The organism is Gilliamella sp. Occ4-3 (assembly GCF_001690675.1).
Lineage (GTDB): Bacteria > Pseudomonadota > Gammaproteobacteria > Enterobacterales > Orbaceae > Gilliamella > Gilliamella bombi.
The window spans coordinates 1-48,971 of sequence record NZ_LZHR01000067.1 but is presented as its reverse complement, the minus strand read 5'-3'; the positions used below and the strand labels follow the sequence as shown (position 1 = coordinate 48,971).

The 48,971-nt window shown below is 33.6% G+C and carries 41 protein-coding genes and 4 pseudogenes; 25 read left to right on the top strand and 20 right to left on the bottom strand.

Annotation, left to right across the window (positions count from 1 at the left end; translation table 11 throughout):
* Positions 1-222 precede the first annotated feature (222 nt).
* The gene (locus tag A9G44_RS07680; protein WP_034909729.1) at positions 223-912 is read left to right on the top strand and encodes a LexA family transcriptional regulator; all 690 of its coding nucleotides are present in this window, start codon (positions 223-225) and stop codon (positions 910-912) included.
* A gap of 241 nt (positions 913-1,153) precedes the next feature.
* Positions 1,154-2,989, top strand: coding sequence for an ABC transporter ATP-binding protein (locus tag A9G44_RS07675; RefSeq protein WP_065610192.1), 1,836 nt, complete (start codon positions 1,154-1,156; stop codon positions 2,987-2,989).
* Positions 2,990-3,050: 61 nt separating this feature from the next.
* Here A9G44_RS07675 and dacB read toward each other — a convergent pair whose 3' ends face one another.
* Positions 3,051-4,487 carry a serine-type D-Ala-D-Ala carboxypeptidase gene (dacB, locus tag A9G44_RS07670; RefSeq protein ID WP_034909731.1) on the bottom strand — a complete coding sequence of 479 codons (1,437 nt, stop codon included), beginning with the start codon at positions 4,485-4,487 and terminating at the stop codon, positions 3,051-3,053.
* Between the two features lie 178 nt (positions 4,488-4,665).
* Here dacB and A9G44_RS07665 point away from each other — a divergent pair, with 178 nt between their 5' ends.
* Entirely contained in the window at positions 4,666-5,688 is a 1,023-nt protein-coding gene (locus A9G44_RS07665) for a TerC/Alx family metal homeostasis membrane protein (protein ID WP_065610190.1), read from the top strand.
* 50 nt (positions 5,689-5,738) lie between these two features.
* Here the strand turns inward: A9G44_RS07665 and cycA are convergent, their stop codons facing one another.
* The gene (gene cycA / locus A9G44_RS07660; protein WP_065610188.1) at positions 5,739-7,112 is read right to left on the bottom strand and encodes a D-serine/D-alanine/glycine transporter; all 1,374 of its coding nucleotides are present in this window, start codon (positions 7,110-7,112) and stop codon (positions 5,739-5,741) included.
* Positions 7,113-7,309: 197 nt separating this feature from the next.
* Between cycA and mltA the strand changes: the two genes are divergently transcribed.
* The 3 genes from mltA to asmA all read left to right on the top strand — a co-directional run bounded on the left by mltA (position 7,310) and on the right by asmA (position 10,966).
* The gene (gene mltA / locus A9G44_RS07655; RefSeq protein WP_051634111.1) at positions 7,310-8,401 is read left to right on the top strand and encodes a murein transglycosylase A; all 1,092 of its coding nucleotides are present in this window, start codon (positions 7,310-7,312) and stop codon (positions 8,399-8,401) included.
* Positions 8,402-8,471: 70 nt separating this feature from the next.
* Complete coding sequence (gene dcd, locus A9G44_RS07650) at positions 8,472-9,053, top strand: dCTP deaminase (RefSeq protein WP_065610186.1); 582 nt, start codon at positions 8,472-8,474, stop codon at positions 9,051-9,053.
* A gap of 32 nt (positions 9,054-9,085) precedes the next feature.
* Positions 9,086-10,966, top strand: coding sequence for an outer membrane assembly protein AsmA (gene asmA, locus A9G44_RS07645; RefSeq protein ID WP_065610184.1), 1,881 nt, complete (start codon positions 9,086-9,088; stop codon positions 10,964-10,966).
* A 64-nt stretch (positions 10,967-11,030) separates the two neighbouring features.
* Here asmA and hslU read toward each other — a convergent pair whose 3' ends face one another.
* The 10 genes from hslU to sucC all read right to left on the bottom strand — a co-directional run bounded on the left by hslU (position 11,031) and on the right by sucC (position 20,884).
* Positions 11,031-12,356 (bottom strand): HslU--HslV peptidase ATPase subunit, encoded by a 1,326-nt coding sequence (gene hslU, locus A9G44_RS07640; RefSeq protein ID WP_065610182.1) that lies wholly within the window; start codon positions 12,354-12,356, stop codon positions 11,031-11,033.
* Positions 12,357-12,379: 23 nt separating this feature from the next.
* Positions 12,380-12,907 carry an ATP-dependent protease subunit HslV gene (gene hslV / locus A9G44_RS07635; RefSeq protein ID WP_025316169.1) on the bottom strand — a complete coding sequence of 176 codons (528 nt, stop codon included), beginning with the start codon at positions 12,905-12,907 and terminating at the stop codon, positions 12,380-12,382.
* 149 nt (positions 12,908-13,056) lie between these two features.
* Positions 13,057-14,172, bottom strand: a complete 1,116-nt coding sequence (gene tolA, locus A9G44_RS07630) for a cell envelope integrity protein TolA (protein ID WP_065610196.1) — start codon at positions 14,170-14,172, stop codon at positions 13,057-13,059.
* Between the two features lie 21 nt (positions 14,173-14,193).
* Positions 14,194-14,619, bottom strand: a complete 426-nt coding sequence (gene tolR, locus A9G44_RS07625) for a colicin uptake protein TolR (RefSeq protein ID WP_065610180.1) — start codon at positions 14,617-14,619, stop codon at positions 14,194-14,196.
* Between the two features lie 2 nt (positions 14,620-14,621).
* Entirely contained in the window at positions 14,622-15,302 is a 681-nt protein-coding gene (gene tolQ / locus A9G44_RS07620) for a protein TolQ (protein ID WP_034909742.1), read from the bottom strand.
* Positions 15,303-15,698, bottom strand: coding sequence for a tol-pal system-associated acyl-CoA thioesterase (ybgC, locus tag A9G44_RS07615; protein ID WP_141671007.1), 396 nt, complete (start codon positions 15,696-15,698; stop codon positions 15,303-15,305).
* Between the two features lie 291 nt (positions 15,699-15,989).
* Positions 15,990-17,126 (bottom strand): cytochrome d ubiquinol oxidase subunit II, encoded by a 1,137-nt coding sequence (gene cydB, locus A9G44_RS07610; RefSeq protein ID WP_034909746.1) that lies wholly within the window; start codon positions 17,124-17,126, stop codon positions 15,990-15,992.
* 12 nt (positions 17,127-17,138) lie between these two features.
* The gene (locus A9G44_RS07605; protein WP_065610178.1) at positions 17,139-18,716 is read right to left on the bottom strand and encodes a cytochrome ubiquinol oxidase subunit I; all 1,578 of its coding nucleotides are present in this window, start codon (positions 18,714-18,716) and stop codon (positions 17,139-17,141) included.
* 98 nt (positions 18,717-18,814) lie between these two features.
* Entirely contained in the window at positions 18,815-19,687 is an 873-nt protein-coding gene (sucD, locus tag A9G44_RS07600; RefSeq protein ID WP_065610177.1) for a succinate--CoA ligase subunit alpha, read from the bottom strand.
* A gap of 24 nt (positions 19,688-19,711) precedes the next feature.
* The gene (gene sucC / locus A9G44_RS07595; protein WP_034909752.1) at positions 19,712-20,884 is read right to left on the bottom strand and encodes an ADP-forming succinate--CoA ligase subunit beta; all 1,173 of its coding nucleotides are present in this window, start codon (positions 20,882-20,884) and stop codon (positions 19,712-19,714) included.
* Between the two features lie 178 nt (positions 20,885-21,062).
* Here sucC and fldA point away from each other — a divergent pair, with 178 nt between their 5' ends.
* The 5 genes from fldA to cls all read left to right on the top strand — a co-directional run bounded on the left by fldA (position 21,063) and on the right by cls (position 24,672).
* Positions 21,063-21,575, top strand: coding sequence for a flavodoxin FldA (gene fldA, locus A9G44_RS07590; RefSeq protein WP_034909753.1), 513 nt, complete (start codon positions 21,063-21,065; stop codon positions 21,573-21,575).
* Between the two features lie 79 nt (positions 21,576-21,654).
* A complete protein-coding gene (gene fur, locus A9G44_RS07585) occupies positions 21,655-22,113 on the top strand; it encodes a ferric iron uptake transcriptional regulator (RefSeq protein ID WP_034909755.1) in 459 nt (152 codons plus the stop codon).
* 66 nt (positions 22,114-22,179) lie between these two features.
* Entirely contained in the window at positions 22,180-22,722 is a 543-nt protein-coding gene (locus A9G44_RS07580; RefSeq protein ID WP_065610175.1) for an inner membrane-spanning protein YciB, read from the top strand.
* A gap of 24 nt (positions 22,723-22,746) precedes the next feature.
* The gene (gene yciA / locus A9G44_RS07575; protein ID WP_065610172.1) at positions 22,747-23,202 is read left to right on the top strand and encodes an acyl-CoA thioester hydrolase YciA; all 456 of its coding nucleotides are present in this window, start codon (positions 22,747-22,749) and stop codon (positions 23,200-23,202) included.
* A gap of 6 nt (positions 23,203-23,208) precedes the next feature.
* Positions 23,209-24,672 carry a cardiolipin synthase gene (cls, locus tag A9G44_RS07570; RefSeq protein ID WP_065610171.1) on the top strand — a complete coding sequence of 488 codons (1,464 nt, stop codon included), beginning with the start codon at positions 23,209-23,211 and terminating at the stop codon, positions 24,670-24,672.
* A 38-nt stretch (positions 24,673-24,710) separates the two neighbouring features.
* Here cls and cpdA read toward each other — a convergent pair whose 3' ends face one another.
* Entirely contained in the window at positions 24,711-25,541 is an 831-nt protein-coding gene (cpdA, locus tag A9G44_RS07565; protein WP_034909761.1) for a 3',5'-cyclic-AMP phosphodiesterase, read from the bottom strand.
* A 166-nt stretch (positions 25,542-25,707) separates the two neighbouring features.
* Positions 25,708-26,337 (bottom strand): ADP-ribose diphosphatase, encoded by a 630-nt coding sequence (gene nudF / locus A9G44_RS07560; protein WP_065589514.1) that lies wholly within the window; start codon positions 26,335-26,337, stop codon positions 25,708-25,710.
* 139 nt (positions 26,338-26,476) lie between these two features.
* On the opposite strand from nudF, the gene tolC reads away from it, so the two are divergent.
* The gene (gene tolC / locus A9G44_RS07555; protein WP_065610169.1) at positions 26,477-27,820 is read left to right on the top strand and encodes an outer membrane channel protein TolC; all 1,344 of its coding nucleotides are present in this window, start codon (positions 26,477-26,479) and stop codon (positions 27,818-27,820) included.
* Between the two features lie 74 nt (positions 27,821-27,894).
* Here the strand turns inward: tolC and A9G44_RS07550 are convergent, their stop codons facing one another.
* Positions 27,895-28,785, bottom strand: coding sequence for a LysR family transcriptional regulator (locus A9G44_RS07550; RefSeq protein WP_065610168.1), 891 nt, complete (start codon positions 28,783-28,785; stop codon positions 27,895-27,897).
* 108 nt (positions 28,786-28,893) lie between these two features.
* Between A9G44_RS07550 and A9G44_RS13520 the strand changes: the two genes are divergently transcribed.
* Together A9G44_RS13520 and A9G44_RS14065 are read left to right on the top strand one after the other, a co-directional pair.
* The gene (locus A9G44_RS13520) at positions 28,894-29,037 is read left to right on the top strand and encodes an NAD(P)-binding domain-containing protein (RefSeq protein ID WP_179854824.1); all 144 of its coding nucleotides are present in this window, start codon (positions 28,894-28,896) and stop codon (positions 29,035-29,037) included.
* A 47-nt stretch (positions 29,038-29,084) separates the two neighbouring features.
* Positions 29,085-29,869: pseudogene (locus A9G44_RS14065) on the top strand (SDR family NAD(P)-dependent oxidoreductase).
* Positions 29,870-30,321: 452 nt separating this feature from the next.
* On the opposite strand, the gene metG reads toward A9G44_RS14065, so the two are convergent.
* Positions 30,322-32,349 carry a methionine--tRNA ligase gene (metG, locus tag A9G44_RS07540; protein ID WP_065610166.1) on the bottom strand — a complete coding sequence of 676 codons (2,028 nt, stop codon included), beginning with the start codon at positions 32,347-32,349 and terminating at the stop codon, positions 30,322-30,324.
* 252 nt (positions 32,350-32,601) lie between these two features.
* Between metG and apbC the strand changes: the two genes are divergently transcribed.
* From apbC to A9G44_RS07525, 3 genes are all read left to right on the top strand, one after another.
* Positions 32,602-33,675, top strand: a complete 1,074-nt coding sequence (gene apbC / locus A9G44_RS07535; protein ID WP_065610164.1) for an iron-sulfur cluster carrier protein ApbC — start codon at positions 32,602-32,604, stop codon at positions 33,673-33,675.
* A 295-nt stretch (positions 33,676-33,970) separates the two neighbouring features.
* A complete protein-coding gene (gene tpx / locus A9G44_RS07530; protein ID WP_065610162.1) occupies positions 33,971-34,483 on the top strand; it encodes a thiol peroxidase in 513 nt (170 codons plus the stop codon).
* 140 nt (positions 34,484-34,623) lie between these two features.
* Complete coding sequence (locus A9G44_RS07525; protein ID WP_065560592.1) at positions 34,624-35,805, top strand: sugar transporter; 1,182 nt, start codon at positions 34,624-34,626, stop codon at positions 35,803-35,805.
* Between the two features lie 105 nt (positions 35,806-35,910).
* Here the strand turns inward: A9G44_RS07525 and A9G44_RS07520 are convergent, their stop codons facing one another.
* Positions 35,911-37,836 carry an ABC transporter ATP-binding protein gene (locus A9G44_RS07520; protein ID WP_065610160.1) on the bottom strand — a complete coding sequence of 642 codons (1,926 nt, stop codon included), beginning with the start codon at positions 37,834-37,836 and terminating at the stop codon, positions 35,911-35,913.
* 172 nt (positions 37,837-38,008) lie between these two features.
* Positions 38,009-38,222 (bottom strand): annotated as a pseudogene (locus tag A9G44_RS13810) (integrase core domain-containing protein); the annotation flags it as partial.
* Positions 38,223-38,300: 78 nt separating this feature from the next.
* Here A9G44_RS13810 and A9G44_RS07515 point away from each other — a divergent pair.
* Complete coding sequence (locus A9G44_RS07515; RefSeq protein WP_065610158.1) at positions 38,301-38,915, top strand: hypothetical protein; 615 nt, start codon at positions 38,301-38,303, stop codon at positions 38,913-38,915.
* Positions 38,916-39,143: 228 nt separating this feature from the next.
* Here the strand turns inward: A9G44_RS07515 and A9G44_RS07510 are convergent.
* Positions 39,144-39,491 (bottom strand): annotated as a pseudogene (locus A9G44_RS07510) (DDE-type integrase/transposase/recombinase); the annotation flags it as partial.
* Between the two features lie 381 nt (positions 39,492-39,872).
* Between A9G44_RS07510 and A9G44_RS07505 the strand changes: the two are divergent.
* The 7 genes and pseudogenes from A9G44_RS07505 to rlmL form a co-directional block, all read left to right on the top strand.
* Positions 39,873-40,289 carry a hypothetical protein gene (locus A9G44_RS07505; RefSeq protein WP_065589504.1) on the top strand — a complete coding sequence of 139 codons (417 nt, stop codon included), beginning with the start codon at positions 39,873-39,875 and terminating at the stop codon, positions 40,287-40,289.
* 166 nt (positions 40,290-40,455) lie between these two features.
* The gene (locus A9G44_RS07500) at positions 40,456-40,947 is read left to right on the top strand and encodes a hypothetical protein (protein WP_065610156.1); all 492 of its coding nucleotides are present in this window, start codon (positions 40,456-40,458) and stop codon (positions 40,945-40,947) included.
* 433 nt (positions 40,948-41,380) lie between these two features.
* Entirely contained in the window at positions 41,381-43,501 is a 2,121-nt protein-coding gene (gene rlmKL, locus A9G44_RS07495) for a bifunctional 23S rRNA (guanine(2069)-N(7))-methyltransferase RlmK/23S rRNA (guanine(2445)-N(2))-methyltransferase RlmL (RefSeq protein ID WP_065610154.1), read from the top strand.
* Positions 43,502-43,881: 380 nt separating this feature from the next.
* Positions 43,882-45,759, top strand: coding sequence for a PTS mannitol transporter subunit IICBA (locus A9G44_RS07490; protein WP_065610152.1), 1,878 nt, complete (start codon positions 43,882-43,884; stop codon positions 45,757-45,759).
* A gap of 78 nt (positions 45,760-45,837) precedes the next feature.
* Positions 45,838-47,001, top strand: coding sequence for a mannitol-1-phosphate 5-dehydrogenase (locus A9G44_RS07485; RefSeq protein WP_065610150.1), 1,164 nt, complete (start codon positions 45,838-45,840; stop codon positions 46,999-47,001).
* A 6-nt stretch (positions 47,002-47,007) separates the two neighbouring features.
* Positions 47,008-47,559 (top strand): MltR family transcriptional regulator, encoded by a 552-nt coding sequence (locus A9G44_RS07480; protein WP_065606636.1) that lies wholly within the window; start codon positions 47,008-47,010, stop codon positions 47,557-47,559.
* A 152-nt stretch (positions 47,560-47,711) separates the two neighbouring features.
* Positions 47,712-48,008, top strand: a pseudogene (rlmL, locus tag A9G44_RS07475) (bifunctional 23S rRNA (guanine(2069)-N(7))-methyltransferase RlmK/23S rRNA (guanine(2445)-N(2))-methyltransferase RlmL); the annotation flags it as partial.
* Positions 48,009-48,279: 271 nt separating this feature from the next.
* Here rlmL and A9G44_RS07470 read toward each other — a convergent pair.
* Positions 48,280-48,971, bottom strand: a 692-nt coding sequence (locus A9G44_RS07470; protein WP_081298289.1) for an IS30 family transposase, incomplete at its 5' end; no start/stop codon positions are given.

Genomic DNA, 48,971 nt, shown 5'->3' with positions numbered 1-48,971 from the left:
CATTCTCGAGCAGAAAAAACAATAAATAACTTTTTTTCCCAAAAAATCAACAGTCATAAAAAAAATGAAAAAACAAGATAAAAAAACAAGATATAAAATAAAAAAACAAATTAGCATAGGAATAAAGCAACACTAATAGATTTTCAATGTTATTAACGTATACAAAAACACAAAAAAATACATTATAATTAATAAACTTATGCAAGAAATAATGGTTCAAAGATGAATACAATTAAAAATAATAATATTAAAACTTTTAAAGATAGACTATATAGCTCAATGCAAGGGTTATCTGTATCAGCCTTCGCTAAAAAATGTGATATGTCAGAAACAGTAATCCGAGATTATTTATCAGGTAAAACATATCCATCACTTACACGTTTAGAAGTCATTGCTGAAAAATGTAATGTTTCCTTTAATTGGCTTGCCACTGGACATAAATTAGAAGTATTAGATCCTAAAGACAGTGAAGAAGTCTATAACGAAAATATTTATCGTATCCCTGTATATAAAAAACAGTTACCAACAAAAGAAGAAGCACAAAAAGAGCGTTTTGTTAGAGAAACGCCTCCAGTAATGAATTATCCTATTGTTGAAGGTTGGGTTAAGCATCGAGGTTTGGATGCTAAAAAATTAATTATATACTGGGCTAAAGGCGATTTAATGTCGCCAGAAATCAAAAATAATAACGGATTAATTCTTAATACAGAAATAAATGAGATTATTGATGGTGCAATCTATTTAATTGAATATGAAGATATTACCTTTTTGAGAAAGATTCGTTTAACTCTCAATGGATGGCTGTTAATCTGCAATAATAGCCAATATCCGACTATTGAAGTACCTAAAGTAGACTTTCATAAATATCATATTGTTGGACGCGTTGTACTTATTATAAAAGATATATTTTAAGACCATTAGTATAGTAGCTATATATTGACGTTCAAGATATAATCATAATATGAGGAAATATAAAACATCATATTTCCTCATCAACTTTTTAATATTTATAATATTATAAATCGCAGATATATCTAAAATTTCATGTAACAATTTAATGCATATATAATTTACATATATTTGCGCTATCCTCGTTTTTTAATATCATTGATTGTATTATCAATGGAAAACTCTATTATTTGTCAGGCCTAATATGTATCGATTTTTTGAAAAATTAGTATCACCTTATCCAAAAGTTGAATATGAATGTATGCCTAAAAATTTTTTTAATTTCATATGGCAATCAACTAAAGGAACTCGCTTATTTCTACTATTATTAATTATTCTTAGTGCATTCGCTGGCGCTTTTGAAGCCTTTTTATATGCAGCTCTTGGTAGGGTTATTGATTGGCTTGCAGCTGTTGAACCTAGCAAATTTTGGCAACAAGAAAAAACAACATTAGTAATATTAGCCTTAATCATCATAGCAAGTACAATTATTATTGGATTACAAACTATTATAAAACATCAATGCCTGGCTGGTAATTTTCCAATGAGAATGCGCTGGAACCTTCATCGGTTGGTACTCAATCAAAGTATGCGTTTTTTCCAAGATGAATTTGCCGGTAGAATATCAGCCAAAGTCATGCAAACAGCGCTTGCAGTTCGTGATACTTGCTTTTTAGTGACGGAGATTTTTATCTATGTCTTTATTTCGTTTATTACTATGGCAACAATCATCGGGCAATTAGATCTTTGGCTATTAATTCCATTTATAGGCTGGTGTCTAATTTATGGTATTGCTATGTATTATTTTATTCCTCGTCTAAGTAAAATTGCTAGTTTGCAGGCTGATGCTCGTTCTACGATGACAGGACGAGTAACCGATGCCTATACCAACATCATGACAGTAAAACTTTTTTCTCATGCTGGCAATGAAGCAAAATATGCTAAAGAATCAATGGATGAATTTTTAGTCACTGTCAATCAACAAATGCGCTTAGTCAGTAGCTTTGAAATTGTTAATCATTTAATGTCTATTTTGTTGATACTAAGCACGACAGGTATTGCCTTATGGCTATGGAGCAATCAATTAATTGGTGTTGGTGCAATTGCAACAACAACCGCTGTAGCGCTTCGATTAAACGGTTTTTCACATTGGATCATGTGGGAATTGGCAGCTTTATTTGAGAATATTGGCATAGTTAAAGATGGGATTAATACTTTTTCAGCCACTAAAACAGTTATTGATCAACCTAATGCAACATCACTTCATGTTACCCAAGGGAAAATCGAATTTAAGCACATCCATTTTGCTTATGATAAAAAACAACACAACTCAATTATTGAAGATTTAAATTTAACAATCAAACCTGGTGAAAAGATTGGTTTGGTCGGTCGTTCTGGAGCTGGAAAATCAACGCTTATTAATTTATTACTTCGTTTTTACGATTTACAAAGTGGTAATATTTTTATTGATGGTCAAGATATTACTGCCGTTAATCAAGAAAGCTTACGTTCTAAAATCGGTATGGTGACACAAGATACTTCGTTATTGCATCGCTCAGTACGAGAAAACTTACTTTACGGTAACAAAAATGCTTCTGAAGAGGAAATGATAGAAGCAGCCAAAAAGGCTCATGCAGATAAATTTATTCAAACACTCGTTGATACAAGAGGTAAAACAGGATACGACGCATTTGTTGGTGAACGGGGCATCAAATTATCAGGAGGACAAAGGCAACGTATTGCCATTGCTCGCGTCATTTTAAAAAATGCCCCTATTTTATTATTAGATGAAGCAACAAGTGCATTAGACTCTGAAATTGAGCAAGCAATTCAAGAAAGTCTATACACTTTAATGGAAGGCAAAACCGTTATTGCTATTGCCCATCGATTATCTACAATTGCGGCAATGGATAGACTAATCGTACTTGATCAAGGTAAAATCATCGAACAAGGAACCCATCAAGAGTTATTAAACAAGAATGGTTTATACGCACAGCTTTGGAAACATCAGAGCTGTGGTTTTTTAGCCGATAACATTTAATTTACAAAGAAGGTCAGGACTTATACTAAATATTAAATATATGTGTCCTGACTACACTTTATTAATTAATAAAATTTTTATAGAATTCCGATTCAAATCGCATGACTGCACTATTTTTGGGTTCTCCTTTATTATCAGCTTGGTATCCTGATAATAGCTGCACAAATGCAACATATTCCCCTTCAGACTTTTGGATAAATCCAGCTAAGTTATAGCAACCTTGAATATAACCTGTTTTGGCTCGTATTGTTTCTTTAAAAGGTGCTTGATTAAGACTTTTTCGATTCTGCAAAGTACCATCAACTCCAGCAATTGGTAACATTTCAATAATTCTTAATTTTGTATTATTAGCTGCAATATATTGTAGAATTTCCATTAACTTATCGGCGCTAACCAAGTTTAATCTAGATAATCCAGAACCATCAGCAATAACTAAATTTTCTAGATTTATACCCGCTTTTTTACGTAAAATTTGCTTAACAGCATCACCGCCATTACGCCATGTACCTTGAACATTATAATAATGGGCACCTAAAGTCCTAAATATAGCATCTGCATACAAATTATTTGATTTTTTAAGCATAACTGTCAACAATTCAGAAAGTTGAGCTGATTGGCTAGAGGCTAATAATGACAACTGAGCATTAGTCCTTTGATTACGTTCAATAATAGTTCCTGTATACGTTATTTTTTTTTGTTTAAGCTCATTTTTTAAAATTTTCGAAAAATATTCAATACTATCAATTACTGCAAATTTTAACGGTATTTTATCTGAACTTACAGCAATGCATCCTGATAAATGGTAATGGTTTTTATCTGAGTAGTTTACATCTAATTCACAATATTTATCATTTAAATCCTTACTATTAGCAGCAATAGTTCTGACATCACCAGTAAGAATAATAGGAGTATTGGAAGATACCGAAACAGAGGCTTTGGAACCGACCTTACCCGGAATAATGGTTGCATTAAAACAGTTATTATCAATAATAGCTGCAGATGGCGGAGCACTATAACATGCAGTTAAGTTATTCCAGGACCAGCCCGATGCTTTATCATGACTTGTAAAGATTGAAGTATCCAAAATCACATTTCCTGAAATTTTCTCAATGCCTTTTTGGCTCAGTGTTGCAATCATACTTTTTAATCGATCACGAGTAAAAGTTGGATCTCCACTTAATTGAATAATAAGATCACCATTTAACTGTTTATTACTTATTGAACCATTGGTTTGTATACGAGTTATAAAACGGAAATCATTACCCAGTTCAAGCTGAGCAGCTAACGCAGTTATCACTTTTTGAGTGCTTGCTGGTTGTTTGAATTGATTACTTTTATATTTTGCTAATGTTTTAGGATTACGCCCAACAGATTGAACCAGAATGGATAAATCACTTCCTTTAGGTAAAGAAGATATATAAGGCTCTACTGGTTGTGCATATAATAACCCCGAAATAAAAGGAAGAAGAGTGAGAATAATTATCCTAAATTTTGTCATAAATACTGGCTCAAAATATTATTAAATTAAAACAGTTAAATAAGAATTGCAAATATAACTTTTTTTGATTTAGCTAGCAATATATACTCTATCACTTTTATAATTATATATTACGGTTAAATTAGATAAACCAACTATTCAAATTATCTAAAAACAATTAAAACTAGGTAATATAAATATGATGCAAAGTTCATTAGGATTTCCAATAGAGACCATGTTGGTATTTGTTGTGCTAGCCTTGGCTGCAATTATTGTTGATTTATATGCTCACCATAACGATAAACCTATCAGTTTGAAAAATGCCATTATATGGTCACTTTTTTGGATAATTGTTGCACTGGGGTTTGCACTATTTTTATACATTCATCATGGGAGTACTACTGCTAGCTTATTTATTGCTGGTTACGTCCTTGAAAAAGCACTATCTGTCGATAATTTGTTTGTCATTATGGCTATTTTTTCTTGGTTTTCAGTACCTAATAATTATCGACATCGCTTACTTTATTGGGGAGTTATTGGCGCTATTATATTCCGCGCCATATTTGTTGTAATTGGAACAGGTTTGTTATATTTAAGTCCTTGGATGGAATTAGCTTTTTCAATATTAGTAGCTTGCACTGGAATAATAATGCTAAAAAATCAAGATAATGGCCAAGACTTAAAGGATTATTCAAATCACTTAACTTTTCGCATCGCCAAACGTATTTTTCCATCTTACCCCAAAATTGTCGGTCATCACATTTTATTAACAAAAAAACAACTTGATATAGAACTTGCAAAACCTGAGAATAGCAATTTAGTTGGTAAAATACCTAAAAGTATTTTTTATGCTACACCGCTGTTTTCATGTATTGTTGTAATTGAGTTAAGTGACGTTATCTTTGCGTTTGATTCTGTTCCTGCCGTGATTGCTGTAAGCCAAGAACCGTTAATTGTCTATAGCTCGATGATTTTTGCTATTTTGGGGCTTAGAACTATGTATTTTATTTTGCAAGCCATGAAACAGTATTTAGCTCATCTTGATAAGGCAATTATCTGTTTACTCTTTTTTATTGCCGGAAAATTGGCATTAAATGCAAGTAATCATCTATTTGGATACGGTATTGATATAGATCCAATTACCAGTCTTTATATCGTTTTAAGCACACTAGCTTTAGGAATTATTGCTAGCATCATCTGTCCGAAAAATAAAGTGCGATAATTAGAGTAAAAATATTGGCAGGTTTTCCTGCCAATATTTTTAGTATAAATTTATTGACGTTTTAAAGATCGAATAAAATAACTTATACCTAAAATAACAAACCAAATAGGAGTTGCCACTAATGCTTGGCGAGTATCAATCTCAAAAGTAAGTAATACAATCACGAAGGCAAAAAAAGCCAAACAAACTAAGCACATAAAAATGCCTCCAGGCATTTTAAATTGAGATTGTTCATGTGAGTTATTTTTTTTACGACGATAAGCAATATAAGAAATAAGAATCATCGACCAAATAAACATAAATAAAATAGCCGAAATTGTAGTTACTATAGTAAAGGCTTCCATGACATTAGGCACTAAATAAATCAAAACAACTCCACCAAACAAACATGTGCACGAGAATAATAGCCCATTAGCCGGTACAGAGCGACTCGATAATTTCCCAAACGGTTCAGGAGCATCTTGTTTTTTAGCAAGCCCAAACAGCATTCTGCTTGTTGAGTAAATACCACTATTAGCAGATGATGCTGCTGAAGTTAATACTACAAAATTAATAATACTTGCAGCAGCAGGCAAGCCAATTAGAGTGAATAATTCTACAAAAGGACTTTTGTTTGGAGAAATAAACTCCCATGGAGTTACACTCATAATAATGATTAAAGCAAAAACATAGAAAAAGATGATACGCGCAGGCACTGAATTAATTGCACGAGGCAAATTTTTGCACGGATCAACGGTTTCAGCTGCAGTTGTGCCAACTAACTCAATCCCAACAAAAGCAAAAATAGCAATTTGAAATCCAGCAAAAAAACCCATACTACCATGAGGGAAAAAGCCCCCGTATTCCCACAAATTCGAAAATGCAGCTGTGGTACCCGTTTGTTCGGAATGAAAAGCAGTCAAAATGAGTACAAGCCCAATTCCTATCAATGCAAAAATTGCAATAATCTTAATCATTGAAAACCAAAATTCTGTTTCACCAAACATTTTTACCGTTAATAAGTTTAGTGTTAAAAGTAAAGCAACTGTTAATAACATTGGTATCCATGACTGCAGTTCAGGAAACCAATGTTGCGCATATCCAGCAATTGCAATAACGTCGGCAATCCCTGTAATTACCCAACAAAACCAATATGTCCAACCAGTAAAAAATCCAGCCCAAGGACCCAAAAGGTCATTGGCAAAATCACTAAAAGATTTGTACTTTAAATTAGAAAGAAGGATTTCCCCCATCGCTCGCATAACAAAAAAAAGGATAAAACCAATAATCATATAAACAAAAATAATAGAAGGCCCTGCAAGACTAATTGTCTTACCCGAGCCCATAAATAAACCTGTTCCGATTGCACCACTAATTGCAATTAATTGAATATGACGGTTAGAAAGATTTCGCTTCAGATCATTTTTTGAGGATGTAATGCTCATCGCTATTATTTCCTTTTATTTTCTATATTTCTCGACTTACTAAGAGTCTAGGACTATAAAGTCTATAGAATAAAATCGCAAGTTGAATTGTTATGAAAACTTTTTATGGATTCATAATAATTATCTGTAGTTTCTTATAATAGAATTGTGTAGCATAACTAGCCATATTGCTTAACTTATTATAATTATTTTTCAAGATGAAAGAAAAAGATCGTTATTATTATTTTTATTTTTTAAGTATTTTACTTGTTTTATCTATTTTTATTGGTAGCCAATACTATTCAAATAAACCAACTAATCAAGGCCAACAATATAAAGATGGGAAATTATCTTTACCACTTAACATTAATCATCCTCAATTAAGTATTCCTGTCAACATATCAGACTACATTATTCAAATAGCTAAAATTAAATCGTCATCGCCTTCTTTATATAAAAAAAATGAACATATTTATAAAGCAATAAATGAGTGGATTAGCCGTTCTTTAACGGTTGATGAATTTTACAAGGTGGGACTTAACAGTTACGAAATGGTTGGACAAGATGGGTATGGCAATATACATTTAACAGGCTACTACACTCCGATAATCAAAGCAAGGCATCAACCAACAGCAGAATTTAAATACCCTATTTATAAGATGCCAGTTGTTAGTGATGAAGAACAACTACCAAATCGTGAACAAATTTATAATGGAGCTCTTTCTGATAGAGATCTTGAAATTGCATACAGTAATTCCTTAATGGATAACTTTATTATGGAAGTACAAGGTAGTGCCTATATTGATTTTGAAGATGGTTCACCTTTAGTCTTCTTCAGCTATGGAGGTAAAAATAATTATGGCTATTCTAGTATAGGAAGATTATTAGTAGAACAAGGCGAAATAGAAAAAGAAAAAATTTCTATACAATCAATTAAAGATTGGGCAAAAAACAAACCAGAAAATAAAATTAAAGCTTTACTAATTCAAAACCGTTCATTTGTTTTTTTTAATCCACAATATAATGCTGAAGTTACGGGTGCTGCTGAAATACCTTTGGTTGCAAATGCATCAGTCGCATCGGATAAATCAGTCATTCCTTTAGGATCTGTAGTATTAGTTGATGTGCCGCTTCTTGAAGACGATGGGCAATATCGAGGCAGACGAGAAACTCGACTTATGGTTGCACTTGATGTTGGTGGTGCTATAAAAGGTCAACATTTTGACCTTTATCTAGGAATAGGAGATAAAGCAGGAAAATTAGCCGGATACTATAACCATTATGGACGCGCATGGGTACTACAGCCTTAAACTACTAACGTCGACGCCATCAAAAGAACCTGTTAGAATAAAGTAATACAAGCTGAATTAAGGATAACTCATGAGATTATGTGACAGAGATATCGAAGCATATTTAAAAAATGGTAAATTAAAAATAACACCGCAGCCTGCAGCAAGCTGTATTAATGGTGCGACTGTTGATGTTAGATTAGGTAATCAATTTCGAACTTTTCGAGAACATACTACACCTTATATAGATTTAAGTGGCCCAAAAGAAGAAGTATCTGCAGTCTTGGAACGAGTGATGAGTGAAGAAATAGTATTACCTGAAGGTGACGCCTTTTACTTACATCCTGGTGAGTTAGCATTAGCTGTAACTTTAGAATCAGTCACTATTCCTGACGATTTAGTTGGCTGGTTAGATGGCCGTTCATCACTTGCTAGATTAGGTCTAATGGTTCACGTTACAGCTCATCGTATCGACCCCGGCTGGCAAGGAAAAATTGTATTAGAATTTTATAATTCAGGAAAAATTCCATTAGCACTTAGGCCTGGAATGACAATCGGCGCGCTCAGTTTTGAAACACTAACTGGTCCTGCTACAAGACCATACAATCGGAGGTTAGATGCAAAATATAAAGACCAGTATGGTGCTGTTGCCAGTCGTATTGATAAAGACTGAATAATCGATAACCATAACGAAGGAACATTAATATGATCAAAAAAATATTGGTTATTCTATTTGCTTTAATTTTAGTCATAACAATTAGTGTTGTTTCATTGATTGTTTTTGTTGATCCCAACAACTTTCGTGGGTTTATTTCTGATACAGTTAAAGATAAAACAGGATATGAATTATCCATCGATGGAAATTTACGTTGGCATATATGGCCGCAAGTGAGTATTTTAACTGATTCAATTAAGCTAACTGATGCAGGAGCTTCAAAACCCCTTCTAACTGCAGATAATATGAGATTAGACGTTGAGTTACTACCTCTATTCTCCAAAAAATTATCTGTCAAAAATGTTTTTATAAAATCAGCAGTTATCAGTATCACCAATGAAAGTAAAGGTAATATTGCAAAAAATGGTACAAAAACATCATCTAATACAACTACGAATAAACCAACTGATTCTAAAGATCAAAAAATTTCATCTAATTGGAAATTTAGCTTAAATAAATTTGAAGTTAGTGATAGTACTGTGACATTACAACATAATAATGATTTAATTAACTTTAGAAATATTAATCTAGTGTTAGAACAAAATAGTGAAAAAAATATTTCCATCGATTTAAAAGGTAATATAGATAAAAATCAACAAGATATATCTTATTTGATACATGCATATGTCGATTTAAATCAATTTCCAGAACAAGCGTTAATCGATTTAAAGAAATTAGATTTCATTTATAAAGGTGTCGACAATTCAACAAAAGAGCTAAAAGGTAACATTAGCGGTGTATTTAACTACCAACATCCACAAATGTTACTTAAAAGCCAAAATTTAGCTTTTTCAGTTAATGAAAATCATTTTACTGCCACAATAAATGCTGATTTAGCAAATAAACCATATATAAATTTGCAGTTAAATTCAGATAAAATCGATCTCACATCGTTCTTGAAAACAAGTCAAAATTCAAATAAAGAAGCAAATCCTCAACAAACTTCACCAGTGGTGTCAAATGTCACAAAAACCAATAATGAATTAAACTTTCTGAATAATTTTAATGCTAAAGCTAAATTAAATATTAAACAGATTAATGCTAACAAAGTAACATTAAATAATATTGACATTGATATGACCAATGAGGAAGGTATTGCAATATTTAAAAAGATTAACTTTGATATTGCTAATGGCCATATAGCTGCAACTGGTTTAGCAAATGGCAAACAAAAAAGTACACTAATGAAGCTTAATACCAAAATATCAAATGTTGATTTAAATACATTTTTTAATCAATTAAATATAGCACATGATTTAGAGGGTTTATTTAACGCTACTGGAGATTTAGAAAGCAACAGCTTATCTGGTTCAAAAATCTTAGCCAACTTGCAAGGAAATTTGAATATAGTAGTGACTAATGCAAGGCTAAATAATTTAAATATTCAAAGAATCATCCAAAATACAGCAACTCAATATTCAAAGGGCATCATGACTCCTGAAAATCAAAAAAAATATACTGAATTCCATAAAATTTCAGCTATTGGTAACTTAAGGCAAGGTAATTTGCAATTGTCGACATTAAATGCCAATTCTGAAACTCTTGATGTCATTGATGGCTCAGGGCGAGTTGGTTTTTTAAAACAAGATTTGGATGTTAATTTGAATTTAAAAATATTAGGTGGCTGGAACGGTAAAAGTGAAACAATTAGTAAACTGCAAAAGTTAACAATACCACTACGTATTTATGGGCAATTTGCTAATCTTCATTATCAAATAGATATGAGTAAATTAATTACCGATGCACTAAGCGATAAATTACAAGACCGTTTAGACAAACTCCGCGAAAAATTAAAAACTCATGACTCTAAAGATAATTCAAAATCTAAATCAAAAGCTGCAGATATCTTAGGCGAGCTAATAAGAAAGTAACAAGAAAAAAAGGTGAAGTTGAGCAAATTCATCTTCACCTTTTTATGTTTAGAAGTTAAACTTTTTATAAAATAAACTTACTTAGATCTTCATCTGCAACAAGCTTATCTAAATGATCGCTTACATATTTAGCATCAATAGTTACAGTTTCTCCACCGAGTTCACTAGCTTCGAATGAAATATCTTCCATCAAGCGTTCCAAAACAGTATGCAACCTGCGGGCACCAATATTTTCATTTTGCTCATTTACTTGCCATGCTGATTCCGCAATTTTACGAATACCATCCGAGGTAAAATCGATGTTAACTCCTTCAGTTGCCATTAGAGCTTTATACTGAACAGTAAGTGAAGCATTTGGTTCGGTTAAAATACGTTCAAAATCTTCACTTGTTAGAGCTTGTAATTCAACCCTAATTGGTAATCTGCCTTGTAATTCAGGAATTAAATCAGATGGATTTGCTGTTTGGAAAGCACCTGATGCAATAAACAAAATATGATCCGTTTTAACAGATCCATGTTTAGTCGACACTGTACAACCTTCAACCAATGGTAAAAGATCTCGTTGTACTCCCTCACGTGAAACATCTGGGCCTGAAGAATTACCACGTTTACAAACTTTATCTATTTCATCAATAAAAACAATTCCATTTTGTTCTACTGCTTCAATCGCCTCATGTTTAAGATCATCAGGATTAACCAATTTAGCAGCTTCTTCTTCAATGAGTTGTTTGAGCGCATCTTTAATCTTCATTTTACGTGGTTTTGTTTTTTGTCCACCTAAATTTTGAAACATTGACTGTAATTGATTGGTCATCTCTTCCATACCTGGAGGAGCCATAATTTCAACACCAATATTAACACCAGCTAATTCGATTTCTATCTCTTTGTCATCAAGTGAACCTTCACGTAATTTTTTGCGGAAAGCTTGTCTTGCTGTTGTATTATTATCTTCAACTTGTCCCCACCCATCTTTAGCTGGTGGTACAAGTACATCCAAAATGCGCTCTTCAGCTAATTCTTCCGCTCGATTACGATTGCGTTCAATCGCCTCTTGACGGATCATTTTTACTGCAGAATCAGTTAAATCCCGAATAATTGAATCAACTTCTTTCCCCACATAACCAACTTCGGTAAACTTAGTTGCTTCTACTTTAATAAACGGTGCATGCGCTAATTTGGCTAGACGTCTTGCAATTTCAGTTTTACCAACACCTGTTGGCCCAATCATAAGTATATTTTTTGGTGTAACTTCATGACGTAATGTTTCATCTAGTTGCATACGGCGCCAACGATTACGTAACGCAATTGCAACAGAACGTTTTGCTTTTTCTTGCCCAATAATATGTTGATTTAGTTCGCTTACAATTTCACGAGGAGTCATTTCAGACATAGTTAAATTTCTCTTAAATCAGATTAATAATTAAGTTCTTCAATTGTTTGGAAATTATTGGTATAAACACAAATGTCTCCAGCAATCGATAATGATTTTTGCACAATATCATGTGCAGAAAGTGAGGTATTATCTAGTAGTGCTCGTGCCGCTGCTTGCGCATAAGGGCCTCCAGAACCAATAGCAATTAAGTCATCTTCTGGTTGAATGACATCACCAGTACCTGTAATAATCAATGATGCACTTTCATCAGCAACAGCAAGTAGTGCCTCTAGCTTACGTAGCATTCTATCTGTTCGCCAGTCTTTAGCTAATTCGACAGCTGCTTTAGTTAAATGTCCTTGATGCATCTCTAGTTTTCTTTCAAACAGTTCAAATAGTGTAAAAGCATCTGCTGTACCGCCAGCAAAACCTGCAATCACTTTGTTATTATATAAACGACGAACTTTACGAGCATTTCCCTTCATAATAATACGCTCGCCGAGCGTAACTTGCCCATCGCCACCTATAACCACTTGACCTTCACGACGGACACTGACAATTGTCGTCATATTCTGCTCCTTCTTTCACTTAAGTAACTTTATTCGGAATGAATAGACTATATATAGGGATGATTAATATAATTTCAACATTTTAATTTGAAGATATTGTTAATTCATTTTAAAAAAATTTCTGGAAATATAGCGTTTGCGAATAAAAACTATTTTGGTTGAAAGTCAATTGTCATTATTTTTACTTGATTATAAAATGTGCTCGCAGGTTTTGGAATAATAGCTTGTTTAGTTGCAGAAAGGGCTTCTCGACATAATGCATCATCACCACCTTTTGCACTCACATCAAGCAATAAACCATCGGGTGCAATTTGAATTTCTAATACACAATTTCGGCCACTATATAATTTATTAGGATTAATAAACTTATTACTAATCGCATTTTGAACTAATGATTTGTATTTATTTAGCTCTCCATCAGAAACACCTTTACGACTAGCAGCACCACCTGATGGATTAGATGTGCCTGATGTTAACCCGTTTAGTAAATTATCAAGTTCTTTATCTTTTTTAGCTTGTGCAGCTCGCTTAGCTTTATCGGCAGCAGCTTTTTCGGCGGCTTGCTTTTTTGCTTGCTCTTCTTTCTCTTTAGCTAACTCAGCTTGTTTTTGTTCATTTTCAATTCTCTGCTTTTCTATAATTTCCTGTTCGGCTTTAGCTTTAGCTTCTTGTTCAGCTTTTTGTTTAATTAACTCTTCTTGTTTACGTTGATTTTCCTCACGTTGCTTTTCTAATAGCTCTCGCTCAGCTTTTAATTTAGCTTCTTGCTCAGCTTTTTGTTTAGCTAATTCCGCTTGCTGTTGTTCTAAACGCTGCTTTTCAGCTTGTCTTTGCTGTTCTTCTAGCTGTTCTTTAGCTTTACGTTCATCTTCTTCTTTTTGCCTTGCTACCCGTGCCGCCTGTGCAGCCTCTGCCTCTTTCTTTTGTAGTTCTTCTACTTTTAAGCGCTCTCTTTCTAACTCTTTAAGTCGTTGCTGTTGAGCCAGTTGCTGTTCTTGTAAAGCTTGAGCCTGCTCTTCTATTTGTTGCTGCCTTTGTTGCTCAGCCCGCTTTTGGCTAATCTGTGTTTTTAGTTGTCTTTGGTATTGTTCATTCATTACAGAAGGATCAACCATAATAGCATCGATAGAGTTGCCGTTAAAGCTACCATAATTAACATCATTACTATATATAACTCGGTAACCTAAAATAATAATTAAAATGATATGTAGTATAATAGATATTACAATAGCTATACTTAATTTTGAATTTGACTTATGAGACATTGCTGACATCTTTTATAATATTTAAATTGGTTGAGTCATTAATCCTACAGACTTAACACCTGCTGATTGTAATAAATTCAACGCTTTTATAATTTCTTCATAGGGAACATCTTTAGCTCCACCAACTAAAAACACGGCCTTTTCATTAAGCAACATCTGTTGCTTAACTTCTGCAACAATTTTTTCTTGTGGTAAATTAGCTTGACGGTCCTGCTCAATAATTAGAGCATAAACTCCAACACCTGATACTTCAATAATGATTGGTTTAGTTTCTGATGGTGAAATTATCTTAGATTCCGATGCTTCAGGTAGATCAACTTCAACACTTTGACTAATAATTGGTGCCGTTGCCATAAAAATAAGCACTAATACTAATAGTACATCAAGTAAAGGTACTATATTGATCTCAGATTTAGTCGAATAACGAGAACGTCTGCTTCTACTCATAATTATTTCCTAACAGCAACTGCTTGGCGTTGTAAAATTGCAGAAAATTCATCAATAAAGTTAAGATAGCTTTGTTCAATTCGACTCACACTCAATGATAAACGATTATAAGCAAGTACGGCAGGAATAGCAGCAAATAGACCAATTGCGGTTGCAATTAATGCTTCAGCAATCCCTGGCGCAACCATCTGTAACGTTGCCTGTTTAACTGCACCTAAAGAAATAAATGCATGCATAATTCCCCAAACAGTACCAAACAAACCAATATATGGACTAATAGAACCTACTGTACCTAGAAAAGGAATGTGTAATTCAAGGATATCAAGTTCACGATTCATAGCTAAACGCATAGAACGCAATGCTCCATCTAAAGCAGATTCTGCCATATTTGGATTAATTTGATAAAGCCGTGAAAACTCCTTAAAACCTGAATAAAAAATATGCTCTGTACCACTAATTTCTTCTTTATAAAATTTCGCTTTATCAAATAAAATATTTAAATCATCAGCAGCCCAAAAACTATTATCAAATTCCTCAACTTGTTTTTTAGCTTTTCCTAAAATCTTACTCCGTTGAAATATAATAGCCCATGATATAACAGAAAAAGTAAGTAGCAATAACATAACACATTGTACTAACAAACCCGCTTGCAAAAATAGATTAATAATGTTCAGATTTTCCACTTATATAAACTCCAAAACTAATAACTTAGGAAGCCCGCATGGCTTCATCTTAGCGATATCTACACAGGCAATAAGCACATCTGCTGTGCTGATAACTCGTTCATTTTGATTAACAATAGTCTGTTTGAAAATAATAGATGCTTTGCGAGTTTGATCCACCTTAGTACTAATAGTAAGCATATCATCTAAACGAGCAGGAAAATGGTAGCTAATATCCATTTTTTTAACAACAAACGCAATATTTTCTTGTAATAAGGTCTGTTGGCTAATTCCTAGTTGTCTTAAAATTTCAGTCCTTGCTCTTTCAAAAAATGCTAGATATCTAGCATGATAAACTACACCGCCTGCATCTGTGTCTTCATAATAAACTCTTGCATTCCAATTGAATTGTTTCATATCCAAATCACACTAATCAAATTTGGTGTTATTATATCTGAATATAAACTTCCCTGCACTATGATATAAAAAACAGCAAATGAAAACAATTATCATTTTCCTTTATTGCTAATATTTTACTTACTAATTAAAAAGGTGACTATTTGTCACCTTTTTATTAATTTATACTTGATATTATTTGTTATTAGTTTCTTTTTCGCTACCCCTTTCAACTAACAAACCTGTAACAGCCGATAGCATACATGCAGCAATAATTCCTATAAACCACAAAATGTAATACATAATAGTTCCTTAATAAAGAGAATGTTTATTATTTTCAATATGATTTTTATCTAGTCTTCCAAACATTTTGATATATGACCAAATAGTGTATATAAGGACAATAGGTAAAAATATAAGAACCACAATAAACATAATATTAAGTGTTAATTGGCTTGATGATGCATCCCATATTGTTAAACTTGCATTTGGCATAATGCTTGAAGGCATAATAAATGGAAAAGTTGCAATACCATAGGTAAATAAAACACAGGCAATTGTTAATACTGATGAAATAAATACTAATGCATTTTTGTTTAGACTAGAAAAAAGAATAGTAAGCAGTGGTAACACCATACCTAAAACAGGGACTATCCATAAAACTGGATAATTCAGATAGTTATCTAACCATGAAGCATCAGTAGAAACTGTTTTAGTCAATGGATTAGATGCTGCATTATAATCAATCACACTGGTAACTTCATAACCATGAATGCCAAATGCAACCCAAACTCCAGCCAAAACAAATGCAATTAACATTACTAAGCTAGCAATTTGTGTAGCCTTTCTGGCTCTTAAATAAAGTTCCCCTGATGTTTTCATTTGTAACCAAGCACCACCATGAGCAACAAATAACATTAAGCTAACAACGCCAGTCAACAATGCAAAAGGATTAAGCAAACCAAAGAAGTTACCATCATAAAATACACGATAAGAGTTATCAAATCGGAAAGGAACACCTTCTAATAAGTTACCAAAAGCAACACCAAAAACTAATGCTGGCACAAAGCTACCTGCAAAAATACCAGCATCCCATAAATTACGCCATTTTGAATTTTCTAGTTTACTACGATAATCAAAACCAATTGGTCTAAAAAATAGCGCACAAAGAACTAAAATCATTGCAATATAAAAACCAGAAAACGACGCAGCGTATACCATTGGCCAAGCAGCAAATATTCCTGCACCAGCAGTAATTAACCATACTTGGTTACCATCCCAATGAGGAGCAATTGCATTAATCATAATGCGACGTTCTGTATCAGTCTTACCAATAAATGGTAATAAAATACCGACGCCCATATCAAACCCATCTGTTACAACAAAACCGATTAAAACAACACTAATCAGCACCCACCAGATGACGCGTACAATCTCGTAATCAATCATTGTGTATACTCCCTATGACCTATCTGTTACTGGTTGTGTTTTTTCGTAATGATAATTGCCTGTACCTAAAGAACTTGGTCCTAAGCGAGCAAACTTAAACATTAAGAATAATTCAGCAATTAAGAATAGTGTATAAAGTCCACAAATAAGAACCATAGTGAATAACACTTCACCAGCTGTTAATGATGAATTTGCTACTCCAGTCGGTAAGATGTCTTGAATTGCCCAAGGTTGACGTCCATACTCGGCAACAAACCAACCTGACTCACATGCCAGCCAAGGGAACGGTAAAAAAAGAATTAATATGCGGTGTAACCAACGCTTTTCACCAATTTTATTTTTATAAGTGGTCCATAAAGCAAACCCAGTCCCCAAAATCATTAATACACCAAGGCCAACCATAACTCTGAAAGCCCAGAATAGAGGCCAAACTGTAGGAATTGAGTCTTCTGCCGCAGCCTTTATATGCTCTTCAGTAGCCTGAGGTATAGCCAAATTATCACGATCAGTAAAACGCTTGACTAAATAACCATAACCTAAATCAGACTTATTATCTTCAAAAGCTTTCAGTACATTAGGGTCTTGATTACCCTGATGGATCTTCTCCAAATTGCTATAGGCCAATATCCCATTGCGAATTCTTTTTTCATTATTTGCTAAAATATCTTTTAATCCTGTTACTTGAGTATCAAGTGAACGAGTGGTCATTATTCCCATAACATATGGGATCTCTATTGCAAACAAATTTTCTTTATTGCTTTGTGATGGAAAAGCAATAACATTAAATGATGCTGGAGCAGATTGAGTTTCCCATTCTGCTTCAATTGCTGCAAGTTTAGCTGGCTGAACAGTTGTCATCTCATGACCTGCTTCATCACCCATAATCGCCACAACGATTGACATAATAAATCCAAATGTGGCTGCAACAGCGAAAGATCGTTTGGCAAAGGCAACATCACGTTTTTTTAACAAATAGTAAGAGCTAATACTTAAAATAAAAATAGCACCTGTTAAATAACCTGCTGCAACAGTATGAACAAATTTATATTGGGCAACTGTATTAGTAATTAACTCATAGAAATTAGCCATTTCCATGCGTGAATTAATAGGGTTAAATTCAGAACCTATTGGGAATTGCATCCAACCATTAGCAACTAAAATCCAAAGAGCTGAAAGGTTAGAACCAAATGCGACACACCAAGTCACCATTAAATGTTTACCACGGCTTAATCTATCCCAGCCAAAGAAAAACAAACCTACCATGGTTGATTCTAAAAAGAATGCCATTAAACCTTCAATAGCTAACGGTGCACCAAAAATATCTCCCACATAATGCGAATAATAAGACCAGTTAGTACCAAATTGAAATTCCATGGTTAAACCTGTTGCGACACCTACTGCAAAGTTGATACCAAACAGTTTACCCCAGAATTTTGTCATATCTTTCCAGACTTGCTTACCACTAACAACGTATACCGTTTCCATAATTGCTAGCATAAACGCTAATCCTAGCGTTAATGGAACAAAAATAAAATGATACATTGCAGTAAGAGCAAACTGGAGCCGTGAAAGTTCTACTATATCTAGCATAAACGCTCCCTAATCCTTAAATGCTCACAAATTTCTACGTTATTGCCAAGCATTATACACCGATAATCACAGAATAAAATTGATATACATCAAAAAATTTATATTTTGAGTTGTTTTTTTACTGCATCACCTATATCGGTAAGGCTTGTTACAACTGTAATACCTGCAGATTGCAATGCTTTAGATTTTTCTACCGCTGTTCCTTTCTTTCCTGAAATAATTGCACCTGCATGCCCCATACGTTTTCCTGATGGAGCTGAAACACCAGCAATATAAGCTATAACAGGTTTAGTTACATGTTTTTTAACATATTCAGCTGCTTCTTCTTCAGCACTACCACCAATTTCACCTATCATTACAATAACTTCAGTTTTAGGATCTTGCTCAAGCAATGCTAAAATAGAAATAAAATCACTACCAGGTATAGGGTCACCTCCTATACCTATACATACGGATTGCCCTAAACCAATATCCGTTGTTTGTTTAACCGCTTCATAAGTTAACGTTCCAGAACGCGAAACAATGCCAACCTTTCCTACACGATGAATATGTCCAGGCATAATACCAATTTTACATTCATCAGGAACAATAATACCCGGGCAATTTGGTCCAATCATTACAACATTATTTTGTTGTAATTTTGCCTTAACAACAAGCATATCTAGAGTTGGAATACCTTCGGTAATACAGACTATTAGTTTAATGCCTGCATCAATCGCTTCCAAAATAGAATCCTTACCAAATGCTGCTGGCACATAAATAACACTAGCTGTTGCACCAGTTGCAACAACCGCTTCTTTAACAGTATTAAAAACAGGTAAACCTAAATGGGTTGTTCCTCCTTTACCTGGTGTCACACCACCAACTAACTTAGTACCATAGGCAAGCGCTTGTTCAGAATGAAAAGTTCCCTGACTACCAGTAAATCCTTGACAGATAACTTTTGTTTCTTTATTAACTAAAATTGACATAATAACTATTCTCCATGCGTCCTATTATTTGGCAACAGCAACAATTTTTTGGGCCGCATCTAGTAAACTTTCGGCAGTAATAACATTTAATTTACTTTTAGCTAAAATTTCTCGAGCAAGCTGTGCATTGTTACCTTCAAGGCGAACAACAACAGGAACAGTAAGACCTATTTCTTTAATTGCACTAATAATTCCATCGGCAATTAAATCGCAACGAACAATACCACCAAAAATATTAACTAAAATCGCTTTCACGTTTTTGTCAGATAATATCAACTTAAATGCTTCAGCAACACGCTCTTTCGTTGTGCCACCACCAACGTCCAAAAAGTTAGCTGGCGAACCACCATGTAGTTTAATAATATCCATGGTTGCCATCGCAAGACCTGCACCATTAACCATACAACCAATATTGCCATTTAATGATACATAGCTAATGCCTTGTTTTGCGGCAATTGACTCACGTTCATCTTCTTGAGTTGTGTCCCTTAAAATATTTAAATTAGGATGTCTAAAAATAGCATTATCATCTAACACAACTTTTGCGTCCAAACAAATTAGCTCATCGGAATCAGTAATCACTAATGGATTAACTTCAGCTAATGAAACATCATTTTCTAAAAATAGTTTTGCAAAATTAACAAATAACTTTGTAAATTGATTAATTAATTTACCTGTTAATCCCAATTTGAACGCAAGTTCACGCCCTTGGTAAGCACAAGGGCCAGTTAACGGGTCAAGTGAAGTTTTATAAATTAAATATGGTGTTTTTTCAGCAACGCTTTCAATATCAACACCACCTTCTGTCGAAGCCATAATTACTACACGCTTGGAACTACGATCGACCACTGCTCCTAAATAAAGTTCTTTCTGAATATTAGACGCTTTTTCAATTAAAATCTTATTAACTGGTTGACCTTTATCGGTGGTTTGATAAGTAACTAGATTTTGCCCTAACCATTTTTCAGCAAATTGCATTATTTCACTATAGTTTTGAGTACAAATAACACCACCAGCTTTACCCCTTCCCCCTGCATGAACTTGACATTTAGCAACCCAAGCTCCTAAATTTGTCCCTGAAGATAATTCAGCTAATGTATCTTGTATTTCACCGATTGAGTTACAAACATACCCTTCAGGTACAGGCAAATTATATTGTTTAAAAAGATATTTAGATTGATACTCATGCAAATTCATAATGAAATTCCACAGCCTAATTTAATATAAAAAATAGGCAATAATTTTAATGCAAGATAAATAAATTGTATAGCACATAATAACTTATGTTCTGTGTAATTTAGAATTATTGCTGATAATAAGTGACAATGATATACTCCTAAAATATTTTAATATCATAGATAGTAAAGGTACAAATATGAAACAAGTTGGTATTTTTTTTGGTAGTGATACAGGTAATACAGAAAATGTAGCAAAGCAAATCCAACTCATTTTAGGTAGTGACAAAGCTGATCTTTTCGACATTGCAAAAGCCACTAAAGAAAACATTGAACAATACGATTACCTATTTTTCGGTATTCCAACTTGGTACTATGGTGAATCTCAAGCTGACTGGGATGACTTTTTTCCCAATTTAGAAAAAATTGATTTTAGTGGTAAAACAGTGGCTATCTTTGGTTGTGGCGATCAAGAAGACTATGCAGAATATTTCTGTGATGCTATGGGAACACTCCGCGATATTATTGAACCTAAAGGAGCCAAAATTGTTGGACACTGGTCAACCGAAGGTTATAGTTTCGAAGCATCTAAAAGCTTAATTGATGACACTCATTTCATTGGTTTAGCCATTGATGAAGATCGTCAACCAGAATTAACTGAAGAACGTATTAACAATTGGGTAAATCAAGTCAAAACAGAAATGAAAATTTAGTCTATTGAATTGATTTCTTTTATTTACCGTACATAGTTCCTATAATGAATTATGATCAATAAATTAATTGGGAAGTAATATGACAAATCATGATAATGATAATAACGAAGCACTCAAAAGTGCTGGTTTAAAGGTTACGTTACCACGATTAAAGATTTTAGAATTATTACGAGATCCTTCATGCCAACACATTACTGTAGAAGATCTTTACAAAAAACTACTTAATATGGGGGAGGAAATTGGACTTGCAACAGTTTACCGTGTTTTGAATCAATTTGATGATGCTGGAATTGTTACTCGTCATAACTTTGAAGGTGGCAAAGCAGTATTTGAACTAGCAACACAACAACATCATAATCATTTAATTTGTTTAGATTGTGGCGAAGTATTTGAGTTTCGTGATGATATTATCAATGCTAGACAAAAAGAGATTGCCGAACAATATGGTGTTAATTTAACTTTTCACAGTTTATATCTATATGGCCATTGCCAGTCGGGTGATTGCAAAGCCCATCCCGAACTTCATCACAAAAAATAAGCCTATTCCAATAGGCTTTTTATTTAGAATATATCAATTCATCTTTAGTGCTAGGACAATAATTGAATGAAACAACTTTTAAATTTTATTCCTCTTGTATTCTTTTTTGTATTTCTAACCAAGTATGATATTTTTGTTGGCGTTCAAGCATTAATGATTGCTGCTACCTTGTGTTTTCTTCTTGTTCTAATTTTATATAGAAAATTAGATAAAGTAGAACTAATTTCTTATCTGATGGTTATGGTTTTTGGTGGATTCACACTCTATATGCGTGATCCTAATATCATAAAATGGAAAGTAACTATTATTAATTTCTTATTTGCCTCAGCCCTATTAGTTAGCCAATTTTTTTTCAAAAAAAACCTACTTCAGACAATGTTAGGTAAAGAAATACAACTAGAGACCAACATATGGAATAAATTAAATTTATTATGGATCTTCTTTTTTATATTATGTGGCACCATTAGTTTAGGAGCGACCTATTACATGACAGATGATTTCTTTTGGATATTTAAAGTATTTATTTTACCTGGTGCATCCTTACTATTATCGTTGATATCAGGTATCTATATCTATAAAAATATGAATAAAGATACCGAAAATAAATAAATTGTACATACGGAGTAATTTAGCATGACACAAAATATAGCCCCTAAAGGTCAATTAGTACTTAGAACGCTAGCAATGCCTGCTGACACTAATCCGCATGGTCACATTTTTGGTGGATGGATAATGTCTCAAATGGATCTCGCTGGAGGTATTTTATCAAAAGAAATAGCCAGAAATCGAGTTGTAACCGTTAATGCTAGTAGTATTACATTTTACAAGCCCGCAATGGTAGGAGATGTTGTTTGTTGTTATGCTCATTGCATCAAAACTGGAAAAACCTCTATCACAATTGGTATTGAAGTTTGGATTAAAAAAGTCATAGATACATCGGATTCAACACAACGGTTTTGCATAACAGATGCCGTATTCACATATGTTTCAGTAGATAAACATAATAATCCAAAACCATTACCTGAAGTATTTCAAAATTATGATTGTACTAAAGATCCAATAACCAAGTTAAACCTAACTGATAGCTAATTAAATATGCAATTTACCTCATTTCATGCATTAATTAGTACTTTGATCTTCCTTATTTATTGGTTGATCATTGTTTCAACAACTTTACGGATTGTCTTTAAGCGAAGACCGACAACTTATGTTATTGCATGGATGCTGGTTATTTATATTTTACCGCTTGTCGGTGTGATTCTTTATTTTTCACTGGGCGAAGCTCACTTAGGTCAGCAACGAGTTAAACGCGCACAAAAAATGCGCCCGACTATTTCCAAGTTTATTAACCAACTAAGTGACTTTCCTGACATATTCACCAACAAAGTCAGCCAAGTCAGCAAACCAATTTTTCAGCTTTGTAAACATCAAACTGGTCTTGATGGAATTAATGGCAATCATATTGAGTTACTGAGTGAAACAAACATAATTTTTAACCGTTTAATTGATGATATAAATCATGCGACATCAAATATCGAAATGGTATTTTATATATGGAATGAAGGTGGTCGTGCTGATGATGTCGAGCAAGCACTTATTCAAGCAACTAAACGAGGTGTAACTTGCCGATTAATGGTTGATTCTGCTGGTAGCAGACATTTTATTAAAAGTAATGCTAGTAAAAGAATGCGTGCTGCAGGCATCATCATTGTCGAAGCCTTACAAGTAAATTTACTTCGATTTATGTTTAGGCGATTAGACTTACGTCAACACCGCAAAGTAGCTATTATCGATAACTATATATCTTATACTGGTAGTATGAATATTGTCGATCCGCTTTTCTTTAAACAAAATAAACATGTTGGCAAATGGGTTGATATCATGGTCAGAATGAATGGTCCCGTTACAACCCTTATGGGTGCCTTATATGCCAGTGATTGGGAATTAGAAACTGGCAAATATTTATCACTACCGAAAATTACTGATTTCGCTGAACCACCTGAAGATAATAAACACATTATGCAATTAATCGCATCGGGTCCAGGTTATATGGAAAACATGATCCACCAAGTATTATTAACAGCAATTTATTCGGCACAAGACCAAATTATTTTCACTACACCTTATTTAGTACCAAGTGATGATATTTTACATGCTGTATGCACAGCTGCACAGCGAGGTGTTGAAGTCATTATCATCATTCCCAAAAATAATGACTCACTAATGGTTAAATGGGCAAGCCGAGCTTTTTTTGCTGAATTATTAAATGGTGGAGTAAAACTCTATCAATTCAATGATAATTTGCTACATACCAAAAGTGTTTTAATTGACAATCAATTAAGTCTTGTCGGTACTGTCAATTTAGATATGCGCAGTTTATGGCTTAATTTTGAAATTACAACTGTGATTGATGATGCAGAGTTCGCTAAATCTTTATCAAATCTTTTACAAAAATATTTATCTAATTCAGATGAAATAAACACCAAAGAGTGGAATCAACGCCCTATTTGGCAACGCATAGTCGAGCGGCTTTTTTACTTTTTCGCACCTTTGTTGTAATTATTAACCTACTTTAAACTTATTATAATTACTAACTACTAATAACCATTTTGAGAAACATCTGGCAAAAACTGATTATCCTTTAATCGATAAACATCACTATCAATAGAACCATCAATATTAAGTGTGATTTCTCGCCAACCCGGTGCATCGTCACTTGATAATTGAAAATCATAACATTCAGGTTTAAATTGAAAGCAAGTTGAAGGAGTTGAAAATGCCTTACAATTATGCCACACATAATCTTGTTTTTGATGAATGTGTCCCCACCCAATTCCTTTTACATTGGGATGTTTTTGAATAATTTTCTCTAACTGGTCACTATTTTTTAAAATATGATGATCTAACCAATAGCAACCAGAATTAACTGGATGGTGGTGTAAAAAAACTAATGCGTCTCTATATGGATGTTCAGTTAAAACATTATGTAAAAACTTGAGTTCAGATTCAGGTAAAAAACCATAAGCCTGACCAGAAACTTGGCTATTCAATAAAATAATCAGCCACTTATCTCCTAACAAAACTGCTTTATTGTCAGCAAAATGATAATTTGCAAACACATCTTGCATATACGCATAATTATCATGATTGCCAGCCAACCACACACAAGGGGTATCAAACTTAATTATTTGTTCGGCAAAACGCGCATAAGCTTTTTTAGAACCATCTTGTACAAAGTCACCCGTTGCGACAATTAAATCAAACTTTTTATTACTACGTTCAACTTCATTTATAACCGCTAGAAAGCTTGCATTAGAATTAACACCAAGCAATGAAGCATTGTCATCAGCAAAAAGATGAGTATCAGTTATATGTAATATTTTACCGTAATTTTTATTACAGATTGGAAGTTTTAGAAATGACTCCAAAATTCACCCCAATTGTCTATTAATCTATAATCATGGTTAATAATGTCAACAACACAATAGACATTGTGACTGAAAAAACAGTTTATTATAAATCCTAGCATTCTATTAAAGTGTAAAATAGTTCTCACATTTATGAAAGAAATAATTAAAAATGATGCCTAAAAAGTTATTTCCACTCTTTTCTTAAGAGCTCATGATTAAGTTCTAACCACTGAAGCGCAATAATTGATGCAGCATTGTTAATCACTCCATCTTTAACCCATTGATAAGCTTGAGTTCGACTTACTACATGAACTTTAATATCTTCACTTTCTTCGTCAAGACCATGAATGCCTTCAGCGGTTGATGAGTCAACTTCACCCACCAAAATGTGCAATTGTTCAGTTAAACCTCCAGGAGATGCTAAATAACTGATGATGGGTTTACATCGACCAATAACAACTCCCGCCTCCTCCATTGCTTCACGTCTTGCTACTTCTTCAAATGATTCATTCTCATGATCCATCATACCGGCAATAAGTTCCAGTATCCAAGGACTATCTTGGGTTTCAATCGCAGCAATCCGGATTTGCTCAATTAGCACAACTTCATCACGTTTTACATCATATGCTAAAAGTACAACCGCTTGCCCACGCTCTAAAATTTCACGAGTTACAATCTCACTAATTGAACCATCAAATTTTCGATATTGAAAACGATATTCAAGCAAAGAAAAAAAACCTTTGTACAAGATTCGTTTTGTTAAATTAAACACATCATTTTTGTCAAAATTTACCAGACTGTTTTTAATTTTCATAAAAGTTCCCGAATTTAAACTGAATTTGAATAAAAAGTGCGAATGACACACAAACTATACTTACTATATACTAATTATCTGTTAAAATTACGCCATTAAAAATACTACTATATTTTAATGATTTTTAAAGAGAAGATTGATGAAAAAAACCTTAACCTTTTTAATTGGCTTAGCGTTAAGCCAATCTGTCTTTGCTGAAAATTTGATACAAGTTTATGAACAAGCAAAAGAAACTAACCCAGATCTACGCAGTTCATTAGCTGAAAAAAATAAAGCATACGCAGCAATTTCAGGTTCTCGAGCAAGTTTACTACCACAAGTTGGTTTAAGTGCTTCCTATGGTGTTACTCATGGTCGACGTGATACAAGTGGAGTAAAATCTAAAAGTGGCAACTTATACCAAGTCGCATTATCTCAAAGCATTTTTAATTTCTCAAATTGGAAAGCCTTAGATATTACTAAAAAACAAGCAAGTATTGCCGATATTGCCTATCAATACCAAGGTCAAACATTAATCTTAAATACTTCTGTCGCTTATTTTAATGTATTAAAAGCACTTGATGCATTAAGCTTTATTGATGCACAGAAAAAAGCAATTGGCCGTCAGTTAGAACAAACGCGTCAACAACATCAAGTTGGTTTAGTTGCAATCACTGATGTACAAAACGCTCAAGCTAACTATGACTTAACTGTTGCACAACAAGTTAATGCATTAAATGATCTAAATAATGCCATTGAAGCATTGCGACAAGTAAGTGGTCGTTTTTATTCAAGTTTAGCAAGTGTCAATACCAATACATTTAAAACAGAATCGCCAGCACAAATCAGCGCACTGTTAAAACAATCTGAAAAATCTAATCTTAATTTATTAACAATGAGGTTAAATCAAGACATAGCGCGTGAACAAATCAAACTCTCACAGGCAGGACATTTACCTACAGCAAGTTTAGATGCATCAACTAATTTGAATAAAACTGATAGATACGGTAATAGCGTAGGGACTGGTGCTCATGGTAAATCTTATTCAGGGAATAACTATGTTGGCGTCAGTGTAAACCTACCTATCTTTTCAGGTGGTGCAACAATGTCTAAAGTTGAGCAAGCACAACAAAATTACGTCAGTTTTAGCGAAAAATTAGAAAGCACCAATCGAGGTGTAATTAATCAAGTCCGCTCATCATACAATAATATTTCATCATCAATAAGTGCCATCAAAGCTTATCAACAAGCAGTAGTTTCTGCACAAAGTTCATTAGAAGCAACCAATTCTGAGTACCAAGCTGGAACAAGAACAATTGTTGACGTATTAAATGCAACAACTCAACTATACAGTTCTAAACGAAATTTATCAGATGCAAAATATAACTATTTAACCAGTTTACTACAATTAAAATATGCAGTAGGAACTTTAACTGCTAATGATTTAGTTTATCTAAACAATATGTTAGGTAAAGAAGTAAGCACTTTAGCTACAATAAAATAATTGTAGAATCAATTATGGTAATTATAAAGAAGGCGAGCAAATCGCCTTTTTTATTATGCATAAAAACAAACCTATTACGATATTGCATTCAACACAAATTCAATAAATGCTTTTAGTTTTGGTGGTTGCTGACGATCAGCAGTATAAAGCATATTAAGCGGCTTGGCAGGTGGTAAAAATTTTTGTAATATGGGAAATAATTTTTTCTGCTTAATTGGTTCTTGTAACATAGATTCTGGCAACATGGTGATACCTAGTCCTTCAATCGCAGCTATCGCTAACGCTGAAGTCTGATTACTTTTAAATGTCCCTGATATAGGTATATTGACTATTTCACCATTAATCATAAACGACCAAACATGATCTTTTTTATTCTGATTCACATATTGGTAAATCAAGCATTGATGCTTTTTCAAATCATCAGGTATTAATGGAACACCATATTGCGCTAAATAATCTGGTGAGGCAGCAAAAATAAGTTGATGAGGATTAAGTTTACGAGCAATAAGGCCTGAATCACTCAAATCACCAATCCGAAAAGCGATATCAAAACCGTCCTTAATTAAATCGACATAACGATCACTTAATTGTATATCGACACTAATTTTGGGATAACACTTCATAAAACTACTAATTAATGGCACTAAAGTAAAATTACCAAAAGTAAATGGTGCACTAATTCTAAGCACACCACTAGGTTTATCTAAAAACTGTTGCGCAAGCATAGAGGTGGCTTTAACTTCACCTAAAATACTCACACAGCGCTCATAATACTGCTTACCAAATTCAGTAAGATTTTGTGAACGTGTTGTTCGATTAAGTAACTTTAACCCTAATTGCGTTTCTAAAAAAAGAATATATTTCGCAACCATTTGCGGAGAGATATTTAATGAAATAGATGCCGATGCAAATGAACCTGTCTTCACAGTCAATACAAATGCCTTCATACTTCTAAAAAGATCCATATTACCAATCCACAGTTGTTAATAAAACAAATTGAAAAACATTTATCAATTTTTATTTTGCAAATATCATAGCATAAATCAAGTAAACACAAAAAAAGGAGCAAATAGATGAAAAAAATCGGCATTATAGGGTTAGGATTTGTAAGTCAAGCCTACACAACATTATTTATGCGCGCAGGTTATCAAGTTATGTTAAGTAATTCTAGAGAGAAAAACACGTTAGTTACATTTATCATATATTCAATAGGTTGAATGATTTTAATTAAATACAGATATTTGAAATATTAGAGGAAATAAAAATGACCAATACACATAAAAAATATACCGCCATAACCGGTGCTAGTTCATGCATAGGTTATGCAGCCGCTATTGTTTTTGCAAAACGAAATAAAAACCTTATTGTTATTGCAAGAAGACAAGAAAATTTGGAACTTTTACAACAAGAAATTGCAAAATTGCCCCAGCATTAGACGTAATTATAAAACTTTGTGATTTATCACAACCAACCAACGCTTATTCCCTTTTTAATGATTTAGACAGCTATTTATTGAAACATGGATTAATAATGCCGGTTTTGGTCATTACGGCAGTGTTAGTGATCAAGATTTAGTAAAAATAGAATCAATGCTTCATTTAAATATTGAAACCCTAACGATTTTTTTCAACACTGTATGTACGTAAATATCAAAATGAACCCGAAACACAACTAATAAACATCTCCTCCCGAGGCGTGTATACTCTCGTTCCTAATGCGGTAACTTATTGCGCAACAAAATTCTATGTCAATGCTTTTACTGAAGGGCTAGCACAGGAATTAAAGCAAGCTAACGCACAATTAACCGCAAAGGTATTGGCTCCCGCTGCAACAAAAACGGAATTTGGTGAAAAAGCCAATAATGTTAGTGAATACAACTACGATGCAACTTTTACCAAGAACCATACAGCAAAGCAAATGGCCGAATTTTTACTGGCTTTATACGATAGCAACAAAATTATTGGTGAGATTAATACTAAAGATTTCTCTTTTTCACTAAAAGACAGCATATTTCCTTATTCAGGAAATCCGTCAGAAAATCAAAAGTAAGAAAATAATGAATTTACAAGTAATGTTAAACCAAACAGTAAAATATGAATTTTAACAAAATTGAGCTTTGGCAATCGTTATTTTGATTGCCAATTTCAGGATAAAAAGAAAAATATAGCATATTGATTTAAAGTGAAATTTTATTTACTTCGATCAAAAAATGGTGTTTAAATGAAATTGGGCGCCAGATATGGAATAGGTTTCTAAGTGTAAACGGAAAGGCTTTTATAGGCTTTTTAAAAAGTTTAAGCAACCAACCATCAGTACCCTCAAACGACATAAATTCAAAACTGGAATGGCAACATATTTATAATAAAAAAACAGCCCCAAAAAACAAAAGCTACAATTATTTATCAAATAAGCAAATTTTATACTGAAACGCATAGTTTCCTGAAACATCTTAACAAGCGTATTAACTTGTTAAGATGTGACTTCTATAATAAAGGTATCAATTACGAAATTCGCATTCCTGGTTTAGCACCACTATCTGGTGATAGTAGGTACACACCTTCATCATCACCTTTACCACTCGCACAAAGCACCATACCTTCAGAAATACCAAAGCGCATTTTACGAGGAGCTAAGTTAGCAATCATAATAGTTAAACGCCCAATTAACACCTCTGGGTCAGGATAAAACTGCTTGATACCTGAAAACACATTACGGGTTTCGTCACCAATATCAAGCGTTAATTGAAGTAATTTATCGGATCCTTCAACAAAGCAAGCATGTTTAATTAAAGCAACGCGCATATCGACTTTAGCAAAATCATCAAAATTAATCGTGTCAGCGATAGGCTCTGCAACTTTAGGTTTTGCCGGTTGGGCTAATGCAGCTTGTTGTTTTGTTTCTTCAATCATGTTTGTAATTTTATCCATATCAATACGATTAAATAAAGCTTTAAACTGATTAATTTTATGACTTGTTAAAGCATTATCAATTTCATTCCATTCTAATTTGCTATTTAAAAATGCTTCTGTACGTTCAGCCAATGAAGGCACAATTGGTTTTAAATAGGTCATTAAGATGCGGAATAAGTGAATTCCCATTGAGCAAATATCTTGCAACACTTGATCTTGCCCTTCTTGTTTAGCAACCACCCAAGGTGCCTTTTCGTCAATATAGCGGTTAGCTTCGTCAGCAAGTGCCATAATTTCACGAATTGCCTTGCCTGATTCGCGTTGTTCAAAATAGTCAGCAATCACTTCTGCTTTTTCAACAAACAAGGAATACAGTTCAGGCTCTGCCACTTTATCTGATAATTTGCCGCCAAAGCGTTTATAAATAAAACCAGCCGAACGCGAAGCAATATTAACAACTTTATTAACTAAATCACTATTTACACGTTGAACAAAGTCTTCTAAATTTAAGTCAATATCATCAATGTGTGACGACAATTTAGCCGCATAATAATAACGTAAACAATCAGGATCTAAATGTTTTAGATAGGTACTTGCTTGAATAAAAGTACCGCGTGATTTAGACATTTTTGCACCATCAACAGTCACATAACCATGTACAAAAATATTGGAAGGCTTGCGATATTCGCTACCTTCAAGCATTGCTGGCCAAAATAAGCTGTGAAAATAAACAATATCTTTACCAATGAAGTGATACAGTTCTGTATTTGAATTTTTGTCCCAAAACTCATCAAAAATTGGTTTATTTTGTTTATTACAGTAATTTAAGAAAGATCCCATATAACCAATTGGCGCATCTAACCAAACATAAAAATACTTACCTGGAGCATCGGGGATCTCAAATCCAAAATAAGGTGCATCACGGCTAATATCCCACGGTTGTAAGCCTGATTCGAACCATTCTTGCATTTTATTAGCAACTTGATCTTGTAATGTTCCTGAGCGAATCCACTCTTGTAACATATTTGAAAAAGCAGGTAGGTCAAAAAAGAAGTGTTCAGAATCTTTCATAACAGGTGTTGCACCAGATACTACTGATTGGGGATTAATTAAATCAATTGGATTATAAGTTGCTCCGCAAACTTCACAGTTATCACCATACTGATCAGGCACTTTACAGTGTGGACAAGTACCTTTTACAAAACGGTCAGGTAAAAACATCTGTTTTTCAGGATCGAATAGCTGTGAAATAACTTTAGTTTTAATATAACCATTCGCTTTCAAACGCTTATAAATTTGCTCTGATATCTCACGATTTTCTGGGCTATGTGTTGAATGGTAATTGTCATAACTAATATTAAAGCCAGAAAAATCACGTTGATGTTCGGTTTTAACTTCACTAATCATCTGCTCTGGAGTAATCCCCAATTGCTGAGCCTTGAGCATAATTGGCGTGCCATGGGCATCGTCAGCACAAATAAAATAGATCTCATTACCACGCATACGTTGATAGCGTACCCATACATCAGCTTGAATGTGTTCCAGCATATGACCTAAGTGAATTGCACCATTGGCATAAGGAAGTGCACAAGTCACCAATATTTTGCGTTGAGTTGTCATGTTGATTTATTACCCTTTTTTACATAATGGCAGAAATAGTACATCAATCGTGGGATTATCGCTAGATTTATGCCATAATTTGATAAAATTTATATACTCAATTCATATTTCAAAACAGAAAATAATCATTTTTTATGAGGGTAAACCAATTTACTGTTTACCGCCTTATTATTTAAGGTATTTTACGCTTTTAATGCAAAGTAATTGAAAATAAAACGAGTATAAATACTAAGGCATAAAGAGATAACCACAATGAACACTGAAGTAAAAAAAATTCTTGAAAATTTTACTCATTCAACTCTACAAAAAAATTTACTTGAACTCGATGCAATAAAAAAATGCGAAATAGTTAATCACCACTTAACTATAAATTTAACAATGCCTTTCGCTTGGCAATCTACTTTTGAAGAATTGAAAAAAATAACCACTCCAGAATTGCTTAAACTTAACAGCGTTAATGAAGTTGACTGGCATATTGAATATAAAATTGCTACTTTAAAACGTGCTAATAACCAAAATGCCATTAATAATATAAAAAACATTATCGCGATAAGCTCAGGAAAAGGCGGTGTGGGCAAATCATCAACAGCTGTCAATCTTGCGCTAGCTTTACAAAAACAAGGCACTAAAGTGGGGATCTTAGATGCAGATATTTATGGTCCCTCGATCCCAACCATGCTAGGTACAGAAAACCAGCAACCATTAACACCCGATAATAAACATATGACACCAATCATGGCATATGGGCTTGCTAGTAATTCCATTGGTTATTTGGTTGATCCTAATGGTGCTATGGTATGGCGTGGACCTATGGCAAGTAAAGCACTATTACAGATTTTACAAGATACGCTTTGGCCAGAACTCGACTATCTTGTCATTGATATGCCTCCAGGCACAGGGGATATCCAATTAACCCTAGCGCAAAACATTCCAGTTACTGCTGCTGTGATTATCACAACTCCTCAAGATATTGCTTTAATCGATGCAAAAAAAGGTATTACCATGTTTAATAAAGTAAACATCCCAACACTAGGAATTATTGAAAACATGAGTTACCACATTTGCGAACATTGTGGACATCATGAGGCCATCTTTGGTGAAGGTGGCGCAAAACATTTAGCTGAGCAATATCAAACCAAATTGCTAGGGCAAATTCCACTTCAAAAAATGTTACGCCAAGATCTTGATACAGGAAAGCCCACTGTCATTAACCACCCTGATAGCGAATTTAGCCGACTTTATTATCAAATTGCAGGAAGTATTGCTAGTGAGTTATATTGGCAAGGTGAAGCGATTTTGCCTGATATTGCTTTTAAGACATTGTAACTTAAAAATCCAACTATTGGCTGTAAAAACAGCCAATACTAATTACATATCATTTCTATTAATTCGATAACTACTTAAATTTATTCATTATTTTTAACAATAACATTATTAACGATAATAGAAATCGGCTAATTCATCACTTAAAACAAATTCAAGCTATTGTTCAGAAATTGTTTTAGTTCTATATTGGAACAGTTCTAAATCTATTTATCCCTAACAAGTGCAACAACTCCAATTCATTGGAAGACATTACACTGTCAACAACGTGATTCGTCACAACACTAAGGAAACTGTTATGCAAAAAAGAGTTAATGAAGTCACCATGCGCGGAGCACCTATTACTTTGTTAGGCACACAAATTAAAGTTGGCGACACAGCGCCCAATTTTATCGTGCAAGATTTAAAAATGGAGCCCATTAAATTGTCCGATTTTAAAGGTAAAATCAGAATTATTAATTCGGTTCCATCCATTGACACCTCAGTATGTAGTGCTCAAGTGCATCGCTTTAACGTCGAAGCGGCAAAATTAAAAGACACAGTGATATTTTCAATTAGCGTCGATTTACCTTTTGCCTTAAATCGCTACTGTGCTGCTGAAGGTATTGATGCCGTTAAAGTCACCTCAGATCATAAAGAACTCAACTTTGGTTTAAAATATGGAGTTGTTATTGAAGAGTTGCGATTACTTTCTCGATCTGTATTTGTCATTGATAAAAACGACAAAATTGTTTATGTGGAATATGTTAAAGAAACCTCTTCTGAACCTGATTATGACAAAGCCCTAGCTGCAGCTAAAGCACTAGAATAAATCGCTATAATGAAACATCGCCCTCAAATACTAATATTGGTGGCGATTAAGTTTAAGATTTATTCTTAGCAACTATTTAATAGACAAACATATTCAGTTATAATCAAAAGTAATCTAATATTCCCTCCAAAATCTTAATCATGAATAATAGTATTAACCGATCTCGGGTTTGGTCATCAATTCTTTGCCTTGCATTTGCGGCATTTATTTTTAATACAACGGAATTTGTACCTGTCGGACTATTACCCAATATAGCTGAAAGCTTTTCAATGGATGTAGCTCATGCTGGATTATTACTCACCATTTATGCATGGGCTGTCTCGCTATTATCATTGCCACTCACAGTATTAACGTCAAAAATGGAACGAAGGAAGCTACTTATCCTTTTATTTTGCCTATTTATAGGTAGTCATATTTTAGCTGGAGTCGCATGGAATTTTTACAGTTTAATGATAGCAAGAATTGGTATTGCTTGTGCACATGCGGTATTTTGGGCAATTACAACACCGCTTGCAGTTCGGTTAGCGCCCAATGGTAAAAAAGCTAAAGCAATGGGCTTTATTGTTATTGGCGTATCGATGGCAACCATTCTAGGCATTCCAATTGGCACCATCATAGGACAACTCGTTGGCTGGCGCGTGACTTTTTTATGTATTGCTGGTATCGCTTTTTGCGTGATGATATTACTACTCCGCTTATTGCCTGCTGTACCAAGCATGGATATTATCTCTATCAAAAATATTCCAATGGTATTAAAACGCCCAATACTGCTAAACATTTATTTATTAATTGCCATTATTATTGCAGGTCACTTTACTGCCTATACCTATATTACGCCATTCATGAAAAATATTGGTGGATTTAATCAAAATGTTATCGTCCTTTTATTATTAGTTGTAGGTTTTTCTGGAATGATTGGTAGCGTTATTTTTGCAAAATATGCTGAAAAAAATCCAACCGCAATTTTCATCATCCCTATGCTATTACTGATTACTTGCTTATTATCGCTTTATGTATGTTCATTCACGCTTTATACTGCAATCATTCAATGTTTAATTTGGGGGCTTTCCATTACAATTATTGGAATGGTTATGCAAAGCAAAGTAATTGATGCCGCACCCGATGCCACAGATATAGCCACTTCAGTCTATTCTGGTATTTTCAATATTGGAATAGGAGGCGGTGCTTTTATAGGCAGTAAAGTATTAATTTTACTTTCAATTGATTACATTGGTTATGTTGGTGCGTGTTTTGTCATCATCGCACTATTATTATTCTACTTTTTATCTAGAAAATTATGGAATAATAAAACGGTTATTTAAAAAAGGGTTATGTAAAAAATATTATATAAAAACTTTAGGGTAAGGAAACAGCATTATTTATTTTATAACACAAATAAATAATGCTGAACAATACTAACATTTACCTTATGATTTACTTAAAGACTCTAACTGTTCCCATCTTTCAAAAACAGCTTCTAATTCAGCCTCTTTATCTGCCAAAGATTGTAAAATTGGACTAGTAATTTCATGAGTTTGATTAAAAAAGTCACTTTGACCAATTTGTGCTTGTAAATCAGTAATCTCTAATTCTAATTGTTCTATTTTGCTTGGTAATTGTGCCAATTCTCGTTGTTCATTATAACTCAGTTTAACTTTCTTTTTAGCGGTTCGCTCACTACTTTGATTATTAGTAGCACCTAATTCTTTTTTAGGTTGCTCAAGTTTATTAACTGTCGTTACTTTAACTGGTTGTGCCTGCTGCTGTTGTTGCAGAGCATCGGCATAACCACCAGCATAAACACCAATATGGCCTTTTTCTTCAAAAAACCAACATTGAGTGACCACATTATCAACAAATTGCCGATCATGACTAACCAACAAGACAGTTCCTTGATAATCATTTACTAACTCTTCTAGCAATTCTAATGTTTCAATATCAAGATCATTGGTCGGTTCATCAAGTATTAATAAATTGCTAGGTTTTAAAAATAGTTTAGCCAGCAATAAACGATTACGCTCCCCTCCAGACAGTGCTCGTACAGGAGTTCTGGCACGTTTAGGCGGAAATAAAAAGTCCTGTAAATAACCAAGTACATGGCGTGATCGGCCATTAACCATGACCTCTTGCTTACCTTCGGCTAAATTATCCATCACCGTTTTTTCAGGATCGAGTTCGAGACGATATTGGTCAAAATAAGCAGCTTCAAGCTTTGTGCCACAATGCACACTACCTAATGTTGGTGTCAAATTACCCAACATCAGTTTTAATAAAGTTGTTTTACCAATACCATTAGGACCAATCAGAGCGATCTTATCACCACGTAATACTTGCACACTAAAATCATTCACGAGTAACTTATCTTCAACTTGATAAGTTACATTATCAAGTTCAAAAACAATTTTCCCTGAACGTAACGCTTCTTCAATTTGCATTTTGGCATTACCCATGACTTGGCGACGCTCATTATATTCTTGGCGCATTGCTTTTAATGCCCGAACTCGCCCTTCGTTACGTGTACGGCGAGCTTTAATACCTTGCCGAATCCAGACCTCTTCTTGGGCAAGTTTTTTATCGAATTCTGCATTTTGCAACGCTTCAACACGCAATGCTTCTTCTTTACCAAGCAAATAGTTATCATAATTCCCACTCCAAGACGCAATTTTACCTCGATCCAGATCAATAATACGCGTTGCCATTTGACGAATAAACGAACGATCATGGGAAATGAACACAATACTGCCATTAAAACTTTTCAAAAAATCTTCCAACCATTTAATGGTTTGAATATCCAAATGATTGGTTGGTTCATCAAGCAATAAAACTGTTGGTTGACAAACCAACGCTTTGGCTAATGCGGCTTTACGCAACCACCCACCCGATAACGAAGACAACAACGCATCACCATCAAGCGATAATGAAGAAATAACATTACGAATACGGCTATCTAATTGCCAACCATTTTGATGATCTAACTGTTCTTGCATTTTAGCTAATTTATCTAAATTACTTTCGCAAGGATCGAGCTCAACGCGATATGCTAAATCATAGTAATCTCGTAATAACTGTGCTTGTTCGTGTAATCCTTCTGCCACAAAATCAAACACACTACCTTGCACATCACGAGGAGGATCTTGTTGCAATCGTGAAACAATCACATTATTTTCATAAATAATTTGCCCTTCGTCTAATGGCACTTCTTTATTTAAAACTTTAAGTAAAGTCGATTTTCCAGCACCGTTACGGCCAACAAGACAAACACGCTCATTTGGCTCAATAGACATATCGATATGATCAAGCAACGGCGCATCACTAAATGAAAGATAAGCATTGGTAAGATTAATTAATGACATAGTTATTGGTGGTTTTTATTTAGATATTAAGTAATAAAACATTATTCTATCATAAAGTGACCAAAGGCAACTAAAGCAAATACAAAAGATAAACCAATATATAAGAATTACTGGCATTATTTATACTTTCATTGTAACTACCTCAAACTTAGTACACAACTGACGTAGAAAATTAAGCTGCCTGTTTTAATGTTTTATATTTGAACAGTGTCATGTTATTTAATGCCTCATGCGGTCTTTCGGTGTTATACTTCGGTTATTTGCCTTGCTTGCGCTAAGTTGTTAAAAAGATATAAATCGAGTACTTCAGTACGATAGGTACGATTAAATCGTTCAATATAGCCATTTTGGTAAGGGCTACCGAGCTCCATATAATCAATGGCTATATCATGTGGATCGACTACACTAATTCATACAACTTTTTTAATGAGTAAGGTAAATTTATCAGTAAAGGAACATGCTAGATGACACGATTAAAAAAAAATATCGATATTTTGAATATTCTTACTTATAAAATTAAAAGTTGGGATAGAGAAAATGATCTTATAGAACTATCAGAGCTAATATCTGATTTAGAAAAATTTAGTAGAAAAGAAAGATCTTTGTACTATAAAGAGTTTTTTTCCGATGTTGCATTAGCTGAAAAATTAATATACTTGTATAAAAATGAAAATTTAACCAAAGAAACTACTATAAATATAGTATCTTGTATAGGAAATATGACGAAAGCATATAATCTACCTCCCTTAGATAATTTTTTTAATTTTTTTAATGAATTGAAAAATGTTAAGAAAATAGATTACTATGTTTCTTTATTTATTACCAAATTCCCACAGTTTTATATGGAGGATAAAAAATGGGATTATATCTTATCAATTTTAAATATCAGTCCAAAAGCGAAATCAGAAAGAAATTTTTATATTGAAATAAAAAAGATTTTAAATCGTAATGAATGCATTCCAAACAATTATTTAGATAAATTTATAGCCTCTTTTGAAAAAATGTATAATAAAGCTAAAAATGATTTTTACAAAAATGATTATAAGGAAATACTTTTGAAGTTAAGTAAATTAAAATGAATCTTATAAATTATATATTTATATTGGAATCAGAAAGATGGATAGACCTGTAATTGCTATGATATTTAAGTCTTCAGTTGAAGTCAAAGCTAAAGAAATCAGAATTCCAGGGAAATGTGGCGGCGATAAATGAGAAAATTATATTTCCTAAAATACGGTGATCCTCGCCAAAATATTAGACAGTGCCCGCCTCTATCATTTTTCGTTTTGGTAATATTGTTGTTCATATTATTCAGGTGATACCCAGCCATTGGCTGAATGACGGCGTATCCGATTATAATAGATTTCAATATATTCAAATAGTGCTTTATTAGCCAGTTTCCTCGTTTTGTAGTAATAGTCATGAATAATGTGTGTTTTGAGTGTATGAAAAAAACTTTCAACAACCGCATTATCAAAGCACTTTCCTCTTCGACTCATGCTTTGCCTTAGTCCATATTGTAACAATAATTGCTTGAAATCAGCACTGCAATATTGGCTTCCTTGGTCACTATGAATGAGTACATTTTTAGGAAATTGACGCCGAAATAAGGCTTGTTTTAATGTATTACACACTAAATGGCGGTCTATGTAGTGTGGAATGACCACACCTGTTCAAACAACAAAATTAAGGGGTAGCTATTTGTTAAATTCTACCTCAGGCAAATAGCTTAACAAGGCGTTAGTTTTGTTTTCTTATGTATATTCCTTACAGTAGCTTCTCAAATTACTGTAAACAACGCTAGTAAATCCTACAAATAAAGACTATTACACCTTATGATATCAATTTGCATTTAAATTAAGTTTTTATTCAAATAAGCAAGCATCCTAGAAAGAGCTTACCAAATTATGATAGAATCACGTCCCATGATGCAAAATAATGTATTTGTTATAGCAATCATGAAATAAATAGCAAGCAAGCAAACAAAACACCATTATCATGAATAAACATGTAATTCCGATCTTGTTGATAATGTAATGAATACTAATAATAGAGTTATTAAATACCATAAAAAAATGAAAATTACTTTAGTAAGTAAAATAGACGAGAATTTAGTAGAGTTCAAATCTGATTTAGGATGTGGTGTTGCGATTTGGGACAATAGTAAATCATTATCAAACACATATTATAATATTGAATTAGAAATCGATGATTTTTTTGAGTGGGGTAAGAATATAACTCTTGAAAAAATACCTGGGTATGGCTTTTATTTAATTAATAACAACATGTTTTTCAAGGCTAAAGTGATATCTTGTGAAGATACAGGTATTTTAGTTTTGTCACTAGGAAGAGATATTATTTTTATAGAAACATCTGGCACATGCGAAATAAACAGCTATGTATCATTTTTTACAACTTCGGATAATGTTATGTTATTCTCGATAGAACTGTAATATTTAAAAATTGGATACTATAAACTAATTCTGCTATCCATTTCTGCATACTTTACCTGACTCAAGCAAAAAATTATGTTGGATGGCAACAAATTTTTCAGACAATATAAAAATCTACGAATGATTTTGAAAAGTTATTTTGTTCCATGCTGTGTAGCAATAAAAAATGAAAGATAAAGACAAATATTCTATAGAATGGCTCCGCTTAAAAGAGTCTGAAAAAAAATTATTTTCTGCTAAATACTACTTCAAAAAATCAAATCTGTATTTTGATCAATTATTATTTGCTCTTAAAATTCTGTCAGAACAAGGAACAGCACTAAGGTTTGTAAGAGATGAAGATTTTGACGACAAAGAGCTAGATAATTTAATTCCTATTGTCATAGAAATATCAATAGGCGGCAATATAGATCATATTCCAATAGCTAGAGATATATTATTCAAATATAGACATAATAATATTGTAAAGAAAACACTACCAAAAATGGTTTTAAAATATCTCGATTCTTCTGATGATTTCATATATAGAAGAATTGCAGAATTGCTATTAGAATTGAATTACAAAGAGTTAAAAAACTCTTTTATTAACAGATGTAAAAAGAGTGAGAATAAAGATATAGTTGAGATATATAACGATTTTTATGAAAAATATAAATGAAGTTATTCTCATAAAGGAAAACCAATGGCAGGGTTAAAGAATTCTAATTGATGCTTTGCAAAAATTTGATAATTCATATTATAGATTTTGAAAAGAAATAACAAACGCAACTGAAACAGGCAATTTTATTAATTATGTGGATATCTCAAAAGCTACTGTAAATACCAAATTTTTAGCACAAAACTCACGTAGAAAATTACACTGCCTGTTATCGTGTTTAAATTCAATAGGCGTCATATTATAAATATCTTGATGCTTTATTAGATTACATTTTAATTCTTCTACTAAACTAACATTAATTTTCATTACCGCCAAACTTTTCTGATTATTAATAAACTAACCCAATATTCATCTAACTAATATCAGCCTTTATTTCCCACTATTGTAATTAGTCGGTATAATGCCAACAATTTTATTGTTAAGTGAGTTATGCATGAAAACGCTATTTGCCAGTACATCTCGTGGGCTTGAAGAGTTATTAAAAAAAGAGTTAGAACAAATTAGTGCAATTAATTGTAAAATTGCGCAAGGTGGTGTTTATTTTGATGCCGATGACAAAACGCTATATCAATCATTATTATGGTCGCGTTTGGCATCTCGCATTTTACTACCTATTGCCGAGTTCGACATCTATAGCGATTTGGATCTGTACTCTTGTGTGTTTAATATTAAATGGCCAGATATTTTTGCTGTTGATAACTCTTTCGTGATTAATTTTGTTGGCGTAAACGAATTTATCCGTAATAGTCAATATGGTGCGCTAAAGATCAAAGATGCTATTGTTGATCACTTTTTGCGTCATACTAATGAACGTCCTAATGTAGCAAAACAAGATCCCGATATTCGACTTCATGCTTATTTAAATAAAAACCGTGTCACACTATCTTTAGATCTAAGTGGTAATAGTTTACATGAGCGTGGTTATCGAGAGCAAACAGGGAAAGCTCCACTAAAAGAAAGCCTAGCAGCAGCTATTATTATGCGTTCTGGTTGGAAAACAAATGAGCCATTGCTCGATCCGATGTGTGGTTCAGGTACATTACTAATTGAAGCGGCAATGATCGCATCACAAATCCCACCTGGTTTACATCGTAAACAGTGGGGATTTTTTGCTTGGAAAGGCTTTAATCCGACATTGTGGAACAAATTGCTTTTCACCGCAAAACATAACGTATCTAAAACAAACACACCATTTATCGGTTATGATAATAATGCTACAGTACTTGAACGAGCCAAACAAAATGCCCTCCAAGCAGGTGTGGGGGATTTAATTACTTTTTCGATGCAAGATGTGACACAACTCGCCAATCCATTGCCAACTGAAACGGTAGGCATGATCATCAGTAATCCACCTTATGGAGAACGCTTAGAAAGTGAACCTGCGCTTATTGCTTTGCATACGGCACTTGGTCGACAAATCAAACAAAATTTTGGTGGATGGCGATTATCATTATTTAGCGGCGCACCACAGTTATTAGATTGCTTACAAATGAGAGCAGAAAAGCAATTCAAAGCAAAAAATGGCCCTCTCGACTGTATACAAAAAAATTATGTCATTGCTAAGCGTAATACTGAAGAAGCAATCACAAATTCTACTATGCCTGCGGCTGATTTTGCTAACCGATTACGCAAAAATAAACAAAAGTTAGAAAAATGGGCTGCTCAAGAACAACTGGAATGTTATCGACTTTATGATGCAGATTTGCCTGAATACAATGTCGCTATCGATCGTTATAAAGATAAAATAGTGATGCAAGAATACGCAGCGCCAAAAAACATCGATCCACAAAAAACTCGCCAACGGCTTTTTGATACTATAAATGCCACCATGTCAGTGCTTGAGCTTACCGCCGATCAGTTAGTATTAAAAACAAGAGAAAAGCAAAAAGGCAAACAGCAATACCAAAAACTAGGACAAAAACAGGACTATTTTTTAGTCCATGAATACCCGATTAATCAGCGCAAAACCACATTTTGGGTTAATGTGACCGATTATTTAGATACAGGATTGTTTTTAGATCATCGCTTAGCACGAAAAATGATTGGTGAAATGAGTGCAGGAAAAGACTTTCTAAACCTATTTGCCTATACAGGTAGTGCAACGGTTTATGCTGGACTTGGCGGAGCAAAATCAACCACCACGGTCGATATGTCTCGCACCTATTTGGAATGGGCAGATCGTAATTTAAAACAAAATGGTTTAACAGGTAAAAAACATCGATTAATTCAGGCGGATTGTTTGCTCTATTTATCTCAAGCTGATGAGCAATTCGATTTAATTTTTATCGATCCGCCAACATTTTCAAACTCAAAACGGATGAACGATACCTTTGATGTTCAGCGTGATCATCTAAAATTGATGACGGATTTAAAACGTCTGTTAAGACCTAATGGTACTATCATTTTCTCCAACAATAAGCGTGGTTTTAAAATGGATAGTATCGGTATGCAAAACCTAGGGCTAACCTATCAAGAAATTACCAATAAAACGCTATCGCTTGATTTTAAGCGCAATAAACAAATTCACTGCTGTTTTATTGTAAAACATCAATAAACACAAACCGCCATAAGGCGGTTAATTTATTAAAATTATGACAAAATAAAACATTCAACAAAATTAAAAACTTTACTGAGCATTTTTAATCAAAATTAAACCATTTCAGCTGGGTTTGATTTGCTAAATAATATATAAGCAGTAATCACTAATAATAAAATTCAATCTTGTAAAAAAGTTTCAGGAAACTATACGTTTTAGTATATTTTTCTCTTACCACCTTCTAGAAGAGTGATCTTAATCACAAAAATAAAAAATAGACCCATTTTAACAATGTGATACTCATCACACTTATCAATTTTTTTTAATGAATTGAATAACTAAATCCTTCTACAATAACAGCATGATGATTATACAATCAATAAGGAAAGTTTTATATTATGACAAGTTCAAACATCAAATTAAAAGTTCAAAATTTTGGACGATTTTTAAGTAATATGGTCATGCCAAATATCGGCGCATTTATTGCTTGGGGATTTATTACCGCTATTTTTATTCCAACGGGCTGGTACCCAAACGAAACCATTGCCAAGTTAGTTAGCCCGATGATCACTTACTTATTACCACTGTTGATTGGTTATACTGGCGGTAAATTAGTTCACAGTGAACGAGGCGCCGTTGTCGGTGCAATTACGACAATGGGGGTCATTGTTGGTGCAGATATTCCGATGTTCTTAGGTGCTATGATAGTCGGACCACTTGGTGGCTGGGTAATAAAACAATTTGATAAAACCATAGACGGAAAAGTCAAAAGTGGCTTTGAAATGTTAGTCAATAATTTTTCAGCTGGTATTATTGGCATGCTACTTGCGTTGCTTTCTTTTTTTGCAATTGGACCTTCTGTCGTTGTTGCATCAAGTAAATTAACTCTTGCTGTTAATTTCCTAGTTGAGCATAACTTACTACCTTTAACTTCAATTATTATTGAACCTGCCAAGATTCTTTTCTTAAATAATGCAATTAACCACGGTATATTCTCACCATTAGGTATTCAACAAGCAGCAGAGCATTCTCAATCTATTTTCTTTTTAATCGAAGCAAATCCTGGTCCTGGATTAGGTTTATTACTTGCTTATATGTTGCTTGGTAAAGGTTCTGCAAAAAGTTCAGCCAGTGGTGCAGCAATCATTCATTTCTTTGGGGGAATTCATGAAATTTATTTCCCATATGTATTAATGAACCCTCGCCTTATTATTGCAGTGATTTTAGGTGGAATGACTGGAGTATTTACTTTAACACTATTTGGTGCCGGTTTAAGTTCACCAGCATCGCCAGGATCAATCATCGCCGTTCTTGCGGTCACTCCAAAATCATCAATGTTTGGCGTAATTATTTCTGTCATTGCAGCAACAATGGTTACTTTTATCGTTTCCGCTATTTTATTAAAAACCACCAAAGAAGCAGATAAAAGCCTTGAAGAGGCAAAATCGAATATTTCTGCAATGAAAAATAAATCAAAAGGAATTGTAAATGGTACACTTGATCTTACTAAAGTTAAAAAAATTATAGTGGCTTGTGACGCAGGAATGGGCTCAAGTGCTATGGGCGCAGGTGTATTACGTAAAAAAGTTCAAGATGCAGATTTGGATATTTTTGTCACTAATGTAGCAATTAATAATCTGCCTGATGATGTTGACATTGTTATTACACATAAAGACTTAACCGATCGAGCAAAACAACACGCACCAAATGCACATCATATTTCATTAACTAACTTTTTAGATAGTCAATTATATAGCCAACTCGTGGCGGATCTTTTAAGCTCTCAAGCAAATAATGAAGCAAGTGAAACAGTGCCTATAAGCAATCAATCGACTGATAATATTCCCCTATTTAAATTATCACAACAAAATATCTTTTTAGGGTTAACCGCTAAAAATAAAGAAGAAGCAATTCGTTTTGCAGGGCAAAAATTGGTTGATAATGGTTATGTCACACCAACTTACATTGAAGCAATGCTAGAGCGTGAAAAATTAACATCAACTTATTTAGGAGAATCAATAGCCGTTCCACATGGCACTATTGAATCAAAAGACAATGTTATTAAAACTGGTATCGTATTTTGCCAATACCCTGCTGGGGTTCAATTTGGTGATGAAGAAGATGATAAAGCAAAAATTGTGATTGGTATTGCTGCTCACAATAATGAACATCTTGATGTCATAGCAAAACTGACTAATGCATTAGATGATGAAACTATTATTGCAAAATTAGCAACGACAAATAATATTGAAGAAGTTTTAGCAATACTAAGTTAACCTATTTCTATTTCCCGCTTTACACGGGAAATAGAGTGAAATATTTCAAATTAAATTATAAAGTTAAGGATTATTATTATGCAAGCACTACACTTTGGCGCAGGTAACATTGGACGAGGTTTTATCGGCAAATTACTATCTGATGCTGGTGTACAAGTTACATTTGCTGATGTCAATCAGGAAATTATTGATGCCATCGCCACTCGTCATGAATATCAGGTAAATGTTGTTGGCGAGCAATCCACCACTGAGATAGTTAAAAATGTTGATGGAATTAATAGCACCTCTATTGAAGTGATCGATTATATTGCCAGCGTTGATTTACTCACCACTGCCGTTGGTCCACAAATTTTAGCGCGTATTGCTCCAACGATTGCCCAAGGAATTATTGCAAGACATAATCGAGGTAACAGTAAGCCACTTAATATTATTGCTTGTGAAAACATGGTACGAGGTACCAGCCAATTTAAACAAGAAATCTTTAAAGAGCTACCAGAAGAAATTCAGCAATGGACAAACACCCATATCGGTTTTGTCGATTCTGCAGTGGATCGTATTGTACCACCTGCAACATCAAAAACAGGCGATATACTAGAAGTGACTGTTGAGACTTTCTCGGAATGGATTGTTGATGAAACACAATTTGTAGGCATTATTCCAACCATTAAAGGCATGCAACCCGTTGATAATTTAATGGCTTTTGTGGAACGTAAGTTATTTACACTTAATACTGGTCACGCAATAACTGCTTATTTAGGATTTTATAATGGTATTGGCACAATACGTGATGCAATTCTAGATGAACGTATTCGTTTAATTGTACGCGGAGCCATGGAAGAGAGCGGGTTAGTACTTATCAAACGTTACAATTTTGATGAGCAAAAACACATGGCATATATTGAAAAAATATTATCCCGCTTTGAAAATCCTTATTTACAGGATGATACTGCACGTGTTGGGCGTCAGCCAATTCGTAAATTAGGTGCAGACGATCGTTTAATAAAACCATTACTTGGCACCTTTGAATATCAAGTTAAAAACACTAACTTACTAATTGGAGTTGCTGCTGCGCTTAACTATCGTAATAATGATGATGAGCAAGCAGTTAAACTAGAAAAACTCATTACTGAAAAAGGCGTTAAACAAGCTTTTTGTGAAATCTCTAGTATTGACGTTAATAATTCTATTGTTATGAAGGTTGAAGAAATTTATACTGCAATGCAAGATCATCAATTTGTCTAATTCTCAATGCCAGAATCGATATTACAAGAAGATATAATATTAGAAAAACTCAACCAGCAAGCTGATATTCACAGCTTGCTAAAAGTTGCCATTAAATTAATTAATGATAATGTCATCAAATTGATTCTTAAAGTCTTCCGAAAAGAGCCTCACGCCATTAAATTTGTTATTCCCTCATTGGTGGGTAAAAATGGACCTCTCAATGATACCTCAGTGTGCCTAAAACTGCTTTATGTGTTGGGTATTATTTCTCGTGAGGATTACGAAGATATAGAGCTACTGATTGCTGTTTTGGACGAACTAGAGCTAGACGACAAACAATACACTTATTTAGATGATGAAATTTTAGGTCCTATTAGCTTATTACATGATATGGTATTACCACCAAGCTGGGAATCGCAACACGAAAAAGTAAAACAATCAGGTATTGTCGATACTTTAAAATCTTCCATTTACCAAAATCGCTATCAACAAATGATACGCTCGGCACTCATCATCGCTATCACAGAGTTAACGGTTCGAATCATTAATAAACAAAAGATTGACTATTTTCCATAATAATATTGATTGTATATTTTGTTGATACGTTAAATTTACTCTGCTCGTCACTTATATCTATTTAAAGAAATGATTCGCAATTTAAAAAAAATAATTTAACGAGTAAAAACATCGATTAATTTAGGCGGATTGTTTTGCTCTATTTATCTTAAGCTGATGAACAATTCAATTTAATGTTTATCTTTCCGCCCACATTTTCAAACTCAAAACGGATGAATAATACCTTTGATGTTCAGCGTGATCATCTAAAATTGATGACGGATTTAAAACGTCTGTTAAGACCTAATGATACTATCATTTTCTCCAACAACAAGCGTAGTTTTAAAATGGATAGTATCGGTATGCAAAACCTAGGACTAACCTATCAAGAAATTACCAATAAAACGCTATCGCTTGATTTTAAGCGCAATAAACAAATTCACTGCTGTTTTATTGTAAAACATCAATAGACGTAGCTGGAAAACAGCTAGGTAGAGTATTAATTTTATTAATGTTTTTTCAACAACACCAAAAACAAAAAATTAAATAAAATCAATACGCTACCTGAACGATTTTATAGAAATACGAAAAATAAAACAAAATAGCTAATCCATCCGAATATCAATATAGAAATGATCACTGAAGTTTATAACACCTGAAACCTGTAATTCTAAATATTTAAAAAGAATTCATTTGGATATTCACCTAATTTTATTTAATTTTTCAACAAAACTTAATCACCTAGATTACACCATGAAGTGCAATTCTTCTTAACTCCTTAGAATAAAAATCGGCAGGGCTTTTAAACTTATGCCGTTTTCTTGGGCGTGTGTTCAATAGATATTGTATTTTCTTTATCTGTTTGTCGTCAACTAATGAAATGGCCGCTGACTTAGGTATAAACTGACGTATTAAGCCATTGGTGTTTTCATTTGTGCCTCTTTGCCAGCTTTTATAAGGCTCCGCAAAGTACACGGTAGTATTTAAATAATGCTCAATAGCATGATGATAATTAAATTCGGTTCCATTATCAAAGGTGATGCTTTTAACCATTTTTTTAAACGGCGTTAGCAATTTTATTATCATATCTCTCGTTTCGGAGGCGGTACGTTGATTGAGGCGCCCAATTAATACTAGCCCTGTTTTGCGTTCAACTAATGTCACCAATGCTTGCTTGTCTTTACGGCTAATAATCGTATCGCCCTCCCAATGTCCTTGCGTTTTCCGACTTTCTACATAACTTGGACGTTGTTTAATTGACCGTTTATATCGGCGGTCTCCTTCTTTAATACTCGGTGCCTTACAATGCCTATAGGCTTTGCCTTTTCGCCTTAGATAAGGTTTGAATTGTTCATAGCGCGCTTTATTTTGATAAAGATAGTTATAGATTGATTGGACGCTGACTTTCTTTAAACGTGCAGCAATCTGCTCTG

Bases quoted from the DNA above. Each gene is read 5' to 3' on its own strand.
- hslU (WP_065610182.1), bottom strand. From the start codon at position 12,356: ATGTCTGAAATGACTCCTCGTGAAATTGTAAGCGAACTAAATCAACAT.
- mltA (WP_051634111.1), top strand. From the start codon at position 7,310: ATGAAAGAAAAAGATCGTTATTATTATTTTTATTTTTTAAGTATTTTA.
- rlmKL (WP_065610154.1), top strand. From the start codon at position 41,381: ATGAAAACGCTATTTGCCAGTACATCTCGTGGGCTTGAAGAGTTATTA.
- metG (WP_065610166.1), bottom strand. From the start codon at position 32,349: ATGACAACTCAACGCAAAATATTGGTGACTTGTGCACTTCCTTATGCC.
- A9G44_RS07680 (WP_034909729.1), top strand. From the start codon at position 223: ATGAATACAATTAAAAATAATAATATTAAAACTTTTAAAGATAGACTA.
- A9G44_RS07525 (WP_065560592.1), top strand. From the start codon at position 34,624: ATGAATAATAGTATTAACCGATCTCGGGTTTGGTCATCAATTCTTTGC.
- A9G44_RS07505 (WP_065589504.1), top strand. From the start codon at position 39,873: ATGAATACTAATAATAGAGTTATTAAATACCATAAAAAAATGAAAATT.
- tolC (WP_065610169.1), top strand. From the start codon at position 26,477: ATGAAAAAAACCTTAACCTTTTTAATTGGCTTAGCGTTAAGCCAATCT.
- apbC (WP_065610164.1), top strand. From the start codon at position 32,602: ATGAACACTGAAGTAAAAAAAATTCTTGAAAATTTTACTCATTCAACT.
- dcd (WP_065610186.1), top strand. From the start codon at position 8,472: ATGAGATTATGTGACAGAGATATCGAAGCATATTTAAAAAATGGTAAA.
- yciA (WP_065610172.1), top strand. From the start codon at position 22,747: ATGACACAAAATATAGCCCCTAAAGGTCAATTAGTACTTAGAACGCTA.
- ybgC (WP_141671007.1), bottom strand. From the start codon at position 15,698: ATGAAACAATTCAATTGGAATGCAAGAGTTTATTATGAAGACACAGAT.
- fur (WP_034909755.1), top strand. From the start codon at position 21,655: ATGACAAATCATGATAATGATAATAACGAAGCACTCAAAAGTGCTGGT.
- fldA (WP_034909753.1), top strand. From the start codon at position 21,063: ATGAAACAAGTTGGTATTTTTTTTGGTAGTGATACAGGTAATACAGAA.
- cydB (WP_034909746.1), bottom strand. From the start codon at position 17,126: ATGATTGATTACGAGATTGTACGCGTCATCTGGTGGGTGCTGATTAGT.
- tolR (WP_065610180.1), bottom strand. From the start codon at position 14,619: ATGAGTAGAAGCAGACGTTCTCGTTATTCGACTAAATCTGAGATCAAT.
- asmA (WP_065610184.1), top strand. From the start codon at position 9,086: ATGATCAAAAAAATATTGGTTATTCTATTTGCTTTAATTTTAGTCATA.
- cycA (WP_065610188.1), bottom strand. From the start codon at position 7,112: ATGAGCATTACATCCTCAAAAAATGATCTGAAGCGAAATCTTTCTAAC.
- A9G44_RS07605 (WP_065610178.1), bottom strand. From the start codon at position 18,716: ATGCTAGATATAGTAGAACTTTCACGGCTCCAGTTTGCTCTTACTGCA.
- sucD (WP_065610177.1), bottom strand. From the start codon at position 19,687: ATGTCAATTTTAGTTAATAAAGAAACAAAAGTTATCTGTCAAGGATTT.
- A9G44_RS07675 (WP_065610192.1), top strand. From the start codon at position 1,154: ATGTATCGATTTTTTGAAAAATTAGTATCACCTTATCCAAAAGTTGAA.
- A9G44_RS07500 (WP_065610156.1), top strand. From the start codon at position 40,456: ATGAAAGATAAAGACAAATATTCTATAGAATGGCTCCGCTTAAAAGAG.
- A9G44_RS07485 (WP_065610150.1), top strand. From the start codon at position 45,838: ATGCAAGCACTACACTTTGGCGCAGGTAACATTGGACGAGGTTTTATC.
- A9G44_RS07480 (WP_065606636.1), top strand. From the start codon at position 47,008: ATGCCAGAATCGATATTACAAGAAGATATAATATTAGAAAAACTCAAC.
- hslV (WP_025316169.1), bottom strand. From the start codon at position 12,907: ATGACGACAATTGTCAGTGTCCGTCGTGAAGGTCAAGTGGTTATAGGT.
- A9G44_RS07515 (WP_065610158.1), top strand. From the start codon at position 38,301: ATGACACGATTAAAAAAAAATATCGATATTTTGAATATTCTTACTTAT.
- A9G44_RS07490 (WP_065610152.1), top strand. From the start codon at position 43,882: ATGACAAGTTCAAACATCAAATTAAAAGTTCAAAATTTTGGACGATTT.
- dacB (WP_034909731.1), bottom strand. From the start codon at position 4,487: ATGACAAAATTTAGGATAATTATTCTCACTCTTCTTCCTTTTATTTCG.
- nudF (WP_065589514.1), bottom strand. From the start codon at position 26,337: ATGAAAATTAAAAACAGTCTGGTAAATTTTGACAAAAATGATGTGTTT.
- A9G44_RS13520 (WP_179854824.1), top strand. From the start codon at position 28,894: ATGAAAAAAATCGGCATTATAGGGTTAGGATTTGTAAGTCAAGCCTAC.
- A9G44_RS07665 (WP_065610190.1), top strand. From the start codon at position 4,666: ATGATGCAAAGTTCATTAGGATTTCCAATAGAGACCATGTTGGTATTT.
- A9G44_RS07520 (WP_065610160.1), bottom strand. From the start codon at position 37,836: ATGTCATTAATTAATCTTACCAATGCTTATCTTTCATTTAGTGATGCG.
- tolA (WP_065610196.1), bottom strand. From the start codon at position 14,172: ATGTCTCATAAGTCAAATTCAAAATTAAGTATAGCTATTGTAATATCT.
- A9G44_RS07550 (WP_065610168.1), bottom strand. From the start codon at position 28,785: ATGGATCTTTTTAGAAGTATGAAGGCATTTGTATTGACTGTGAAGACA.
- cls (WP_065610171.1), top strand. From the start codon at position 23,209: ATGCAATTTACCTCATTTCATGCATTAATTAGTACTTTGATCTTCCTT.
- tpx (WP_065610162.1), top strand. From the start codon at position 33,971: ATGCAAAAAAGAGTTAATGAAGTCACCATGCGCGGAGCACCTATTACT.
- A9G44_RS07580 (WP_065610175.1), top strand. From the start codon at position 22,180: ATGAAACAACTTTTAAATTTTATTCCTCTTGTATTCTTTTTTGTATTT.
- sucC (WP_034909752.1), bottom strand. From the start codon at position 20,884: ATGAATTTGCATGAGTATCAATCTAAATATCTTTTTAAACAATATAAT.